General features: G+C 42.4%; 66 protein-coding genes (2 of these 66 only partly in view). 28 read left to right on the top strand and 38 right to left on the bottom strand.

The window, feature by feature from the left end; all coding sequences use genetic code 11:
• Window positions 1-708, top strand: partial view of a trypsin-like peptidase domain-containing protein gene (locus OEX01_00655; protein ID MDH5447505.1) — the 3' portion only. It extends 432 nt beyond the left edge of the window; the window shows 708 of its 1,140 coding nt (coding positions 433-1,140); the start codon falls outside the window, past its left edge; the stop codon is at window positions 706-708.
• 53 nt (window positions 709-761) lie between these two features.
• On the opposite strand, the gene OEX01_00650 is transcribed toward OEX01_00655, so the two are convergent.
• From OEX01_00650 to OEX01_00640, 3 genes are all read right to left on the bottom strand, one after another.
• On the bottom strand, window positions 762-1,298 hold the full coding sequence (locus OEX01_00650; protein ID MDH5447504.1) for a hypothetical protein: 537 nt from the start codon (window positions 1,296-1,298) through the stop codon (window positions 762-764).
• Window positions 1,292-2,140: an NAD(+)/NADH kinase gene (locus OEX01_00645; GenBank protein MDH5447503.1), complete on the bottom strand. Its 849-nt coding sequence runs from the start codon at window positions 2,138-2,140 to the stop codon at window positions 1,292-1,294. The genes OEX01_00650 and OEX01_00645 overlap by 7 nt, the downstream gene beginning before the upstream one ends.
• Before the next feature lie 361 nt (window positions 2,141-2,501).
• Window positions 2,502-2,924 (bottom strand): DUF365 domain-containing protein, encoded by a 423-nt coding sequence (locus OEX01_00640; GenBank protein ID MDH5447502.1) that lies wholly within the window; start codon window positions 2,922-2,924, stop codon window positions 2,502-2,504.
• Window positions 2,925-3,205: 281 nt separating this feature from the next.
• On the opposite strand from OEX01_00640, the gene OEX01_00635 reads away from it, so the two are divergent.
• Window positions 3,206-4,222, top strand: a complete 1,017-nt coding sequence (locus tag OEX01_00635; GenBank protein ID MDH5447501.1) for a DNA primase large subunit PriL — start codon at window positions 3,206-3,208, stop codon at window positions 4,220-4,222.
• Window positions 4,223-4,420: 198 nt separating this feature from the next.
• Here the strand turns inward: OEX01_00635 and OEX01_00630 are convergent, their stop codons facing one another.
• From OEX01_00630 to OEX01_00615, 4 genes are all read right to left on the bottom strand, one after another.
• Window positions 4,421-4,756 (bottom strand): hypothetical protein, encoded by a 336-nt coding sequence (locus tag OEX01_00630; GenBank protein MDH5447500.1) that lies wholly within the window; start codon window positions 4,754-4,756, stop codon window positions 4,421-4,423.
• A gap of 135 nt (window positions 4,757-4,891) precedes the next feature.
• Window positions 4,892-5,383, bottom strand: a complete 492-nt coding sequence (locus OEX01_00625; protein MDH5447499.1) for a hypothetical protein — start codon at window positions 5,381-5,383, stop codon at window positions 4,892-4,894.
• Between the two features lie 48 nt (window positions 5,384-5,431).
• A complete protein-coding gene (locus OEX01_00620; protein MDH5447498.1) occupies window positions 5,432-6,052 on the bottom strand; it encodes a hypothetical protein in 621 nt (206 codons plus the stop codon).
• Between the two features lie 206 nt (window positions 6,053-6,258).
• On the bottom strand, window positions 6,259-7,485 hold the full coding sequence (locus tag OEX01_00615) for a glycosyltransferase (GenBank protein ID MDH5447497.1): 1,227 nt from the start codon (window positions 7,483-7,485) through the stop codon (window positions 6,259-6,261).
• Between the two features lie 120 nt (window positions 7,486-7,605).
• Between OEX01_00615 and OEX01_00610 the strand changes: the two genes are divergently transcribed.
• Window positions 7,606-8,697 carry an ABC transporter ATP-binding protein gene (locus OEX01_00610; protein ID MDH5447496.1) on the top strand — a complete coding sequence of 364 codons (1,092 nt, stop codon included), beginning with the start codon at window positions 7,606-7,608 and terminating at the stop codon, window positions 8,695-8,697.
• Window positions 8,698-8,720: 23 nt separating this feature from the next.
• On the opposite strand, the gene OEX01_00605 is transcribed toward OEX01_00610, so the two are convergent.
• Genes OEX01_00605 through OEX01_00595 form a run of 3 tightly spaced genes read right to left on the bottom strand, consistent with a single transcriptional unit; the run spans window position 8,721 to window position 12,145 of the window.
• Window positions 8,721-9,593, bottom strand: coding sequence for a carbohydrate ABC transporter permease (locus OEX01_00605; GenBank protein MDH5447495.1), 873 nt, complete (start codon window positions 9,591-9,593; stop codon window positions 8,721-8,723).
• Complete coding sequence (locus OEX01_00600) at window positions 9,590-10,480, bottom strand: sugar ABC transporter permease (protein MDH5447494.1); 891 nt, start codon at window positions 10,478-10,480, stop codon at window positions 9,590-9,592. The genes OEX01_00605 and OEX01_00600 overlap by 4 nt, the downstream gene beginning before the upstream one ends.
• Before the next feature lie 30 nt (window positions 10,481-10,510).
• Window positions 10,511-12,145, bottom strand: coding sequence for an extracellular solute-binding protein (locus OEX01_00595; GenBank protein ID MDH5447493.1), 1,635 nt, complete (start codon window positions 12,143-12,145; stop codon window positions 10,511-10,513).
• A gap of 353 nt (window positions 12,146-12,498) precedes the next feature.
• On the opposite strand from OEX01_00595, the gene OEX01_00590 reads away from it, so the two are divergent.
• Together OEX01_00590 and OEX01_00585 are read left to right on the top strand one after the other, a co-directional pair.
• Complete coding sequence (locus tag OEX01_00590; GenBank protein MDH5447492.1) at window positions 12,499-12,894, top strand: translation initiation factor IF-5A; 396 nt, start codon at window positions 12,499-12,501, stop codon at window positions 12,892-12,894.
• Between the two features lie 41 nt (window positions 12,895-12,935).
• Entirely contained in the window at window positions 12,936-13,859 is a 924-nt protein-coding gene (locus tag OEX01_00585) for a deoxyhypusine synthase (protein MDH5447491.1), read from the top strand.
• Here OEX01_00585 and OEX01_00580 read toward each other — a convergent pair.
• From OEX01_00580 to OEX01_00570, 3 genes are all read right to left on the bottom strand, one after another.
• Window positions 13,856-14,053, bottom strand: coding sequence for a hypothetical protein (locus OEX01_00580; protein ID MDH5447490.1), 198 nt, complete (start codon window positions 14,051-14,053; stop codon window positions 13,856-13,858). The genes OEX01_00585 and OEX01_00580 overlap by 4 nt on opposite strands.
• A gap of 113 nt (window positions 14,054-14,166) precedes the next feature.
• Window positions 14,167-14,607, bottom strand: coding sequence for an Hsp20/alpha crystallin family protein (locus OEX01_00575; GenBank protein MDH5447489.1), 441 nt, complete (start codon window positions 14,605-14,607; stop codon window positions 14,167-14,169).
• Window positions 14,608-14,625: 18 nt separating this feature from the next.
• Window positions 14,626-15,369, bottom strand: a complete 744-nt coding sequence (locus tag OEX01_00570; protein ID MDH5447488.1) for a PAC2 family protein — start codon at window positions 15,367-15,369, stop codon at window positions 14,626-14,628.
• A gap of 106 nt (window positions 15,370-15,475) precedes the next feature.
• Between OEX01_00570 and OEX01_00565 the strand changes: the two genes are divergently transcribed.
• From OEX01_00565 to OEX01_00535, 7 genes are read left to right on the top strand one after another with little or no spacing between them, the layout of a single operon-like run.
• On the top strand, window positions 15,476-16,810 hold the full coding sequence (locus OEX01_00565; protein MDH5447487.1) for a signal recognition particle protein Srp54: 1,335 nt from the start codon (window positions 15,476-15,478) through the stop codon (window positions 16,808-16,810).
• A gap of 12 nt (window positions 16,811-16,822) precedes the next feature.
• Window positions 16,823-18,154 (top strand): tRNA pseudouridine(54/55) synthase Pus10, encoded by a 1,332-nt coding sequence (locus OEX01_00560; protein ID MDH5447486.1) that lies wholly within the window; start codon window positions 16,823-16,825, stop codon window positions 18,152-18,154.
• The gene (locus OEX01_00555; GenBank protein MDH5447485.1) at window positions 18,151-18,441 is read left to right on the top strand and encodes a 50S ribosomal protein L21e; all 291 of its coding nucleotides are present in this window, start codon (window positions 18,151-18,153) and stop codon (window positions 18,439-18,441) included. The genes OEX01_00560 and OEX01_00555 overlap by 4 nt, the downstream gene beginning before the upstream one ends.
• A gap of 16 nt (window positions 18,442-18,457) precedes the next feature.
• The gene (locus OEX01_00550; GenBank protein MDH5447484.1) at window positions 18,458-18,796 is read left to right on the top strand and encodes an RNA polymerase Rpb4; all 339 of its coding nucleotides are present in this window, start codon (window positions 18,458-18,460) and stop codon (window positions 18,794-18,796) included.
• A gap of 21 nt (window positions 18,797-18,817) precedes the next feature.
• Window positions 18,818-19,408, top strand: coding sequence for a DUF655 domain-containing protein (locus OEX01_00545; GenBank protein MDH5447483.1), 591 nt, complete (start codon window positions 18,818-18,820; stop codon window positions 19,406-19,408).
• A gap of 40 nt (window positions 19,409-19,448) precedes the next feature.
• Window positions 19,449-20,237 carry a 16S rRNA (adenine(1518)-N(6)/adenine(1519)-N(6))-dimethyltransferase RsmA gene (rsmA, locus tag OEX01_00540; GenBank protein MDH5447482.1) on the top strand — a complete coding sequence of 263 codons (789 nt, stop codon included), beginning with the start codon at window positions 19,449-19,451 and terminating at the stop codon, window positions 20,235-20,237.
• Entirely contained in the window at window positions 20,221-20,832 is a 612-nt protein-coding gene (locus OEX01_00535) for a class I SAM-dependent methyltransferase (protein ID MDH5447481.1), read from the top strand. Before rsmA ends, OEX01_00535 begins: the two co-directional genes overlap by 17 nt.
• A 27-nt stretch (window positions 20,833-20,859) precedes the next feature.
• Here the strand turns inward: OEX01_00535 and OEX01_00530 are convergent, their stop codons facing one another.
• Genes OEX01_00530 through OEX01_00505 form a run of 6 tightly spaced genes read right to left on the bottom strand, consistent with a single transcriptional unit; the run spans window position 20,860 to window position 24,709 of the window.
• A complete protein-coding gene (locus tag OEX01_00530; GenBank protein ID MDH5447480.1) occupies window positions 20,860-21,012 on the bottom strand; it encodes a transcriptional regulator in 153 nt (50 codons plus the stop codon).
• Complete coding sequence (gene nifU, locus OEX01_00525; GenBank protein MDH5447479.1) at window positions 21,009-21,389, bottom strand: Fe-S cluster assembly scaffold protein NifU; 381 nt, start codon at window positions 21,387-21,389, stop codon at window positions 21,009-21,011. The genes OEX01_00530 and nifU overlap by 4 nt, the downstream gene beginning before the upstream one ends.
• On the bottom strand, window positions 21,382-22,563 hold the full coding sequence (gene nifS / locus OEX01_00520; GenBank protein ID MDH5447478.1) for a cysteine desulfurase NifS: 1,182 nt from the start codon (window positions 22,561-22,563) through the stop codon (window positions 21,382-21,384). The genes nifU and nifS overlap by 8 nt, the downstream gene beginning before the upstream one ends.
• A gap of 11 nt (window positions 22,564-22,574) precedes the next feature.
• Window positions 22,575-22,883, bottom strand: a complete 309-nt coding sequence (locus OEX01_00515) for a sulfurtransferase TusA family protein (protein MDH5447477.1) — start codon at window positions 22,881-22,883, stop codon at window positions 22,575-22,577.
• Window positions 22,884-22,925: 42 nt separating this feature from the next.
• Window positions 22,926-23,477 carry a hypothetical protein gene (locus tag OEX01_00510; GenBank protein ID MDH5447476.1) on the bottom strand — a complete coding sequence of 184 codons (552 nt, stop codon included), beginning with the start codon at window positions 23,475-23,477 and terminating at the stop codon, window positions 22,926-22,928.
• Between the two features lie 2 nt (window positions 23,478-23,479).
• Window positions 23,480-24,709, bottom strand: coding sequence for a DNA primase small subunit PriS (locus OEX01_00505; GenBank protein MDH5447475.1), 1,230 nt, complete (start codon window positions 24,707-24,709; stop codon window positions 23,480-23,482).
• A 288-nt stretch (window positions 24,710-24,997) separates the two neighbouring features.
• On the opposite strand from OEX01_00505, the gene OEX01_00500 reads away from it, so the two are divergent.
• The 5 genes from OEX01_00500 (at window position 24,998) to OEX01_00480 (ending at window position 32,115) form a co-directional block, all read left to right on the top strand.
• Entirely contained in the window at window positions 24,998-26,074 is a 1,077-nt protein-coding gene (locus OEX01_00500) for a DUF362 domain-containing protein (GenBank protein MDH5447474.1), read from the top strand.
• Between the two features lie 10 nt (window positions 26,075-26,084).
• Window positions 26,085-27,383: an FAD-dependent oxidoreductase gene (locus tag OEX01_00495; GenBank protein MDH5447473.1), complete on the top strand. Its 1,299-nt coding sequence runs from the start codon at window positions 26,085-26,087 to the stop codon at window positions 27,381-27,383.
• 12 nt (window positions 27,384-27,395) lie between these two features.
• Window positions 27,396-28,505: a glycosyltransferase family 2 protein gene (locus OEX01_00490; GenBank protein ID MDH5447472.1), complete on the top strand. Its 1,110-nt coding sequence runs from the start codon at window positions 27,396-27,398 to the stop codon at window positions 28,503-28,505.
• 69 nt (window positions 28,506-28,574) lie between these two features.
• On the top strand, window positions 28,575-30,758 hold the full coding sequence (locus OEX01_00485; GenBank protein ID MDH5447471.1) for a hypothetical protein: 2,184 nt from the start codon (window positions 28,575-28,577) through the stop codon (window positions 30,756-30,758).
• 79 nt (window positions 30,759-30,837) lie between these two features.
• Window positions 30,838-32,115 (top strand): glycosyltransferase, encoded by a 1,278-nt coding sequence (locus tag OEX01_00480; GenBank protein ID MDH5447470.1) that lies wholly within the window; start codon window positions 30,838-30,840, stop codon window positions 32,113-32,115.
• Window positions 32,116-32,197: 82 nt separating this feature from the next.
• On the opposite strand, the gene OEX01_00475 is transcribed toward OEX01_00480, so the two are convergent.
• From OEX01_00475 to OEX01_00450, 6 genes are all read right to left on the bottom strand, one after another.
• On the bottom strand, window positions 32,198-33,019 hold the full coding sequence (locus OEX01_00475; GenBank protein MDH5447469.1) for a polyprenol monophosphomannose synthase: 822 nt from the start codon (window positions 33,017-33,019) through the stop codon (window positions 32,198-32,200).
• 127 nt (window positions 33,020-33,146) lie between these two features.
• The gene (locus OEX01_00470; GenBank protein ID MDH5447468.1) at window positions 33,147-34,154 is read right to left on the bottom strand and encodes a DNA primase large subunit PriL; all 1,008 of its coding nucleotides are present in this window, start codon (window positions 34,152-34,154) and stop codon (window positions 33,147-33,149) included.
• A gap of 4 nt (window positions 34,155-34,158) precedes the next feature.
• A complete protein-coding gene (gene pcn, locus OEX01_00465; protein MDH5447467.1) occupies window positions 34,159-34,914 on the bottom strand; it encodes a proliferating cell nuclear antigen (pcna) in 756 nt (251 codons plus the stop codon).
• A 274-nt stretch (window positions 34,915-35,188) separates the two neighbouring features.
• Entirely contained in the window at window positions 35,189-35,554 is a 366-nt protein-coding gene (locus OEX01_00460; protein ID MDH5447466.1) for a VOC family protein, read from the bottom strand.
• Between the two features lie 183 nt (window positions 35,555-35,737).
• Window positions 35,738-36,076 (bottom strand): transcription factor S, encoded by a 339-nt coding sequence (locus OEX01_00455; protein MDH5447465.1) that lies wholly within the window; start codon window positions 36,074-36,076, stop codon window positions 35,738-35,740.
• A gap of 90 nt (window positions 36,077-36,166) precedes the next feature.
• On the bottom strand, window positions 36,167-36,763 hold the full coding sequence (locus OEX01_00450) for a DUF99 family protein (protein ID MDH5447464.1): 597 nt from the start codon (window positions 36,761-36,763) through the stop codon (window positions 36,167-36,169).
• Between the two features lie 85 nt (window positions 36,764-36,848).
• Here OEX01_00450 and OEX01_00445 point away from each other — a divergent pair, with 85 nt between their 5' ends.
• Window positions 36,849-37,247 (top strand): hypothetical protein, encoded by a 399-nt coding sequence (locus tag OEX01_00445; protein ID MDH5447463.1) that lies wholly within the window; start codon window positions 36,849-36,851, stop codon window positions 37,245-37,247.
• 11 nt (window positions 37,248-37,258) lie between these two features.
• Here OEX01_00445 and OEX01_00440 read toward each other — a convergent pair whose 3' ends face one another.
• From OEX01_00440 to OEX01_00395, 10 genes are all read right to left on the bottom strand, one after another.
• The gene (locus OEX01_00440; protein ID MDH5447462.1) at window positions 37,259-37,549 is read right to left on the bottom strand and encodes a DNA-directed RNA polymerase subunit L; all 291 of its coding nucleotides are present in this window, start codon (window positions 37,547-37,549) and stop codon (window positions 37,259-37,261) included.
• Window positions 37,550-37,566: 17 nt separating this feature from the next.
• Window positions 37,567-38,148, bottom strand: a complete 582-nt coding sequence (locus OEX01_00435; protein MDH5447461.1) for an exosome complex RNA-binding protein Csl4 — start codon at window positions 38,146-38,148, stop codon at window positions 37,567-37,569.
• Window positions 38,149-38,516: 368 nt separating this feature from the next.
• Window positions 38,517-38,798: a hypothetical protein gene (locus OEX01_00430; protein MDH5447460.1), complete on the bottom strand. Its 282-nt coding sequence runs from the start codon at window positions 38,796-38,798 to the stop codon at window positions 38,517-38,519.
• 175 nt (window positions 38,799-38,973) lie between these two features.
• The gene (locus OEX01_00425; GenBank protein MDH5447459.1) at window positions 38,974-39,666 is read right to left on the bottom strand and encodes an METTL5 family protein; all 693 of its coding nucleotides are present in this window, start codon (window positions 39,664-39,666) and stop codon (window positions 38,974-38,976) included.
• Complete coding sequence (dph2, locus tag OEX01_00420) at window positions 39,639-40,646, bottom strand: diphthamide biosynthesis enzyme Dph2 (protein ID MDH5447458.1); 1,008 nt, start codon at window positions 40,644-40,646, stop codon at window positions 39,639-39,641. The genes OEX01_00425 and dph2 overlap by 28 nt, the downstream gene beginning before the upstream one ends.
• Before the next feature lie 55 nt (window positions 40,647-40,701).
• Window positions 40,702-43,140, bottom strand: a complete 2,439-nt coding sequence (gene ppsA, locus OEX01_00415; GenBank protein MDH5447457.1) for a phosphoenolpyruvate synthase — start codon at window positions 43,138-43,140, stop codon at window positions 40,702-40,704.
• 5 nt (window positions 43,141-43,145) lie between these two features.
• Window positions 43,146-43,643, bottom strand: coding sequence for a 50S ribosomal protein L16 (locus OEX01_00410; protein MDH5447456.1), 498 nt, complete (start codon window positions 43,641-43,643; stop codon window positions 43,146-43,148).
• Between the two features lie 109 nt (window positions 43,644-43,752).
• Window positions 43,753-44,274, bottom strand: a complete 522-nt coding sequence (locus OEX01_00405) for a hypothetical protein (protein MDH5447455.1) — start codon at window positions 44,272-44,274, stop codon at window positions 43,753-43,755.
• A 316-nt stretch (window positions 44,275-44,590) separates the two neighbouring features.
• On the bottom strand, window positions 44,591-44,962 hold the full coding sequence (locus OEX01_00400) for a hypothetical protein (GenBank protein ID MDH5447454.1): 372 nt from the start codon (window positions 44,960-44,962) through the stop codon (window positions 44,591-44,593).
• Window positions 44,963-45,458: 496 nt separating this feature from the next.
• A complete protein-coding gene (locus OEX01_00395) occupies window positions 45,459-45,857 on the bottom strand; it encodes a winged helix-turn-helix domain-containing protein (protein MDH5447453.1) in 399 nt (132 codons plus the stop codon).
• 649 nt (window positions 45,858-46,506) lie between these two features.
• Between OEX01_00395 and OEX01_00390 the strand changes: the two genes are divergently transcribed.
• The 10 genes from OEX01_00390 to OEX01_00345 all read left to right on the top strand — a co-directional run bounded on the left by OEX01_00390 (window position 46,507) and on the right by OEX01_00345 (window position 53,909).
• The gene (locus OEX01_00390) at window positions 46,507-46,791 is read left to right on the top strand and encodes a 50S ribosomal protein L44e (protein MDH5447452.1); all 285 of its coding nucleotides are present in this window, start codon (window positions 46,507-46,509) and stop codon (window positions 46,789-46,791) included.
• Between the two features lie 3 nt (window positions 46,792-46,794).
• On the top strand, window positions 46,795-46,995 hold the full coding sequence (locus OEX01_00385; GenBank protein MDH5447451.1) for a 30S ribosomal protein S27e: 201 nt from the start codon (window positions 46,795-46,797) through the stop codon (window positions 46,993-46,995).
• 13 nt (window positions 46,996-47,008) lie between these two features.
• On the top strand, window positions 47,009-47,806 hold the full coding sequence (locus OEX01_00380; protein MDH5447450.1) for a translation initiation factor IF-2 subunit alpha: 798 nt from the start codon (window positions 47,009-47,011) through the stop codon (window positions 47,804-47,806).
• A 1-nt stretch (window position 47,807) separates the two neighbouring features.
• Window positions 47,808-47,978, top strand: coding sequence for an RNA-protein complex protein Nop10 (locus tag OEX01_00375; GenBank protein MDH5447449.1), 171 nt, complete (start codon window positions 47,808-47,810; stop codon window positions 47,976-47,978).
• The gene (locus OEX01_00370; protein MDH5447448.1) at window positions 47,975-48,742 is read left to right on the top strand and encodes a PAC2 family protein; all 768 of its coding nucleotides are present in this window, start codon (window positions 47,975-47,977) and stop codon (window positions 48,740-48,742) included. The genes OEX01_00375 and OEX01_00370 overlap by 4 nt, the downstream gene beginning before the upstream one ends.
• A gap of 53 nt (window positions 48,743-48,795) precedes the next feature.
• Window positions 48,796-49,680 carry a dTDP-4-dehydrorhamnose reductase gene (rfbD, locus tag OEX01_00365; GenBank protein ID MDH5447447.1) on the top strand — a complete coding sequence of 295 codons (885 nt, stop codon included), beginning with the start codon at window positions 48,796-48,798 and terminating at the stop codon, window positions 49,678-49,680.
• Entirely contained in the window at window positions 49,677-50,747 is a 1,071-nt protein-coding gene (locus tag OEX01_00360; GenBank protein MDH5447446.1) for a glucose-1-phosphate thymidylyltransferase, read from the top strand. The genes rfbD and OEX01_00360 overlap by 4 nt, the downstream gene beginning before the upstream one ends.
• Complete coding sequence (locus tag OEX01_00355; GenBank protein MDH5447445.1) at window positions 50,744-51,226, top strand: dTDP-4-dehydrorhamnose 3,5-epimerase family protein; 483 nt, start codon at window positions 50,744-50,746, stop codon at window positions 51,224-51,226. The genes OEX01_00360 and OEX01_00355 overlap by 4 nt, the downstream gene beginning before the upstream one ends.
• Window positions 51,227-51,230: 4 nt before the next feature.
• Complete coding sequence (gene rfbB / locus OEX01_00350) at window positions 51,231-52,226, top strand: dTDP-glucose 4,6-dehydratase (protein MDH5447444.1); 996 nt, start codon at window positions 51,231-51,233, stop codon at window positions 52,224-52,226.
• Window positions 52,227-52,325: 99 nt separating this feature from the next.
• On the top strand, window positions 52,326-53,909 hold the full coding sequence (locus OEX01_00345; protein MDH5447443.1) for an oligosaccharide flippase family protein: 1,584 nt from the start codon (window positions 52,326-52,328) through the stop codon (window positions 53,907-53,909).
• A 296-nt stretch (window positions 53,910-54,205) separates the two neighbouring features.
• Here the strand turns inward: OEX01_00345 and OEX01_00340 are convergent, their stop codons facing one another.
• The 3 genes from OEX01_00340 to OEX01_00330 form a co-directional block, all read right to left on the bottom strand.
• Window positions 54,206-54,817 carry a class I SAM-dependent methyltransferase gene (locus tag OEX01_00340; GenBank protein ID MDH5447442.1) on the bottom strand — a complete coding sequence of 204 codons (612 nt, stop codon included), beginning with the start codon at window positions 54,815-54,817 and terminating at the stop codon, window positions 54,206-54,208.
• 223 nt (window positions 54,818-55,040) lie between these two features.
• Window positions 55,041-55,958, bottom strand: a complete 918-nt coding sequence (locus OEX01_00335) for a glycosyltransferase family 2 protein (protein MDH5447441.1) — start codon at window positions 55,956-55,958, stop codon at window positions 55,041-55,043.
• 682 nt (window positions 55,959-56,640) lie between these two features.
• Window positions 56,641-56,674, bottom strand: the 3' end of a protein-coding gene (locus tag OEX01_00330) for a glycosyltransferase family 2 protein (GenBank protein MDH5447440.1). Its footprint extends 755 nt past the window's final position; 34 of the gene's 789 nt are visible here — the last part of the coding sequence; the start codon falls outside the window, past its right edge; the stop codon is at window positions 56,641-56,643.

Raw genomic sequence — 56,674 nt, 5'->3', positions numbered from 1 at the left:
ATTCTCGGCTCTGACGCTTACGTAGACCTCGCCGTTCTCTCAGTTGACGGTGCTCTCCCTTACGGGTTTAAGTCTCTTCCCATCATCAACTCCTCGTTGCTCAAAGTAGGCGATTTTGTAGTAGCTATAGGCAATCCCTATGCGCTAATTGGCTCCATGACAACGGGTATTGTCAGCCAGCTTGGAAGAGCAATTCCCGAAGATCTGGCGGGCGGATATTCAATCGCTAACGTCATACAGATTAGTGCTCCTCTTAATCCGGGCAACTCCGGGGGTCCACTGCTAAACTCTAGAGGTCAGGTGGTAGGCGTTACATTTGCCATAATCGAAAACTCAACAGGAGTAGGCTTCGCCATACCCTCCGATGCAATCCTCCGCGAAATTGCTTGGCTTGTAAAGGGCGACAGTTATCCACACCCTTGGATAGGAGTGATGGGAACGGACATGACTTACGAGTTAGCTCAGGAAATGGGCACCTCCACCACTTACGGATGGTTAATAGTAGATGTGATCCCCCTCAGTCCAGCCGAAGCAGTTCTAAAAGCCGAAGACATAATCCTCGCTATAAACAACACACAAATAATAAACGGCGACGATATATCCAGCTACCTCGAAGAACGCACATCACCAAACCAGACAATTAACATAACAGTGGAAAGAGACAGCTATGAAACGACCATTTCACTGGTGCTTGGAACTCGACCATAACTAAGCTGGAAAATTAAGACAACTTTTTCTAAATTCAACGTTCAACACTGACTTTATACTGGTGTTTTGCCGACAGGTTTCCGTTTCAACTCAGTCCCACAAATTTCACAACGTTTAGACCGATAGTCCGCTGGGTATTTGCTGTAGCAGGCGGGACAGTAAAGCGTCCATCGGAAGCGATAGCGTATGCCAAAAGTCATCAAGGGCGCAAACTCAATACCTACTTGGTTGGCTACGTTTTGTATAGAATAGTCATCAGTAACGATCTGAGGACTATAACCCATGTCTCTCAGCTCCAATGCCAACGCTAAAATCTGCCGATCTGCCTCTGAGAGGAAGAGCAGGTCGCCAACGGCTTTAGATGACGCTTTAATCCTTTTAACATAGTCCGCTTTAGGCGTTTTGACTCTCAGCTTTCCATTTTCAACGGCAGCGTTAAACCGAGTCCAAGGCAACGAATTAGCAATAAGTTCGTGTTTAACTTCGGGAACTGAATATTGAACATCTTGGATGGAGAGGGGTTCAAACCCAGCTATGAAAGCGGAAGTATCTAAAACGATTGTTTTCCGCCTCTCAGTTTTTGTCAGCACAGTTTTCCCTTCGGATACAACAACCGACTCTTAAGCCGTCGATAAAATTCCTTTTTAAAACGAATAAACGAAGTTACATTATCCGACTTCGTAACCGTCACACGAGGCTTTCGCTTCTCAACAAGCCTACGATAATACCCATCAACCACCACTAATACTGTGCGGGGTCTCTCTATCTCCACCGTAAGTGTTGAATTCTCAGAAAAAACGATTGGAGGAAACGGTGTGAGTGGACATACGGGTGTGAGGACGAACACGGCGGTTTCAGGGTCTAAAACTGGTCCGCCTGCCGCTATTGAATATCCTGTTGAACCAGTCGGCGACGCAACCAGAATTCCGTCTGCTCGACAGTCTAAAATCCTGTCACCGTCTTTCCAAAGATCTGCATACAACAGCTTAACTGGGGCGTCTGCAGAAATAAAAACTTCGTTTAACGCATCTGGCAACACTTCGCCTTCAACAGAAGCAGACAGTTTCTTGCAGTATTCAAGCGTAAACTCTCCTTTGAGGGTTCTATCCATGGCTGGCAAAGCGTCTTCTGGAGATACTTCAGCTAGAAAGCCTCGTTCACCCATGTTGATGGCGAGTATTGGGGGTTCAGGTTTTGGAACGTGGATGCATGTTCTTAGGATGGTTCCGTCGCCTCCGACGGTGATGATAAAGTCTGGTTTCCATTCTTCAAGGGGTACAGCAAAGTCAGCTTTATTGATGCGCTCTGCGATTTCAGGGTCAACGATTACGTTTAGCCCTCTTTCTTCTAGATGATTCAATAGTTTTTTAGCTAGGTCTAACGCTTTTTTCTTGTCATTTCGCGCCGTTAACCCGACACTTTTAAACGTCATTGTCATCGCATCTAAGGCTTTGCAGTAACCTTAATCTATAAGTCTTAATGTAAAGTAGAGTTTCATATTCACTTTTAACACTTATACACTTGTAGATTTCGGTGAATCCGAATGAGTGCGAACAAACTAATAAAATTTGACCCTTTGAAAGTTGGCTTGGAAGTGTTGTATACTCTAAGAGCGGCAGTAAAAACACTGAGGATAATTATAGAAGAAACTCATATCTCCTTTTATCGTAAAACATAAAAAAGGAGTTTTGCGGGAGATAATTGTTGGAGATGGCTTAAACAAATATATAACCTATATTTTCAATTGTTTAAGTTATACTCCTACTTGCGCTTTCGGAACACTTGGATGCTTTCTATAGTAGTGAGAAATTCGAAGCCAGCCTCTGCAAGTTTCTATGTGTGAAAGATGCAGTGGAATAAAACATACGGAGGGGCTGATTGTATTTCTTTAGTCTCTTCAAAAATAATATTGTGATAGCTACTGTTCTCCGTTCTTCCCCACTTATTGGTGATCTAACAACATAGTTGTCATACTGATCTTTGGTCAGAAAAATCTGGCTTTTGTAACGAATCCAAGCAGTTTGTGGCTCCATTCTTTCAATCCTCTCAATGGTTCCTTCTCCTATCAACTTTCCAGATGTATAGAAGACTATCTTTGAACCTCTTTCAAGCCTTAAGAACTTGGTGAACTTAACAAAAGCCTCTTTCTTTTCATCGAAAAGAGATTTAACATTCTCAGGTAAGATTGGGAAAATAGCTCCAGAGATATTACTCAAAATTATTCCTCAACTAAATAATTTCTTGAAATTATCAGTTCCCTCAAATAGTCTGCAACCTGTTTCTCTGAGTCCTCCATATCAGCATAAACAGAATCTTTCATCAACCCATCCCCTGGGAAGATAAGTTAGATCAGTCAGGTTTTATGACTTGTGGAAAAAATAATTATTCTGAGGTTTCATGATTTGTGATATTATTATACGGAATAGGAAGGAGAAAACATAAGAGGCAGATTTAGAACTTTAAGCTGGGTGAGAGCATCCTTTTAACAAAAACTGACATGGCAAAATATCCTTTTCTACCTCAAGCAAGAAGGCATATTGCTGAATTAGGCATTGATATAAACGATCTTGGAGAACTTGAAAGTATTGTCAATCGGGCAGAGGTTAGAATAGCAGCCACTTTTGAATTCTTAGCACACGTGCAAAATCAGGTGCCATATAAGAGATCAGAGGTTGAGATTGCTTCGTTTCCTGTTGCGATATTAATGGTTACAGGTGTGAAAGACAAAATCCTTACTGAAAGATATGCTTTATCAGAAGCAAGGAAAATCCACAGTTACCTCTTGAAAGAGAAAGATGAATTTATACTAGAAATAGCAGAATCCTTTGAATGGGATATCCATCCATCAAAACAAGAACCTTTTTCATATACAGTGCATTTTGTGAACTACTTAAACAACGCAACTAGAGGAAGACTAGTTCATGCTCCAGAATGGAAATTGGTGAATAGGCAACTTGATAAGGGTCAGGTATCTGTAACTAGAAATGAGGTTTGCAGGCTTCTTCAAGAGGAGATAAAGAAATACATAGAAGACAGAACTAAGGAAAAAATTATGAGCATTCCTCAGGTTATCCAAGACGTTATTGAAGAAATCAAAGCTGAATTTCTGAAAAGAAAACCTCACTTGACAGAATTCGATCAGAAAATACGGGCTGAGGAGTCAGAGTATCCTCCTTGCATTATGAATCTTTTGGATAGAACAACTAAAGGACAACATCTTTCCCATGCTGAGAGGTTCACTTTGGTGACATACCTATTTAATCAAGGCATTAGTGTAGATAGGATTGTCAACCTGTTTTCAAATGTTGCAGACTTTAGAGAAGACAAAACACGATATCAAGTGGAACATCTTGCAGGTCAAAGAGGGAGCAGAACTCCATATAAAACTTACAATTGTTCAACTCTGCAAACTCATGGTATTTGTGTGAATCCAAATGATCCAGTCTGTAAAACTATAAGGAACCCTTTGACATATCATCTCAGAAAGAAAACTGTTGAAGAAAAAACGCAATAGATCTACTTCTAACACTTATCAAATCACATTCTTGAAGAATATTCCTCAACATCAGAAGGAAGCCTTATTCTAGCTTATGCGCGCGCGCATTTTTTCTGTATTCTAATTAGTTCCTTTGGTTCTGCTATGACTTTTCCGCATCTTTCACATTTAGCAACTTGCAGAAGCGCGCGCGAGTTGGCGAAATTCTGAACTCAGTCACCAAATCTTTTCTCTCCTAAGCGTCCCGTGCAGCCAATCTACATAATGCCTGAATTCGTGCTCCACAGTTTCTTTCGTCGGAAGACCATAAAATTCTATGCAGCAAGTTCTGTCAGATGCCATCAGGAAAGCTCCTCCAACTTGAACTGTTTTTCTTTCAAACGTTGTCTTAGGTCCAAACACAGTTTTCTCGATTCTGTCTGATTTTGGTGTTTCTCCTACAATACGCCATCTAGGAACCGGAACGTTATGTTTCTTGGCAAGTTTTTTGATGAAACGCTCAACTTTCTCGGTTTTTAGCTTACGTGGCTTGTGAGAAAAATAGAAAACCATGCACGCGTTTTCTCCCAATACATTCTAAATTATCAAGTATATTTAAGACTACTTCGAAGCACTTGCGCGCGCAAAATACCTTAACGGCGTAAAGTTGTGACTACTCATTGGGCGCGTATCATAGCATATCGAAGACTAGTTGGTCAAGCCAAAATAGATGGTGCCTGGGATTTTGTCTTTGAAGTTAAATTCCAGATGTTCTATTTTTACTAGTTTGTTTGTTATGCGTCTTAGTTGAACTTGCCAATCTTTGTTACGATGCCGTACTGGAAAAACGATAAATAAAGTGGACTTGTTTGTGTATTCGGTGGTTCTTAGTTTTTCTATATCCTTCACAACGCCTTGAGTGTTTCTGGTTATCGGACGGTGTTTATTCTTTACATTTGGGAACCTTATGTTTGTATTAATGGTTTTGAGCTCAATAGCCCAATTTTCAAAAGTGATATCGATTCTATTCTGTTCTGGGATAACATCTTTAAAATGCTTTGACAAACTGTCGCATAATTCTACCTTCAACCAACCTTCGAATTTAGCTCTTTCAGCCGCGAAGATTGATAATCCTTGATGATTTTCTAGTTTTGGTTTTAGTTCGCCAAATATTAGTTTTGAAAGCTCTGCGAATTCCATGTTTGTGGATAGCCTTTTTGATTATATAAGATTGCGCGCATGCCTGTTCTATTTGGAAAATATTTGTAGGAAGAACTTGCATATGCTTTTTGAAGTTAAGTCAATGAGGGTCGGATAGTTTTCCATATAGAAATGGTCTGTATCTAAAACAAGTTTTTCTTTTCTTTCACTTGCTTTTCTGTAGAGCTGTTCGAAATCCGAGTATGGTGCCACCTTGTCGCGTTTTCCATGCACAAAGAGTTTTGAGCAGTCAAATCTCAAGTTCGCTGTTAGACCATTCGTTTTCTTCAGAACAGACATAGCAACGAAACCATCAATCTTAGTTTGAACCGCTACATTGGACGCGACGACGGCTCCAAAGGAATAGTCTAGTAATCCTAAAGCATCAACTCTTTTCCGCATGAAAGAAATTGCGTCCAACACATTCTGAACTTCCTTCACTACTTTGCCATAGCTTCCATAATCGAGGCATAATGCAGAGATATCATGTGAAGCAAGTTCTCTGGCGACCCTGATGATTCTGGTGTCATTTCTGGTGCCACCATACAAAGGATGCGGTAGGCACAGAATGACTCCTTTGGATGAATTTGCATATAGTGTTGCGGGCAATGTCTCACCTTTGCTTATGAAAGTTACCTGCATATGCGATGACCTCTCTTTATCTTTCACACTTTCACTCTTTTAGATTTGCCATTAGCGCGCTTCGTCTGAAATAGAAAAATGGGAGTTTGCGAGATATCGGGTGCGCGCGCGGGAGCTTCAAAGCCTATCCATGGATTTATTTTACTCTACAATAAGCTAAATCTATAAGTCTTAATGAAAGTAAAGTTTTATCTTTTTTTGGCGTGCACACTTGCGTCTTGTTAAGGAAGAGGTTAAATTGAACGAAACAGCGAGAGATAGTCTTTCAAGTGTCTTGTGATTAAGAAGTTCTTTAAAATGTGCTCTCTCCCTTTCTTTCCCATCTCTCTTGCTTCGCTTGGGTGTTTAAGGAGATAAAGGGTTTTCTCAGCCGCTTCTTCGATACTATCTATCAAAAATCCGATTTCACCATTGATTATCTGTAGTGGAATACCTCCAACATTGCTGCCCACTACAGGCACGCCTTTCCACAGCGCTTCAGTTACAGTAAGGCCAAATCCCTCGCGTATGGATTTCTGCAAAATAACATCTGAAGCTCTTTGGAACGCATTGACTTCGATATTTCCAACACCATTCAAATCTGAGAGTAAATGTATATCATAATCTTCTGCTGCATGCCGAGCAGTTTTTTCATAGTATATCCATCCTTCTGGGTCATCTTTAGCCATGCTAGCTATCAATAATAGTTGAACGTTAGTTACTTTCTTTTTAACCAACCTGTAAACATCAATAACTCCTAATGGATCCTTCCATGGGTCAAATCTAGCAACTTGAGTTATTATTGGTTTTTCATGATCTACATCGTATTTGTCTAAGATTGAAAAAATAAGGTTTTCAGGAAGAGGTTTGTTCTTTGTGCTCAAAGGATCTATAGAAGGAGGGATGATGAATGTTTTCCTCGATTTTAAGGGTTCTTGTACAAACTGCTTCATGGTGAAGATTAGTGAATTATATTTTAGTATAAATGGACTGATAAAATCAATGAATTGTTGATTTGGATGGGATAGATCAATGTGGCAGCGCCAAGTCCACCTTCCTCTTCTAATTGGGAGGTAATTCATAATTGCGGCTGGTTGGTAATCATGTATCACAACTAGATCGTGATCTGAATCAAACTCTCGGGCGTTTATCTTATTGAACTTCAGATAAGTTTTTTTCATATCCTCTGTCAAAGGGATATTCATGCCTTGAAGCCCGTTGTGAAGAGCTTTTGTCACATTGAAGAATTTGTCTGAACCTTTAATCACTGTCCATTCAGCTTTAAGTCCCACGTCGCACATTAGGGGAACTAGCCTGTGAAGAATTTCAGCTACCCCACCACCGAAAGATGTAGAGTTTACATGACGTACTTTCTTTCCAACTAGGCTTTCTGCCAACTCTTTGATTTCTTCTATTTTCACCTTCCCAACTATTGGTGTATACTCGTCGAGAGAGATTTTGTTGAAGGAAACACAGTGCATATTTTTTCCTCAAATTCAAGCTAGCTACTAACTTAAATTGTGTGATTAATCGGTTATATATTCGATTGTTAAAAGAAGATTTTATTAGAATTTGCATACTCGTTATATGTGGCGTTTGCTTTGGCTAGGGTACTACTTAAAAATGTGAAAAAGCAGTTCGGCGAAGTTATCGCAGTTAACAAGCTCAACTTGGAGGCTAAAGATAAAGAGTTTCTAGTTCTTTTGGGTCCTTCAGGATGTGGCAAGACTACTGTTCTACGCTGTATTGCAGGCCTCGAGACTCCGGACGAAGGAGAAATCTACATCGGGGAGAGGCTTGTAAATGACCTGGACCCTAAAGAAAGGGATATAGCCTTGGTCTTTCAGAGTTATGCGCTTTATCCTCATATGAACGTGTTCTCAAACCTTGCTTTTCCTCTAGAAAATGCTAAGGTTCCTAGGGATGAGATAAAGAAGAGGGTTCGTCAAGTTTCCGAACTGTTGAAGATAGAGGCACTTCTTGACAGAAAGCCGAAGCAATTAAGTGGAGGTCAAAGACAGAGGGTAGCTTTAGGAAGGGCGATGATTAGAGAGCCCTACGTTTTCCTTATGGATGAACCCCTCAGCAACTTGGATGCTAAGCTAAGGGTTTACATGCGAGCTGAACTCAAGAAGTTGCAGAAAGAAGTTGGAATTACAACAATCTATGTCACTCATGACCAGGTTGAAGCCATGACAATGGGAGACAAGGTTGCCATCCTAAATGAAGGAATACTACAACAAGTTGATACTCCAGATAGAATATACTTTCATCCATCCAACGTATTTGTAGCAGGGTTTATAGGCACCCCTCCCACCAACTTCTTCGATTGTAACTTGATAAGGGGAGTTCCTTGCACTCTCGACACTGGAGAGTTTAGTTATCCTCTGCCTGAACATGTGGCGGAAGCAGTAAAGAAGTGTACATCCGATGCATGTGTACTGGGCGTGAGACCACAAGATATCCTTGTTTATAAGGATGCGAAAGGAAAGAAAGGGCTAATCAAAACCGTACTCGATGTGACAGAGCCTCTTGGAGATAAGCAGATACTCAACCTGAAGATAGGTGACTATCTAGTCAAAGCTTTGGTGAGCCCTGATTTTGAAGCAGAAATAGGAGACGAGTTGTGGATTGAGTTCCCAGCGGACAAGGTATATGTATTCGACAAGAAAACGGGTGAGATACTAACATAAATCCAACTTGGCTTTACTAATTTTTAGCCTTTAACAGCCCCTGTAGTAATACCTCTTACGTAGTATTTTTGGAGTGCTACGTAGATGGCGATTGGTATGATCATGGCTATTATCGACGCGGCGGACAAGAGGCTCCAGTTGGGTTCGAATCTCGAAAAAATGAGAGGTATTGTTTGTGGTACCAACTTCATGGTTGGGCTTTGAATCATTGTTAGAGCGAAGAAGAAATCGTTCCAAACCCATACGAATTGAAGAGCTGTTATGGAAGCTAAGGCTGGCAGGCTCATTGGAAGAACTATTTTGTAGAAGATTTTGAAATAGGACGCGCCATCGACTCTGGCAGCCTCCTCAACCTCTACAGGAAGTGTGGAGAAGAAGTTCCTCAGAAAGAGTATCTGCCATGGAAGACCAAAGGCTGTATGGAGCAATATCAATCCTATGTATGTATTCAAGAGACGTAAGCTGTTCATCAGGTTGAAGATTGGTAAAATAACCATTTGTTGAGGAATAGTTTGAAGGAGGACTATAACAAGGAATAGCAGATCCTTTATGCGAAACGAAAACCGTGCAAAGGAGTATGCTGCCAGAGAAGCGACAATTATTGGTATAAAAGTTGCAGATATAGTCACTATTAGAGAGTTTAAAATCGCGTTGCTTAGAGGAACACTAGATGTTTCGCCGACCCAAGCATCAACATAACTTCCCAGAGTAAAATTTGCGTTTTGGAAATTCCACCAACCAAACTGCACCTCTTCGTAGGGCCTTATAGAAGACATGAAAACCCCTAAAAACGGTATGATCCAAATGAACGCTATTATCCATGCAATTAGATGAACTATAATGGTAAACCTCTTTGCTTTCAACTTTTTGACAATAGAAGGTTTTTTTTCTGTCAACTTTTCGTCATCCTGTTAACCATATATGCCGCAAATCCGAAAGTCATGATGGTTAGTACAGTGGCTATGGCCGTGGCTGTGCCATAGTTGGGGGGGTATTGGAAAGCCTCGATGTACATCCGAAAGGCCATAACATCGCTTGCACCGCCTGGTCCTGCGTTGGTTACTATGTAAATTACGTCAAAAATTTTTAGCTCCCACAGCAACGTCATGGTGACAACTGTTATGGTCGAAGACCTGAGCATTGGGACTGTTATGCGCCAAAAGGTTTTCCAACGTGATGCTCCATCTATCTTGGCGGCTTCATACAACTCTACCGGTATTCCCTCAAGACCAGCGGAGTACACTATCATTGCGAAACCGGTCCACAACCACACCGAACCTAGTATCACAGTAATTAGAGCAGTGTTAGGATAGAAAGTCCAATCGGTCGCGTACGCTCCAAGCCCTATTACTCTAAGGATGCCGTTCAATATACCAGCGTCTCTGTCAAGGATGAAACGCACCAGTACACCGCCAACTATCAGCGGGATCACCATCCCCAAGAAAATAACGGACTTCATTATTGAACCGCCCTTAACATCTCTTAGAAGTACCGCTAAGAGAAGACCAAAGAAGACACATAAAGGAAGATGGATTGCTATCCAAAAAATGTTATGAACTAGAGCACCCATTGGAAACTTTCCCAAGGCAACATTCTTAGTATTCACTAAAGGGTAAATTCTTGTGCCAAAAACTTTTTCATAGTTGCCAAGCCCAACAAAATTGCCATCTTGGTCAACAAAGCTCATATAAATTGTATCAACCATGGGGTAAAATACGAAAAGAGCAAGCAGTAAAAAAGCCGGAATTAGAAAAAATAGAGGGGTTTTTATGTGATGACTCATTATTCCGCTCTCATAAAGGCGAATCGCTTATTATGTCTGTTGTTCCAACGCTGCTGCTTCCAGGACAGCTAACACGTCATCTAGCGTGGACGGTGTTGGGTCAACCCAGAGTAGCTTCAGTTGGTCCCAGAAGGTTGTTTGGAACTTACCGCCAACGGCGTCGTCAAGGTCGGAGACAATGTGGATTGTTGCTTGAGAGATGAAGTCCAGTACTTTCTTGTCGAGCGGCAGATAGGCCGTGTCGGGGACATCGATGTTCGTTCCGAAGAATCCGCCCAAACCAACCATAATCTCTTGCGCTTCGGCTCCTGCGAGCCATTCAACCAGTTGCGCAGCCTCATTTGGATTTGGTGCATCCTTTGGTAGTATCAAGTAGTCTACTGAGCCTGCTACCCCATCTGTTCCTGGGAATCCGAAGAAGTCTAGGTCGCTTACGTCTCCTATTTGTTCCATGGTTGTCATCCAACTACCCATGAAGTATATGCCATACTTTTCGTCCCAGAACTTTGTTATCTGCGATGTCCATTCCGCCGGAGCGCTGAAGTAACCAGCCGCCAACAACTCCGTCAGATTTCCAAAGACATTTCTAACCTCAGTGTCTGTCCAATTCCGCGCGCTTGGACCAGTTATCAGTTCCTCCTGAAGCTGATAGCCACCAAGACCCATTATGAACGCTTCAGTTGTGTCCGAAAGAGGCCATCCAACAGTGTCACCACTGGCTACAGCTTGCTCAATTCCAGCTATGCCTTGAATGGTTACCAGCAGAGTCTTGAACTCGTCATAGGTTGTGGGAACAGTCAACCCGTTGTCCGAGAAGAAAGATTTCTTGTACCAGAAGCCCGGCTTTCCTGAGAGCTTGAACGGAGCAGCCCATATGACATCATTGGCATCCTTCACTGCATTGATAGTGTTCGCGGGATACTTTGTGGAGTTGATTATGTCGTTCACACTTGTGAGGTATGGTGCCAGTTCCAGAATCCAAGCTGGCCACGGGGCTATTACGACGTCGGCTATGGAATATCCTGCTCTAAGCTGCATCGGCACACCGATCAAAAGTTCTTGAGTTGTGTAGGAGTAGTGATTAACCTCTATGCCAGTGTCCTCTGTGAAGTTACCCAAAGCCTGCAGGAAGTTCTCTTCTTCGCTTCCACCCCATAAGCTGAAAACAGTGAGTGCTTCGGCGCTAGTTACCCTTATAGTTACGCTGTCTAAGGCAGTTTCTTGTTCGCTATCGGTAACTAGAACCGTGGCTGTGTATGTTGATGCATTAGTATATACGTGAATTGGATCACGTTCGTTATTTGTAGGTGTTTGGTCGTCGAAGTCCCATTCATAAGTGTAAGGAGGTGTACCTCCAATGGCCATTGCTCGGAAGGACACGGTTAAATTCACTTCACCCTGAGTTGGAGATGCCTGGGTTATAATTGTCAGTGGCAGTGTTATATTAAGACCAAGCGCAATTTCTTCTAATGCTTTCAATATTGCTTCCGAAAATATGGATGATGATGCGTTACTGTTCCTGATTGCTTCCAATAGATCTGCGTAGTTATCGTCCATCTTAGTTACAGTGGTTGTTGAGTAGTAGACGCTCAAGCCAGACACTATGATGACTACTATAAGCAAAATCGCCAAGATCCAGTCCATCATTTTGTTATTAGCTGACATTTCTGTTTCCTCCTAAATCTTATCTACATGTATAAAGTATTAAATATTTTCGATAAAACTGTACTATTACCAATGCAATTCACACTTTATTTTGCAATCATTTAGATCTCAAACTTCAATTGTATGTTGATAGGTGATCTTCTTCCTTGCAATAAGTCGGCAAATACCAAAAAAATAGTGATTGTGCAAGAGATATCGCTATTCCAAATGACTAATATTTTTGCGCGCTCGCATAAGATAATCTCTGACAAGAAGCTCAAATCTATCCTTGGATTTATTTTACTCTACAATAAGCTAAATCTATTTATTTTAGTTGTTAAACATTGCTGTATTATATTGGATGCGAGGGATAGATGAGTAAACCTGTTGACGTTGGAACTTTACGTGTCGGCGGATACGTGATTGTTGACAACGAACCATGCCGCGTTGCAAGCCTCACAAAGTCCAAGCCTGGCAAACACGGCGCGGCTAAAGCGCGAGTTGTAGCTATAGGAGTTTTCGACGGCAGTAAGAAAACTCTTGTCAAACCTGTGGACGCGCAGATAGAAGTGCCTCTAATTGAAAAAAGAAGTGGTCAAATTCTCGCTCTGTTGCCAAACGCTGTTCAAATAATGGACTTGGAGAACTATGAGGTTTTTGAGGCAGCGCACCCTGACGAAGAAGCGCTGAAACAGAAGTTGGCGTCTGGTGTCGAGGTTGAATACTGGCGCATCTTGGGGAGAACTAAAATAATGCGAACCAAGGGTTAGCCGCACTTCTTGTCTTATCTTTTCTAAAGAAGTTGAAGTCGTTGAAAGATGTAAAACATATACAACTTACGCGTGGAATCACCGTTGCTCAACTGATTAAGGAGATGGATGCTTGCGGAGTTTTGGGCGCTGGAAAAATAGGGAAAGCGGCGAAGCTAGTAACAAGAATGTTCAAGAACCCAGACTACACCGTCTTCTTAACCTTAGCCGGCGCGCTTGTTCCCGGCGGCTTGAGAAACATAATTGCTCAGCTCATCGCGAAAGGACACGTAAACGTGGTTGTAACAACTGGCGCTAATATGGTTCACGACATGGTTGAAGCTTTAGGCTACAGACACAAAGTCGGCACATTCAGAGCTGAAGACAAACAGTTAAAGAGGAAAGACATTGGCAGGATCGCTGACATTTACATAGAACACAAAGTCTTCAAAGACTTAGAGAAGTGGCTTTACCGTATTCTTGAAGAAATACCGGAGCAGAAACGTCAACGAATTTCCCCTTCCGAACTACTTCTGGAAATCGGAAAGCGGATAGATGACGAAGACTCTATTTTGGCAACGGCTGCAAGAAAAAACGTGCCAGTAATTTGCCCTGGCCTGCCTGACTCGATAGCAGGATTTCAGCTTTGGATTTACGGACAAGACAAAAAGCTAGTTCTTGACCCTCTCGGCGACGTATCCAAGCTCGTGGGTGAGGTTTATGAGGCTAAAAAATCGGGTATCATAATTCTGGGTGGTGGGTTGCCGAAGCATTTTGCGTTGTTTGCGAATACTTTTCGTGAGGGCGTGGATTTGGCGGTTCAGATTACTATGGACAGGCCTGAGCCAGGCGGTTTAAGTGGTGCGTCTTTGGAGGAGGCTATTAGTTGGAGTAAAGTCAAATCTGAAGAGAACACTGTCACGGTTATCTCTGATGCCACTATCGCGTTTCCGCTTATCGTTGCTGCTGCTTTAGAAGAGGTCTAACTTTCCCACCAGTCCCACTCTGCTTTGTCGAAGGCGACGTATAATATGGCGAGTGTTATGCCCCATAGAAACGCTATTACGGCGTAACTTAACGGAGCTCCCACGGTGTTGAGGGCAGTCCATGCTGTAATGCCATAAACTCCTACAAGTATGAAGACGAAGACGAAAAAGTAGATAGCGTTTTTTACCGTCAAGCTGACAAGTCTCCTAAGTATCGTATCTTTAGCGTATCTCTTGTTAAAATTTTCCGTAGGCTATGTTGGAATAGTCAGTGGATACTTGTTCCTAATATGTCCCTTAACCGTTCTTATTCAACTTTTATTTCATAGCCCTTCTTTCTAGGCAACCGAATCTCTAAGATTCCCTTTTTGAACTTCGCTTCTCGTTTCTCCATGTCCACGGGCATTGGAATGCGTGTTTGACATTTGAAGGTGGAAAATTCGCCTCTTTGATGGATTATGCCTAAATCTTCGCAGCATACTTTTCGTTTTATTTTTGCACTTATCTCAAGAGTGTTTCGGTCAATGGGCTCAACTTTTATCGAGTCGGGATCGGAAAAAGGCAGGTCTGCTGTGACAACCACTTCATCTGGCGTGACGAACACGTTACACAAGGGTTCTATGGTATGTGCTTGAATATCCCAGCTTGGCCGTTCAGTGGGCAATAGTTCTTCAGCCAGCGACTCCATCTCTTCAATATACTCGTTAATCAATTCGAAGATTGACCGTCTTCTTCTACTACTTGACATGCCTTATTTTCCCCCTCCCTAAACATAAAGCGGCAAGTCATACTCTTGCCCCTTCTTCATCTTAGTCAACTCCCGCTGAGTACGTTTCATCACATCTTTCGCCCTGAGTCTAATTTCTTCTCCCTTCTCAAACAGCTTGGAAACGTCCACTTTTATGCCTGTGACTTTGGCTAATTGGTTCAGTGTAGCTGCCGAGGCTTCTGGGTCGGGATAGTTGTAGAATGATTGGGCGAGCAGAGCTATTGCTGGGATGCTGCGTTCGGCGCAGTAGCGCATGATTAACGCTTGAGGCCCAACCATGTAGCCTTCCTTTAACACGTTGACGCCTTTCTGCTCCAACAGTTTGATCATGTCAAGGCTCGAAGCGGTACCGAACACTTTAGGCTCTTCAATGTCTTGACGGTTCTGCACAGGTATCCCACCTATCGGAATCATCATCTTAACGTTCTTCGACTTTCCCCACTCTACAAAACTTCGCATAAGACGTTGAACTCCCCCCGCCGGAATCGCAGTTTCTGCAATCGTAACAAGCAAATCGTCATTTCCAAATATACGAATCGGCGCATGAGGCAAGCCTTCATGTAACACAACAATCGGCGGCAACAGGTCAGAGTCAACATAAGCCATTTCAACTAAGTTAAGCTCAGAAATAACATGAGATGAAGCCAGTACGCCGACAAGGCCAACATCTGGGAACCCGCAAAGCATTGTGGCTCCAGAAGGAATTGGGCTTTTTTCCACAAAATTTATAGGAACTGCCAAAGAATCTTCCCTAGTCTTCTTAGTTATTAAAAGCTTGACAAAAAGGTTGTGGTAAACCCAAATCCTATTTAAGCACGCACCGAGTTTAAGGATAAAGTGAACGGTCATGGTGCTAGAACGTCTCGGCTCATCTATCCACGGCGCTTTAAAAAGAGTTTTTAAAGCAGCTGTCGTGGACGAGGCAGTAGTGAAGGAACTTGTCCACGACATTCAAAGAGCGCTTTTACAAGCCGACGTAAGCGTTCAGTTAGTTCTCAGCATATCGAAGCGAATTGAAGACAGAGCCTTGAAAGAAGATCTTCCTCTAGGCATCTCTAGAAAAGAGCACGTAGTAAAAGTGGTTTATGAGGAAATAACCCGTTTTCTTGGAGAGAAAGCTGTTCCATTTAAGATTGAGCCGGGCAAACGCCGTGTCATTATGCTTGTTGGCATTCAGGGCTCGGGAAAAACTACAGCTTCTGCCAAGCTCGCCCGATATTTACAAAAAAGAGGACTAAAACCAGCTTTAATATGCGTAGACACGTTCAGACCAGGCGCCTTTGACCAACTAAAACAGCTAGCCAGCCGAATTAACGTTCCAGTATACGGTGACCCAAAATCGAAAAACTCAGTTAACATCGCTAGAGAAGGACTGAAAGAATTTCATAACCGCGATTTTGTGATACTTGACACATCGGGACGCCACAAAGAAGAAAAAAGTCTCATTGAAGAGATGAAGCAACTGGAGAAAGCCGTCAAACCTGACGAGGTCGTGCTTGTTATAGACGGCACTATAGGGCAGCAGGCCGCGACGCAAGCAAAAGCATTCCACGAAGCCACCCCGATAGGCTCAATCTTAGTGGCAAAACTGGACGGCTCTGCTCGTGGAGGCGGCGCACTATCGGCAGTTGCAGCAATAGGCTCTCCAATCAAATTCATCAGCACTGGTGAGAAAATCGGAGACATCGAAGCCTTTGTGCCATCCCGCTTCGTCGGGCGTCTCTTGGGCATGGGAGACCTAGAAAGCCTCATAGAAAAAGTCCGCGAGGCTGAAATAAGAATCCCAGAAAAAAAAGCTAAAAAGATACTCAGCGGCAAATTCACCCTAACCGACATGTACGAACAATTCGAAGCAATGAAAGGCATGGGTCCCTTCAAACGTCTCTTACAAATGTTGCCTGGCATGTCCTACAACATTCCAGACGACATGGTTGACATGGCCCAGGACCGACTGGAAAAGTGGCGCGTCATCATTCAATCGATGACTCCTAAAGAACGAGAAAGCCCAAAAATGTTTTCTTCTTCTCGTATCCGGCGAGTTGCAAAAGGGTCAGGCACTTCGGAGAAAGAGGTTAAGGAGCTTCTCCAACAGTACAACATGATGCGGCGGATGATGAAGCAACTGCGGCGCAAGAAACTTCCTTTTTTGACTGGAAAGAAACTTCCAAAAGGCTTCAGGTAGGCAGCAGGACCAATGGGCATTCTGGAAGAAGCCGTGCAAATGCTAACAGAACATCCCCTATGCAGCAACTGTTTGGGCAGACAATTTGCCCTCCTCGGACACGGCGTAGAAAATAGGAACCGTGGCGAAGCAATTAAGTTGCTGCTTACTCTGAGGGGGCATCAACTCACACTTTCTAAAGACAAAACTGGCATTCCTCTGTTAAAAACCGTTGCTGCCAACGGCTCTTTTGACATGGCTCGTAATGTTTTAAAACGCTTCAACAAACGTGCACGAGCAAAAAAACCATGTTCCCTCTGTGAAGGAAAGCTCGAAAACATTAACGCCCTTGCAGATAAGGCTGCAAAAAAACTGACAAGCTACGAATTTACCACGTTTCTTGTCGGTATAGAATTACCGCTCAGGGTAGCGGAGCGAGAAGACGAATTTAAAGCTCGCTTCAACGTCACTCACGGCGAGAGCATGAAAAGCCAATTCAGTCGAGATATCGGAAAACGAATTTGTGAAATGACTAACAAGGAAGTTGACTATGGACGACCTGAGATAGTTATGCTCATAAATCCCTTTACCCGCCGCGTTAGGCTACAGATAAACTCTCTCTACGTTGCTGGTAGATACAGAAAACTTGTCCGCGGCATTCCTCAGTCACGGTGGTCGTGCAGAGAATGTGGTGGCAAAGGCTGCGAAAGTTGCAACTGGACTGGTAAAAAATATCAGGAATCTGTTGAGGAGTTCATCGGCATTCCACTGCTGGAAATGGCAGAGGGCGAGGAAATTGCTTTTCATGGCGCCGGCAGAGAAGATGTTGACGCTCGTATGCTTGGCTCCGGGCGCCCTTTCGTCTTAGAAGTTAAAGAACCCAAGAAGCGCTTTATCGACTTGCAGAAACTTGAGCAAACAGTTAACAAACGTGCAAAAGGGAAAGTTGAAGTACGCAATCTTTGTTTTGCTGATAAAGATGTTGTTAGGCGGTTTAAGAAGGCAGAGGCAGCCGAGAAAATCTACCGTGTGATAATCAAATTTGGCCAAGATGTTTCTGGCGAAGAGCTGGAGAGAATAGAAAAAACGCTGACTAATGCCACCGTTCGCCAGCAGACGCCTCAACGTGTTTTACATCGCCGCGCTAATTTGACACGAGAAAAGTACATATATAAGGCAAAGGTAAAGAGGTTGTCATATAACCGCGCGGAAATGCAAATTCGTTGTCAAGGGGGTCTTTACATAAAAGAGTTAGTCACTGGAGATAAGGGTCGCACAGAACCCAGCGTAGCCAGTATCCTAGATACCAAAGCTACACCTCTCCAATTAGACGTATTAAGCGTGGTTACAGGAGAAGAAAAATGAAGTCAAGAGGATACCGTCGCAAAACTCGTTCTCTGCTGCGAAAGGAAGCAAGAGAAAAAGGCAAAACGGGTCTGAGCAAAATACTCAGAGAATACAACCCGGGTGACCGAGTGGTTGTAAAGTTAAACCCAAGTGTTCAAAAAGGCATGCCCCACCGCCGTTTCCACGGGAAAATCGGCATCATAGAAAATAGAAGAGGACAAGCCTACGTAGTGAACGTTACTCAAGGCAAAACGGTTAAGGAAATAATAGTTAGACCCGAACACCTTGAGCCCTTTACGGCATAATCAAGGAAGGCTGTAAATGTCCAGAAAAGCATTAAAAGAAAAAATGTTAACCGTACCAGAAGTTAAGCAGCTGTTGGAATCCATCGGGGAAGAAAATCTGGACCAGTTTCAACGCCGAGCCTTCGATTACACAGCCAAGTTTGCCAAAGTAGAAGCAAAACCTGCCAAAGAGCTTGTGAAAGGCTTGGTAAAAAAGTTTGAACTTGAAGAGGAGGAAGCTGTGCAGGTGGTCAACTGCATGCCCGAAAGCATTGAGGAGATTCGTGTTTTCTTGGCTGGCGGGCGAAAAATTGTAGAAACACAGAAATTGGAAGACATACTAACATTTTTGAATCAGCATCGGAAAAAGGAATAATAGCTTTCACGATATAATAATATGTTATTTCGGTTTGAAGGGGCGAGAGAAGAGGGTATGGAGAAAAGATACGAGGAACACGCCTACGTACTGGATTTTCTATCTCACGGTCGCGCAGGCATAAGACCTGGTTACCGGTCAGGGGCGGTTGTCCAAGTGGTAGGTGAAGCTTTTTTCACTCTGTTAGAAGCCATAGTGAAAGAAGGTCTAGTCCTTAAGCCTCAAGACCGAGTTTACGTTGGAAAAGACAAGAGAGAGAAAATCACCTATATAATTGGCAGAGTCGGCTTTAACGAGTTGACTGCGAACGCCAAGATGGAGCTGCCAAGTGTAATTGAAGGAATTGTTTTAAGACGTGAACACTGGTTCGTTAACTTCTTCAACACAGCCCATGCCATAACTCCACGCATGCACGCCATGGAACTCATTCCAGGCATTGGCAAGAAGTACATGTGGCAAATTATTAATGAGCGTGAACGGAAGCCCTTTGAAAGTTTCGAAGACTTGCAAAAACGCACTAACATACCTGATCCAGCTAAGTTGGTAGCTAAACGTGTTGTTGAAGAGCTGTCGGGAGACAGTAAATACAGGCTATTTACGCGGATACCCTAGTGGGACTCTCATGAGTCTTTACCAAAAAGCAGAGCATCTTATGCGTACCTATAGAGTTTTTCCGAAGAAGTATTTGGGCCAAAACTTCGTTGTTGATGAGCAATTTTTGCAACTTATGAGTTCGTATGCGTCTGTAGGGCGATCAGACGTTGTTTTGGAGGTTGGTGCGGGTTTTGGCTTTCTTACATGTCTTCTTGCTCAGAAGTCGAGGAAAGTTATTGCTGTTGAAGCGGATGCTCGATTAATGACGGCTTTGCAGAATGAGCTTGGCGGGTTTGATAATGCAGAGTTAATAGAAGGCAACATTCTCAAAGTTGCCATACCGCCTTTTGACAAAGTGGTTTCTAATCCGCCTTTCTCAATCTCTTCGCCACTTCTTTTCTGGCTTTTAAAAAGAACTTTTAACTGTGCTGTTTTAACCTTTCAAAAAGAGTTCGCCAGACGCCTCGACACACCGATAGGCAGCAAGGATTACGGTCGTCTAACCGTTTCCACTTCTTACCATGTTGAAGTAGAACTGCTAGACAATGTTCCTAAAGAGGCGTTTTATCCCCCACCTGACGTGGATGTTGTTATAGTGCGGTTGATACCTAAGAGATTGGCGCCTTTCAAGGTAGAAGACGAAGAAGTTTTTGATGAAGTCGTGCAAACTCTGTTTACACAACGCAACAGAAAAGTCCGAAACGCGGTTCTACCACTCCTCCGTAAATATGGATTAAAGGGTACAGCGGCTGTGAAAAGAGCCGATGTTTTGCCATTTCATAATAAACGTGTTCGAGATTTGGCGCCTGAAGATTTTGGAGCGTTAGCAAATGAATTATCGACCTAAAAAGGTCTTTTTTGGAAAGCATGTTTTTGTTGTTTCTGGAGAAGTATATGAGCCTGCAGAAGACACGTTTCTCATTGCCCATAATCTGTCTGTCAGCGGAGGTGAAAAGGTCTTAGACATGGGTACTGGTTGTGGCATCCTTGCTGTGTTAGCTGCCGAAAAGGCGAGTGAAGTAGTAGCAGTAGACATCAACCCTCATGCTGTGGTTTGTGCCAAGAAAAACGCTGAACTGAATGGTGTTGGAGCAAAGGTTGAAACACGTTTAGGAAATCTTTTTGACGCTGTTGAAGCTGACGAAAAATTCGATTTAGTTCTCTTCAATGCGCCCTATCTGCCTGTTGAACGGGATGAAGGGAAAAGCTGGATTGAGAAGGCTTGGGCAGGCGAAAAGTCGGGGCGAACGGTTATTGACCGATTTATCAGCAAAGCTTCAAAATTCCTCATAGAAAATGGGCGTATTCTGTTGGTGCAGTCAAGCCTTTCAAACGTGGAAGAGACGTTAAGACGGTTTTCACAGTGCAAGCTGCATGCAGCGATAGTTGGTGAGGAAAAGTTAGCTTTTGAGAAAATTGTGCTGATTGAAGCTAGACAATGACTGTATGAAACCAGGAAGCAGAGTCTATTATGCTTTTTTCTTTTTTTCATATTGTTCGGCGCATTTCTCGCAGCAGAACACGTATTCTTCACCATCGATAACATATTTGTAGATTGCAAACTCGCATTTATCGTCTGTTATTTTTACGTTGCACTGTGCACACTGTATGAATTTAGTCACTTTTCATTTGCTCCCTGCTTTTTCTGATAGTCTTTTATGGCTTCATGCAACGCATCTGCAGCTAGGTTCGAGCAGTGCATCTTTATTGGTGGAAGACCTCCTAGGCTGTCTGCCACATCGCCTCGGCTAATCTCCGTAGCCTCTTCCAAAGTCTTGCCTTTAGCCAACTCTGTTATCATGCTGCTTGTGGCGACTGCTGCGCCGCAGCCGAAGGTTTTGAACTTAATGTCAACGATGCGGTTGTCTTTGACTTTGATGTACATGGTCATCACGTCGCCGCATACGGGATTTCCAACAGTGCCTACGCCGTCAGCGTCTGGAATTTCTCCCACGTTTCGAGGGTTTCTAAAATGCTCCATAACCTTTTCGCTATACACTTTTCCTCAACTCTTTTGGCGTTAATGGTGACATAGCACGCAGCCTTTTAACTATATCGGGCATCAAACCCACCACATAGTCGACATCTTCTTCAGTGTTTTGTTTGCCCAACGTAAACAGCAACGAACCGTGAGCCTCTTCATGCTTTAACCCAATAGCTAACAGCACATGAGACGGCTCCAACGTCTTAGCGGTGCACGCTGACCCGGAAGATGCCGCAACACCCGCCATATCTAGATTAAGAAGCATTGACTCACCTTCAATGAAGCTGAATCGCACTGCCACGTTGTTGGGCAAACGTTTCGATGGGTGACCGTTTAGAAAAGAGTAAGGAATGTGTTCCAACAGCTCTTTGATGAACTTGTCCCGAAGTTTGTTCAGCCTCTCGCTTTCCGCTCCCATTTCAGCCTCCGCCAACTCCGCCGCCTTCCCCATACCAACGATACCTGGCAAGTTTTCTGTGCCAGACCTTAACCCGCGCTCTTGACCTCCCCCATAAACAAGGGGCTCCAATCGCGTGCCTTTCTTTATGTAAAGCGCCCCTACTCCTTTCGGTCCATACATGTCGTTTGAAGACAAAGTCAATAGGTCAACGCCTTCCTCTTGCACATCCATTGCAACCTGCCCCATCGCAGCAGTAGCATCTACGTGCAAATAGGCGTTTTTGTCATGCACGATTTCGCTTACTTCTTTTATGGGTTCGATGGTGCCGATTTCTCCGTTTGCATACATGACAGAAACAAGAATTGTTTCATCAGTCAGTTCTTTCTTTAAGATCTCAAGGTCAATTATGCCATATTTATCAACGGGCAAAAATGACACTCTAAACCCTTGCTTCATCAAATATTTGCAAACGTTCAGCACCGACATGTGTTCTATGCCTGTTGTTATGATGTGTTTTCCACGCATTTGGTTTCTTGCCGCCGCTCCTCTAATCGCCCAATTGTTGCTTTCAGTGGCGCATGACGTAAAGACAACTTCTTCACTTTTTTCTGCACCAATCAGCCCAGCAACTTTTTCCCGAGCACTCTCAAGCCCTTTCCTTGCTTCTTGAGCAAAGGAATGCAATGAAGCAGGGTTGCCGTAAAACTTTTCAAAGTAACGCTTCATCTCTTCAACGACATGAGGGTCAACAGGCATACCCGCTGTATGATCCATGTAAACCTTTCTCATCGCAAAACCTCTCATCTTCCCTTCTTAATCAAGAAATAAAGCTTACTCCCTTCTTTCCTCGTTTCCACGATTTCATGGCCTAAGCGTTTAGTTAGGCTTTGTATGTCTCTTTCTGCTGCTGGATCATCTGCCCAGATTTCCAAAGTTTCACCCACTTTCATTTTGTCTAACTCTAATCGTGTTCTATAAACGGGTTCTGGACAAAAAAGCCCAAGGCAATCTAACGTTCTGTCAGCCTTAGCGTTTTTCTTCAAGGTTTTTCCCAAAGTTTCTCTGTTGAGGGTTAAGAAAAGGTTTACTATAATTGGGCTAAAAGCCATGGTGAAAGAATTTTGAGCAGTTTTACGCCCGGCAGCAATTACTCATCTAGTTTCTATTTCCATAGCAACACCATGCTTCACCAAAACTTTAGCGTTTTCAACAGGCAACGTTGCCACGTCTTCAACCGAAAAAGGACCATAAACTTTCAAATCCGCACCCACAATAGCCGGGACTTCCTGTATAAAACGTAGTAACATCCTTTTCGACGGCTCAGTTTTTTCTTCAACTTTCGAAATTTTTCCCCGCAAAGAATCTTTCAAAAGAGACTGAAAACTTTCAAATGAAGGTCTCAATTCAAGAAGCACTCTTTCTTCCTCTACTGTTAATGCTTCTTTCTTCAGAGGTTTTGTAGATGTCGCGTGTTCGACTATCTTTTTAAAGCGTAGTCTGGCAAGTTCTTCCATTAGTCGTTTAGCGTTTGACAACTCTTGTGAAATCAGTCTTGCCTTGGCTGACTTTTGGTCCAGCATTCGTCCTTCTCGTCGAATTCGGCCTACATATTTGGCTAGTTTGGCGTAGAAATCCTTAGGAAGCCTTTGTAGCTCTGCATTTTCTTTTTCTTTTAACCAAGCGTCATAAAGCAAGTCATACACGGCTATTCCGCCACCTGCGCTGCTCCCTTGCAGAGTAGAAATAACGCTGCTGCTGTGGGCAACTCCTCGTGGGAGGTATTTTTGAATGGTCCATAATATGTGTCTCCTATTTGAAACTTGGGCGCTTCATCAACGTTAACATTTATTTGTCCTTCTTTAAAGGCTACTGCCTCCTTTAAAGGATCAAACTTGTCCAGGCCACTTAGAGGTGCTTCCACTTTCATAAACCCTGTCTTTCCATGTAGGCTTCCGGCTAACCGAATTAGTCGATGAGTGTCTGTTGTGACCACTGTATCAATTTTCGCCGATTGCTGGTCCACAATCCATTGAATAATTTTTTTCCAGTTTTTGGGTCCCACACCCTTGACGCTGATCCACTCTTTATTTTTCCAGTTTTCCAGAAGCGTTTTCTTGTTTTTGATTAAGAAACCAGCGACGTGTTTTTTTAAGCCTAGCTTTTCGATTTCGTCGGAGGTTGCTTCTGTTAGAAACTCATAGATTCTGTTGGCAATGCGACCTCTCCAACCTTTCAAGTTAGGTCCAACAACAACTCTACCTTTATCCTTATCTATCAACCTGTGCAATTCTACTTTGAAGCCTAACCCGATAATATAATCCGTTATTTCCTTGCGCGCCATAGAATCAAGAAAACGAATATTTTCGTTTTCTACATGTACGTGATAGCCGCGATTTCCGCTAAAGTAAACCTTTATTTCGTCTTCTGCGAAGCCTAGGTCTTCCATCAACATGTCTAAGAGCTTGACTGTCTCTTTTTTGGCAGATTTCAAACACTCGTCGCACATCCAAGTCTTAGTGTCGAATTTTGCTTCGCCGCAAGAGGGACATTTTTCAGGAGAAAGTCCCTTACCAGCAAAGCTGCAATGGCTACAGACCCATGTGTCGTGAACTTTGCCGCATGGCGTAGGAATGTGATCCGCGTCAATATCAAACACTAAATCCGCCCCCAGCCAGCCTTTGTCTTTCATCTCTCTCTCAGGTTCCTCGAAGTATGCGCTGGAGTAGTAGACATCTGATGGAATTATGGTGCTCAAGAATGCTTTGAGGACGTTTATATTTTCAAACTTTCTGTGCCTCAACATTATTCTTTTCTTAAAAAGAAGAAAACCAAACTCACGTTTCTCCATTTGCTTAGGAATATGAAATGTGACGCCCTTATTCTTGTAGTATTGGGCAAACTTCTCGCGTATAGCTTGTACTGATGGTGAAAGCATGGGTCTTCAACTAGCCTACTTTATAGATAGGTTGTTTATTCAAGTTTAGAGGTAACTCAAAGTAAATTCTTTTATGTCTTGGCATGTTTTTGCAAAAATCTTTGAGGACAGCTTTTTCTAACATCCATCTAGAACATTAATAATGCTGATGACTATTTTCTCATGATGCGTTGCTGATCAATATGTCGCCCGAAATGGTCTTGTTTCTGAAAGATTATATATGTATGAGCAGAGTAGTCACTCTGAACAAAATATATTGAAGGCCAAGAGATGGTGTGAAGATTGAAAATGCTTTCTAACACTTCACCTGTTACAAATGAGGAGATGCAGAAACTCCCTTCATTGGTTCTTTTCTTAAAAGTGAAACGAATACGAGGCGGTGTACAAAAAACAGTTAAAGCCGCTATGCTGCCCATGTGGGAAAAGAATGAGCTAAAGGGAAATAAGGTATTCGTCAAAGTTAATCTTATTTCCTCAGAGTACGTCCCTGGACAGTGCACATCTCCTATGGTTTTAGATGAAGTTTTAAAAGAGTTAACTGAACGTGGTTATGATGTAACTCTTGGTGATGCAGATCTTGCGGCAGCGCGACAATGCAACAAAGCTGCTGAAGTTTGGGGGCATAAGAAACTCGCTAGAAAATATGGTGCGCGTTTTCAAAATCTTTCAGAGGATAAGTTGATTAGAGTTAAATTAAATGGCAAAGTTTTCAAAACATTAGATGTCCCCGAATCTATTCTCAAAGCAGATAGTATCGTTAACTTGCCGGTAATGAAGACACACTGCCTCACTGGCTTAACCTGTTCTCTAAAACATTTTTGGGGCGTCGTCCCTAGAGTACGGCACCAATATCATCTGGTTGTCAACGATGCAATTGCAGATATAACGAGTTTTTTAAAACCTAAGATTGCGTACACGATAGTAGACGGCACCATTGCTATGGAAGGTAATGGGCCTCGTACGGGGATGCCGAAAATATGTAATGTAATATTGGCTTCCACCGACCCTGTGGCCTTAGATGCAGTTGTTGCAGAGTATATGGGAATGCCAACTCCTAAACACGTAAAAACTAGTGCGAAACGCGGTGTAGGCGTACTTGACTACACTCTGCAAGGCGATGAGTTCAAATCAAATCCCTTTATCTTGCCAGAACCAGATAAACAACCAATTTTCAAGTGGGAGATGGCGTTTCGTAAATCTATCTTCAAGTCAATTATGTTCGACACATCTCTGTTTGAGATATTTGCTTGGATCGCCACTAAGTATAATAGCTTTTGGTATTACAGACGCGAAGGAATAAGTTACACGGAGAAAATTGCAGATACGTGGTATGCCCGAGAATTGGCGCAATTTTTAACTTTCTAGAGGTCTTGACTTGGCGAAAGCTGTTGTTCTAGGAGGCGGCTTATCTGGTTTAATAGCTGCCTCGACGCTCTCCGAAAATGGCTTTAAAACTGTTTTGCTGGAAAAAAATGGCACACTTGGTGGTTTGGCATCAAGTTATTTAATAGATGGAGAACATATTCCTAAAACGTATCACCATGTCATGTATGGCGACAGCGTCACTCTAAAGACTATCCGTGATCTAGGTTTAGAAAGCGATTTGTATTGGAGGAAATTGAAGGTTGGTTTCTATTCTCAAGGGAAATCTTATGATTTTTCTTCTCCTTTGTCAATTCTGAAATTCAAACCTCTGAGCTTTTGGGGGCGAATAAAATTTGGCTTGTTGGTTTTTAAGGCGCGACAAAAAATGGATTGGCAGGAACTGGAAGGAGTAGACGTTGAGAACTACTGCAAAGCTACTGCGGGCGAAGAGGCTTACAAGCTGATAAACTACATCGTACAAGCGAAGTTTGCCGAACCTCCAAATAATGTATCTGCAGCGTGGTTAATGAGTCGTTTTGGGCACGAATCAAAATCAGTTAGTGACCGATTCGGTTATGTAAGCGGCGGCATTGAGAAAATTGTAACAGGACTTGCGATGCGATGCCAAAAAAACGATGGCGTTGTAAAAACTGGAGCCAAGGTCACCAGCGTTGTAATAAAGAAGGGAAAGGTAAAAAAGGTAAAATATGCGGAAAAAGGAAGAACTCAAGAAATCACGACTGACATAGTTATCAGCACATTGCCTATTCCTGTACTTTTAAAAGTCGTCAAAGATCTGCCGCAGGAATACCGGAAATCGTTAGAAAACATCGAATACAAATCATCACTCTGCGCAGCATTAGCTTTGTCTGAAAGACTCAGTCTATTCTACTGGCTAAATATAATGGATTTAGAAAAGTATCCTTTTGTAGGAGTCTTCGAGCATGGACATTTGAATACAGAGTTAAAACATCCTAGTTTAATGTTTGTCGTGAAATATTTGAATTCCACAGATGACTTCTGGCAAAAATCTGACAAAGAGATAGTAGAGGAATTCTTGCCGCATCTTAGCGACATTTTTGACTGTGATGTAAGAGAAAAGCTGCTATGGTGGCGCCTTCATAGAGCACAATACTCTACACCTCTGTTTATCCCCGATTACGGTAAACATATGCCTGAAGCTAAGTCCCCGGTAAAAGGATTATACACAGGTGGCATCTCTCGAACGTATCCGAGAGATCGTTATATGGGAACGGCTCTCAAAACAGGTATAGATGCAGCGCAAGCCGCTTTGCTCAACCATGAATGACTGGGAGTCATATTGACTGCAAAAACCAACACAAAACCTGTTTTGACAGAGTTAGTTTCAGTGATAATGCCTGCTTATAATGGGGAAAAAACCATATGTAATAGTATCGAATCCGTCTTAAATCAAACTTACAAACCCATCGAACTGATTATCATCGATGACGCAAGTAAAGACACCACCTTCGAAAAAATAAACGAATGCAAACACGAAGATAACATTGCTTTTTATAGAGTAATTAAACACGACAGGAATCTTGGGCTTGCAGCAACATTGAATCATGGAATAAAAGAATCACATGGAAAATATGTTGTAATACTACATCAAGACTGCGTATTTGCTGACAAAAATTGGATAATCAACGCTTTAGAATACTTTGCCAACAGCAAAGTAGCTGTTGTAACAGGTTATTATGGAATTCCCCCTAAAAAACTAAATTTTTTCGCAAAAGCCTTCGGTATATTTCGAAGACAATACCATGCCGCAAACCTTAAACAGGTTGAAGAAGAGGTAACGTTTTCCGAGGGGAAATGTGATGTATACAGGAAAGACGTTTTGGAAAAAATCGGAGGTTTTCCTGAGAGATTTAGAATTGCTGGGGAAGACCTTTTCGTATCCTACAAAATACGCCAACAAGGATTTCTGATATTGAAAAGCTACAGACTTCCTGTCATACAGAAGTTTGGGCCAGCTGCAGATAATTTGTCTAAAAATCTGCGGAAAGAATTTGTCTTTGGGAAAGCTATGGGCGGTATTTTCCTGATGTTTAAAGCATTCTTGTTTAAGAAAATGAGAGTTTCAAAGTATTCGAGGATTAGGTCTCTGCAGCGGGCTAGCCAACCTCTCTTTGCTATGGCTTTCATTCTACTGCTACTCTCAGCGATAGTTCTCACAAGTCTGACGATTTTTTGGTTAACAATCATAGTATTAGTCATTAGATATCTTTTCTATGTCGCTACAATCTGGAACGAATTACTTAGTATGTCAGAAGTATTCGGTAAAAGCAAAGGGGTCTCTTTCTTGGAGTCTTTGCTTATAGCAGCTTTAGGGCTAGTGATAGACTTTGTTTACAGTCTTGGTCTTTTGTACGGCTTAATTTTATATACTATTGGCACAAGATTATGATAGCCCATAGACTTATTCAGGGAAGTTGGTCCAAGTGTCTGATAGTGAACCGTGATGAAAAAATTGAAAATGTCTTTCAGACACATTTTAAGTTTCATCGATTTTCTAAAGAAGATACATCCTAAATATATGGCATTGCTTTTCATACTAATGATCGCATCGATTCTAGTCTCTGTTATGACCATGTCTAGATATCTATGGGGTAGTCCCTTTGAAGAATATACACAAGTTAATGGCATTCAAACGTATTTTACATCCACGAATGATGAAGGAAACATTTCTATTACTCAAGATAGTGTCAGGCTAGAGGCAAAGAATAACTCGTTTCCAAAGGCATTTGTTTATGCTGCCGCCAATGATTTTATATGGAACTTCTCTGCAATCCCATTATTATCATCTGGTTTTTCCTATCCTATCTATTTCTCAGTAGAGTGGATACATGGAAGTATTTCTGTGTGGGCTGAGACGGAAAGTGGTTGGTATTACAACTTCATTTCAGGCGGAAATTTCGTGCAAAATAACGCTTCAATAGGAGGGGGACCCATAAATATTGGCTCGAAATATAACGTTGAAATAGAATGGAACGAACAAATCGAGCATATTTTAGTGACTTTCTCAATTGAAAATGAAACAGGCGCTAAAGAATTTCACGTTAATATACCTGAGGTTGGTCTTTCTCCGGCTCTAAGCCTTCAAGCATGGGCAAACTATGATGCCCACGTTGCGGTTTATTATGTGCAAAGCTCGTTCTTGACTTATAATTCAAGATATTCAGAAGAATCATATGTTGCAACAGTAGCTTCTATTTTTGGGAGTATCATTTTCACAATTCTGACCGTTTTGGTATTTGTTTCCCAATCTGACAGATTTTATCCTTTATTGAATTCGTCTTTAAAACTAGGAGTTCAGAGATTAAACGGCACCATTAGGCGTATATACAGTTTCTTCATAATATATGTTAAGGAAAACAAATCTTTCGTCTACTTACTCGCGTTTTTTGCGGTTTTGCGAATCATCTTAGCAATATCTTTGCCTGCCCACTGGTTCGACATGTATGCGTTCAGGGCTTGGTGTCAAGTAATTAATGAGAAAGGGTTGTTAAGCATTTATCCTGAAACTGCTGTGTTGCCTCCAATTCACTTTATTCGACCTGTCTATCCTTATCCGCCAGTAATAGCATACTTTTTCTTTCTAATTACGCAAGTTCTTCCGACAAACATTCCAAACTCTGAGGTTCTACCTGCATTGCTTAAAGTTCCTCCGATTTTAGCAGAATTGGCATTAGCATGGGTGACATTTACTGTTGTCAAACGATGGAAGGGACATAAATTTGGACTTGCCGCTGCTACGTTAACTATGCTGAACGTCGTCAATTCTAGTGTATGGGGACAATACGAGTCTGTCATTGCACTATTCATGGTGTTAGCTGTTTGGTTTGTCGTAACAAAACACGTCGAATTAGGTTGGATGTCTGCAGCTTTAGCTGTAGCAACAAAATCAACTGCTCTTCCATTTGTCCCAGCGGTTCTTTTAGTGAGCATAAAAAAGTGGGGTTTTTTCCGCACCTTGGTGGGCATAGGAATATTTAGCCTTACTACGATAATTGTTTGGGCGCCTTTCTTACTGAGCGGATATTCCTTGAATTTTGTTTTGTGGCAATTTGGCTTTGGTCTTTTTTCCAGCCGCGGAGCATTTACTCCCGCATCTTCGGAGATCACCAAGACTACTGTTTTTGCATTAAATATATGGCCACTCATCAATTTGGTGATAGATAGAGTTCCACCAGGAATTAGTGCTTTGGCAACTGTGTCAGACAACAAACCAAACCAGTTTCTCTTTCTCAGCTATTATCAACTTGGTATTTTGTTGTTCGCGGTTCTCTATATTCTCATTCTTTACAGTCTTCTGAAAGACACAAATAGTCAAGGCATAATGGGAAAATTCGGCTTGCTCTTGTTTGTGTTTTACATGATTCCTACAAGAATGCACGAGCGTTACATGTATCTTGCTTTATCTTTTCTTCCTCTTGCTTACGGCAGTGCAGCCTATATCAAAAAGTTCTCTATACTTTTGCTAGTTACTTTTTCCATTAACCTATTCTCAGCTCTTTCAGAACAATGGACTCCTTCAAACGTTTTAAATATCTTTGGAAGCTTTTCTTTTGTGGGAAATGTGGGGATACTATGTCTAACCCTGATCAACATCTCGGTTCTCATTACATGGCTATATCAACTCATCAAGGAGATAAAATAAATAATCGCCGACATTTAAACCATGCTTGCATCCTTGAAAGTGGTTGTTGGCGTTTGCATTTGGTCTTGGGTGAAAAATAGTGCCAAAAAGAAAGATCGTGCTTATTTCATCTTCTCCTTTTCCTCATGGCGATAATATTACTGATGGGCCTGGTTATAGAGCATGGAATCTCTTTCAAAGATTTTCCAATAAACACGAAATTGTTATTCTGAGTCTCTACGAAAGTTATCATAAAAACATAGAAAAGGAGTTTACTGTATCTGAGGACAACTACTTAATTAAATGCATATCACATAAACCTAAAAAAGTTGCAAAGGCTGTGTCTGACGAGAGGCCAGACACTCTATATCTCCCTTGGTCAGCAACACCATTTATAGCGCGAGTAACACAGAAAATTCCAACTATTGTGGATTATGTGGGTGCCACGCTTTTAGAACAATTGACATCTTTCGGAACTGTCCCAACTGACTTTCTTCGCTTGAAGATGAAGTCTTTTTGGATTGGAGATTTCTTAATGACCGCGGGTTCAAGGGAAAGATATTACTTGATCGGACTCCTTGTTAGTTCTAAGAGACTCTGCAGTCTCAAACGAAAACTCTCCGCTTCTCTTATCCACCATATCCCTATGACTCCCCCTTCAGTTCCTCCAGTATCACGAAAAATGGTCATAGATAAACAAAGAGGTGAGCTGGTGATATTAATAGCCGGGGCTTTCTTGCCATGGTATGACTATCAAACTTTGTTCAGAGCCCTCAATACTTTGGTCAAAAAAGGTCGGAAAAATTTTAAATGTGTTTTTTTTGGAGGCAATCCGAGAAACAAGCATTTTGAAAAGCTAATCTTGAGGATGGGTTATAATTCGCTCTTGAAAAATAACTTGGTCTTCACTGGTATAGTGCCTTTTAAGGAGCGAGGGAATTACTATCTTCAATCCGATGTTGCCGTTAATATCCCTTGCAACACAGTAGAAGATGAGCTAAGCGTAAGAACAAGAATAATGGACTATGTTTGGGCAAATCTTCCAATAATAACACCCGCAAGGGATGAACATTCTGAGATGGTTATTAACAATGGTGGCGGGTTCAAGTATCTCGGAAGTGACCCTGTAAGCCTCTCGACAGTATTGCAGAAGCTAATGGACAAACAGGGATTTCAAAAGATAACGAAGGCAAAGAAAAACATGAAAGAGATTTATCAGAAAACTCTAGACATAGAAAATGCGCTGAAACCTTTAGAGACGTTTATTAATGAACCATATGTAGATCCTGCAAGGTCATCTCCACGACAATTTCTGCCCGAAGTACTTTTATGGGGAAGAGATGTTTTGCGTTGGCTAAAACGAGGGGCTGTACAATAGCAAAGATGAGAAATCGAATATGCACAAGCGTTACTATTTCAGAGTTTCAAAGACTCTAATAAATCAAAGATTTATGATAATATCACAGAGATTCTGACTTTTTTTCTCTAGATGTACACACGCCTAATTTTGTTTTGGTAATGTACGATAAGAATCCTTGAAATTCCGCTTTCGTAAGCTTTGACTTACCCTTCTTCCTATTTTCAAATACTATCGGTATTTCTATGACTTTGAAACCTCGGGTCCACGCTTGTTTGACTGTTTCGATTTGTATCTCATATGTTTGACTGTGAAGATGACCAATCACATTTTTTACGTAATTCTTAGAGTAGCATCTGAAACCACTTGTACAATCACGTATCCTCATTCCAACCATCGTAGCAGCAATGAAATTCGCCACCCGACTAATTAGCCTCCGCAGAATGTGCCACCCGACAATTCTACTACCTTCTTTATATCTGCTTCCAATAACCAAGTCATAGCCTTTCTCAGCGGTTGCAAGTAGCTTCGGTATGGCTTGCGGATTATGAGAGTAATCTGCGTCCATTGTAATAATATAATAAGGCGGGTTCTTCAAAGATAAGATTACCTTGAACCCATCTGTAATGGCAGTTCCCAACCCAAGTTTGGCAGGTCTTGTAAAAACTAGAATATTTTCATATTCCTTCTTTAGTTCCTCTACAATGCTTGCTGTCCCATCATGACTAGAATCGTCTATTACGACGATTAAAGAATCCGGTTTCAAGCTTTTGATTTCCCTTATGAGGCTTTCAATGTTGCCTGCTTCACAATATGTAGGGAGCATAATAGCGACAGACGGTTTTTTCTTTGATGCTTTATCTATTGAAGACAACTCGCAAGAACCTCGCTCCTTTATGCTAGGGGGCAGTGCTATTTGGCTCACTTCTTTCACCTATTTCTGGGAAACGAACTTTCTTAATGAAGCTTTTTAATGGTTAGTGTTGTTATATATGTTTGTTTATAATAGTTGCGCACACACAATCTGGGCGAACCACGTTTTACTTTCCTAACTAAACGTTTTTCCTTAGTTTTCTCTTATAGCATACTACTGGGCTCCACGCTTTTCTGCAGTCTTCATCAGAGTTGATGCATACGCCATGAGTTTGAAGTGTAGAGCATTTTGGGGGTCTGTATTTTGTTCTGGACCCCCTTTGACCTGCAATATGTTCAACTTGGTATCGTGTAAGGCGCTCGTTGAAGTCGGAAAGCGTTCGAAAGAGGTCTACGATGTTTTCAGCGGTCATACCGATATTTACTAGGAACGTGGTTAGAGTAAAGCGGCCTATGTGGGAGAGGTGGTGGCCACTGGATATGGAGTTGTAGAGTGCTTTTATGCATGGCGGGAAGGCTTCGAAGTCTACTGTCTTTGGATATTCTTCTATTTTGATTGCTCCTTTGCGGGCTGTGAACGTGTTTTTAAGTTTCTCAACTGCAGCTTTGACTTCTGGGGGCAATGAGCTGACTTTTGTGTCAAGCTTTGACTCTATATATTTTCGTATTTCTTCTTGAAGGAGGCGGCAGGCTTCGCGTTGGGTTAGGTAGATTTCGCCTTTGTCGAGTTGTCTGTTTATGAGTTTCCATTCTGGCTGTTGAAGGGTTGTAGTGTTTGGCAGGTAATGTGTGAAGTGGAGCTTGAAGTTTTGGGGGATTTTGGTTTGTGTTTGGGAGAGTTTCCATTTGAAGTATTTTGCTATTTGGAGGATTTTTTGTGGTTTTTCTTGTTTTAGGTGTTCGTAGATTTTTTTGGCTTCGTGGAGAGCATATCTTTTTTTGAGGTATTTGTCATTGATGGCTGCTACCATCATTATTGCTACGGGGAATGAGGCGGTTTCTATGTCGCGGTTTTTTAGTCGGTGTGGTGGGATATCCTCAAAAGATGCGGTTATGCGTTGTTCAGCATGTTTTATGACTGCTGGTGTTTCTGTTAGTTCTTGTATTGTTAAGTCTAGTTGTTTGATGTCGTTTGCTGCTTGGGGAAGAAAGGGATATTTAGCTAGGTCGTCTTTTGTGAGGGACATGCGCCTATTCTACTTCTATGCGTGGGGCTAGGTAGAACGTGAGTTTTCCTTCTTTTGGCTGTTGGAAGTCAATTTGTATAGGCATGTCGTTAGCGAATTGGAGTGCGGCGATTTCGCTTGTGGCTGAGGCGGCTTTGATTATTTCGGCGAGATAGCTGAGGCTGTAGGTTGCTTTGGCTGGTTCTTGGGTTTGGAGGTCTAGGAGTGCGTCGCTTCCTTTTTGGAGTGTTATGGTAGCGCCCATGAGGTCTCCTGTGGCTTGGAGGGTTAGCTTCTCAACATCTGCTTCGATGCGGACGTGGTCGCTTACGAGTTGGGCGTCTTCGATGGCTTGGCGTAAGCCGTCTGTTGTAGTTTTGGCGGTGGTTTTGAAGGTTATTTTTGGGATTGGGACTTCTGCTTCTTGGGGTTCAAGAGTGGGCATGTTGAAGGTACGGGTGTAGCGTCCGGTGATGCTGATTTGTAGTCGGGCGGTTTCGGGGTTTAGGCTCAGTTCGATGGTTTCGTCTTTTGCAGTTCTACGTAGGAGTTTGAGGAGTTCAGTTATGTTTATGCACATTTTTTGGGGTTGGTCGCATTGGTATTCGTCGAAGATTGTTTTTGGCCAGTGGAAGTCTATCATGGCTACTCTTGAGGGATCCATGGCGCGGAGTTGGATGTTTTCTGGTGTGAGGTTGAAGGTGGCTTCGTCTACGAGGATGGCTATGGCTTGGAACATGTCTCGCAGGAGTTTGGCGTCGGTCATTTTAACCTTAAACAATGTAAATATCACACCTTGTCTAGTGGTTAGGTATGTGTAAAACAGCCAAATAAAAGCATATTGCTCCAAGTTTTTATCTAGGGATAATTATCTTGTTGTTTTCAAGCATTATTCAAATGATGAGAAATCAGAAGGTTATACGGCTGCGAGTTTGTCTCGCTTGTCAAGTAGGAAAATTCGTGCTTAGATCAGTCTACTGTCTATTTTGTCACTAATAGGATGCGGTATTACTGTGCCTTGCCACCATTTGTTTATGCGTAAAACTTGTTCCGTTTTACTCTTCTTTTCTTTGCACTAGAATAAACTTGTTCTCATCTGGATCAAGAAAAGCTGCCGTCCTGCCACCCCAATACTGATCTTTCGGCTCACTAACAAACCGTACACCCTTCGCCCTCAACCTCTCATAAACCCCATCCACGTCGTCAACAAGCATAAAAATGTCCGGAACACCCTCCTTACTTACTCCTTTGCCACCTTTCTTGCCTCCGGGACCAAAAGCCAACTCCACGCCACCCACATCAAAAATCACATAATTCGCCCATTCCCCAGTCTTCCTCAATCCCAGCACCTCCTCATAAAACCTAGCCGTCTCCTTCAAATCAGAAACAGCAAAAGCAACATGATTAATCCTCCTAATCACAGACCCTCACCTCCCTCAAACCAAAAACAACCCAAACTATAATCAAACCACACTAAAAACCCATCCACCAACCACAAACCAACCAACCACCCCATATTAGAAACCTAATAGAACACTCTATCCACTACCTCCTAATAGAATAGTCCCTCCACTGCGCAAAACACACGCTCTAAACCCTAAACGCTATGTATACTCCCTAAACGTAAAGCCACACTCAGTACACCTAAAAAACTGCGTCGACGACTCATCACTCCCCCGCGTCTGTACCTGCCAAACAAAAGCCAAATTATTCCCACACTTAGGACACTCCACCCTCATAGTAGGCAAAGTCCGCAACTTCTGCGCCTCCTTACCAATCACAGCAATAGACTCCTGAAAAGGCTTCGACTCCTTCGTAACAAAAGGAACAAAAGTCTTTCCCCCACCCTCCCTCTTCTTCTTAAAACCACACTTCGGACAAACCCAAACCACATCCTTATCACTTTCTTGCTTTTTAGGCACAAGCCTCTTCCCGCACTTCACACAAAACTCCAAGACCTCTTCACCATATCCGTCTCTTTCCCCTCACAACCGACTCTTAAAAATCTTTTCCAGCCCAAATAAAGATTCCCACTACTCCTGCAACGGTCCAGTCAACCCAGAAGCAATCAAATGCGCCACCCGCAATGCCTCAGGAATGTTACTTCGAGTAGCAGTACTCTTCACAATTCTCTTTGCAACATCAGCCCCAAACCCCGTCACTTGCATAAAAACTGCCTCCTCCTTTTTCCTAGTAGATACTCTAATAATTCTATCCGCATTTTTAATTGCCTTCCATCTTTCCTCTGCAAACGGTAAATTCCCTAGCGCCCTCCGGATGTCATCGAGATCAGGCTTCTCCCGTGTAACCGCAATAACAGGCAAACCAGTCTTCTCAAAAAGCCTTAACGTATCAACAACATTAAATCCCGCAAAAGTTACCCCGTCTAACATAATCACCCTCAACTGCCCATAATGCGGCGAACTCATTATCATACTTGCAATCTTCTCAGTTGCATCCATGCCATCAACCTCAACCTGCGTTCGCATGACCCCATCAAGCCAATATCCACCTCTAAAAACAATCCCGACAACATCACATTTCCCCCACGTATGAGGAACAAAAAAACCATCATCAACGCCCACAACCCTAATCTCAGGCTTCACAGAACGAAATTTTGCATTCCTCACTCGCAGCACCCTCTCTTACTCTTCGCAACAGCCAAAGAATAAGCGTTATTATTTAAAGTTGCTTTACAAACAGTTGATGAGCAATATGCCAAATCAAAGAAAAAACAAACGTTTTCCCATCGCAACCTCCTACAAAACTATACAAGAAATCCTTACCGACCACAACCTCGCAACCCTCGGTGACGCCTACACCAACCTAGTCTACTCCATCTATCTTTCTATAAAAACTGGAAAACCAACTGGAGCAAAAGCCAACAGCCACATGCTTTCTAAAGCCCTAAAACAAGCAGAACTAAGAGAACTCATGCCTTCAAGAGTAGACCGCCATAAACAAGCAGACGCTGCAGAAGCATTACTAGTCTACGTCTGGTTACTAGGCTTAACAACAATCACAGAAAGCGTAAACACGTTGACAAATTATAAAGACGTTGCTGAAGCGTTCGGTTCTCTTCTTTCTGACGCAAAGAAAAAACTTGACTTATAACCCTGACTTTGCTAACTTTGCCATTCTTTTAAAGCTTTGTCAAACGCTACTCTAAACGCTTCAGTGTCCTTCTGCACCTCTTTCACAGCGTTCCGAAGCACAATTTCTGGTTTGCTCTGTGTTTTTGTGCGAAGATAAACCACAGGATTTGCAGTGAGAGGATGCGGAATGTTGTAGCCAGCCAGATCCACTTTTTTATTTTTAAGCAGTGCTTTTTGAACAACGTTACAAAACGTGTGGCCCTCTCCATCAATTTCTATCTTCAACTCATTTTTCGTCTTTTTCAAAATCTTGACTTTCATCGTCATTCTCCCTCTTTCTAAAAGACTGCTTTATCGTAATCTACCGCAATTCGGCGCTTTTCAATTTTTCCACAGTTGGGACAAACCATTCTATAACGCTTTTGCTGTAGCATATGTCCACATCGCGAACAGAAGGCGTATAAAACGCCAAGGTTTTTGTCAGTTGTTGAGAGATGGTAAACTCGGTTTTTTTCGCTTATCACCTTTGTACGGATTATGTCTCCTGGTTTACACGCGTCGTGGATTGAGTCAACGTAAGATGTGCTTATGTCTGAAATGTAAAGCAACCCCGAGAAAACGCCGGACAAATGTTCTTTTCCTATTTTGAATATCCGTACAATCGCGGTTTTGTTTTGAAGGTTTGAAACTTGACCAGTTACAATGCTTCCAACTTTTGGTATTCTTACTTCACGAACTAGCGGGTAAATTGAAACTGTTTTGTTTTGTAAATCTAGAAGCGTGCGTCCACTAACCTTGGCGTAGATTCTTCCTTGCTCTACGTAGGTGCCTTGACCTGGCGTGAATTCCTCAATTACTCCTAAACGGTCTCCTGGAACAACGAACTGTCCGCTCTGTCGTTTTGAACGAGGTTCACTCATATTATTTTTCTCTCCTTTGTTTTTGTGTGCAACTTAAAGGGTTTCAAATAGTTATCTTTAAGCTGGAATGCTCGTTACTTTTCCACCGTGCTCCTCAATAAACCTTTTGATTGAGGAGTAATTGCTAAATTATTATGCGACACTATGAAGACTTCAATAAGAAATCACGCTACCATGACACTCTCAAGGAGATTGATTAAAACAGTGTACGAAGAAGAATACTTTGTTGGTGATCGTAGTCCTATTCTATTTGGTTATGCTCCCATTTTTTATCGAGTGAATGCGTGGTTTAGGTTTCGAAGGATTGAATCGCTAATAAAGAAATATAATGGCAATGGAAGAGTATGAGATGTTGGATGCGCGCTGGGTCATTCTGTAAGCAGGTTTCGGTCGGTAGGACTAAAATCAGCGGGATGCGACATTTCGGCATAGGCAACTAAAAAAGCTAAGAAAATGAACCGCCGCTTAAGCATTGTTAGGGCTGACGCGTTTTTTCTACCATTCAGATCAAAATTGTTCGATATTACAACGGCTTTTGAAACTTTGGAACATTGCTCAAATCTGAATTTGGCTTTGAACGAAATAAAGAGAGTTACCAAGTCTAAGGGCTTAGTGGTTGTTTCTGTTCCTACAACAGATTTAAACGACATGTACGGAGACAAATCTCACATTTGGCACATGTCGCTTAAGGAATGGTTAGACTTATTCAGAAGCTATTTTGGGGTTTTAAGTGTAGATTTTTTCATGAAATTTATAAAATATATTGATGGAAAAACATTCAATACCTCTATCAACTTGAGAAATGAGAAAGATTCATGATTAAGGTTAAGTTTCTTCTTTCTCTATTACGTATAGATCAACGAGAAAGTGATGTCTATTTTTTCTATGAAAATCGAACATGTGCGGAATGGTCATTGGTATAGCGTATGCAGCCTTAATTTTTCCACTATGTCTTTCAATAAGCCTTTTTAAAAATGGAGATGGGGAAACTGGTATAAATCGGGGTTCACGCTTTTTTAGCCCTTTGGCGAATTTTTGATTTTCTCTTGTGCTTTTGTGTAGCGAATAAATGTGCTTGCCTATTTCTAGAGCTTTTTCTAGGAATTTTCGATCAGCTTTTCTCTTTTGCACTCCAAATGGGGGATTTTGCAATATTGTGTCGAATGTTCCTCGGATTGTAGTGACATCGGCGGTTATCCACTGGGTCTTCTCTTTTATGTTTAGTTTTTCAGCGTTTTTCGATGCTGTTTTTGTGGCGACTTTGTCTATGTCCACGCCGACTGTTTCTTTTGCTCCCAGAAGGGCGCTACCTATGGCGAGTCTTCCTGTTCCGCAGCCCAAATCTGCTATGGTTTTGTCTATTATGTGGTTATATGTGTATGCGGCTAGGTATAGTATTTCTGCGGCGGCTTCTGGAGTTATTGTGTATTGTTCCAGATAGGCTTTTGGAGACGGGTGCCGTTCGACTTTTGAAAGTGCAATTTCTAAGTCTAGCTTTCGAACCAGCCTTTTTTGCATAGTTCTTCCCATTGTAACTCGCCTAGGACAACGAACATCTCTTTGGGTGTAAGTAAGGGTTTGCGGAATTTTTTAGCGTCATCTATGGACAGTCTGGGACATGCTGTGTTTATGAAAGCGTCTACTGTTGGAAACTGCATTAGGGCTTCTGGAGTAATTTCCTTCAAAGCTAAAAACGTCGCTTTTTTGCCAGCGTCCTCCACTAGTTTTTTCATTTTTAAGGCTTGGTCGAGTCTTTTCTGTCCAGCTTTTAACCCTATTAGTATGGCGATTTTCTCAGCTTGCTTGGCTTCATGGATGGTTGCCCACCGTCTTTTCAGCATTCTTGCAGTTTCATCCTCTATTGAGAAGGCTCTCTTTTCGTAGGGGTCTGCTACTATTGTAGGTTTTGCTGTAGCTAGAGCTACACCTAATGCGTGAAATTTGCCGCCGCCAACAAAGAGAAAAGCTTCTACTTCCTTTGAAACTGCTTTTGCGTTGCTATAATCGCAGCCGAGAACTTGTCCTGCATACTTCAACCGTCCTGCATCTCCAACTGCGACGGCTTTGCCTGCTTCCAAAAGCACGTTTTTCGCTTCATTAAGTTTGTACACGTGCTGAATGGTTGTTACTAAGCCTATTTTTTTCCACTGTTCAAGATAAGGAACTGTCTTTTTTACAGCGTTTTTGACGGAGCTTTTTGCTTTTGCTTCGATGTAAAGTGTTGAAACTGCGGCTTGTTTTAGCATCGCACTGTGACCGTAGTGAACGATGAGGTCTGCGCCTAACCTCTCTGCTTCAACTATTGCCAAGTCACAAGCGCCATAGCAAGGGTCTGCGGAGACAATTGCGAGAGCGCCAGCTCTTTCAACTATGGCAGCTAGTCTTGGACCATGAGGCTTCAACCCTTCAGGAAGTTGTATAAGAACTAGTTTGGCTCTTCTTTTTCGAACTTCCCTTTCTAGTCGTTTTTCTTCTAGGTCAAATGTTGAGGATGGCATTTGTGCTTTCTCTTTAGAAGGAAATAACCTTTGAAAAGGGAAGAGACAGAAAATCTCAGCTAAGGGGCCATTCAAGGTCACGTGAAGCTTTTTGTTTTTGTTTTTCTTGCCATTGTTCTCGGCTCTTTATCGACTGCTCTAATAGGATTTTCTGTTCAACACTTGCAACCAATTTTCTGGTGCTTATTACAGCGTCGTTGTTAACGGAAATGCTGTCTATACCGCAGCGAACTAGGAATTCAGTAAAGTCTGGCAGATTTGAGGGGCCTTCGCCGCAAATTGAAACTGTAACTCCGTTCTCGTGGGCTACCTTGATCAAATGTGCAATTATGCGTTTGATTGCTGGGTCTCGTTCATCGAAATAACCCATTTGTCCAAGTCTCTCAGAATCTCGATCTATCATTAAGATGCCTTGGGTCATGTCGTTTGAGCCTATGGAAAAGCCATTGCAGAGCTTTGAGAACTCGTCTGCCATTATCGCTATTGACGGGGTCTCAGCCATGAACCATACTTGAAAGTCTCTAGAACTCTCCAACCCTTCCTCTTTCATGATTCCGAGGCACTTCTTGGCTTCCCACAAAGTTCTTATTACGGGAAGCATGACCCAGACGTTCTTAAGCCTCCACTCTTCACGGCATTTGCGAATGGCTTGGCACTCTAATCTGAAGGCTTTCTCGTACCACTGGCTTATGTAGCGGCTTGCTCCTCGCCAACCAAGCATTGGATTGGCTTCCTCAATTTCGTATTCTTTGCCACCTTTCAAATCTCGATATTCATTTGTTTTGAAGTCGCTAAACCTAACAACCACTGGTCGGGGCTGAATTGCACTTGCAACTCTGGCTATGCCTTTCGCCAGCTTGTTAACAAATTTATCTCCTTCACCTTTTTCAAGCAAGTAGAGTGGATGTTCACCGATGTCGCTAACAATGAACTCAATACGCATAAGCCCTATGCCGTCAAAAGGCAAATCTTTGTATGCATCGATTTTTTCTGGGACTCCAAGGTTCATGTAAATCTTTGTGGCAGTTACGGGTGCAGACTGGACCACAGAAGCATAATCCATGCTGACTATTGGAGCTGCAGTTTCTTCAAGCCTCTCTAATATGCCTTCATAAACTACGCCGCTTCGAGCGTCAACAGTATATTCCCTGCCTGTTACCATCGTTTTGGTCGCTGTCTCCGCACCTACGATGCACGGTATACCTAGCTCACGGCTTACAATCGCTGCGTGAGCCGTAACGCCGCCTTTATCTGTTACTATAGCGCTGGCAAGTTTCATGAAAGGCACAAAATCAGGGTTCGTCATAGTTGCAACAAGTATGTCTCCTTTTTTAATCAGCCTTGAAGCGTCTTCAGGTGTGAAAACAACCTTTGCCACACCAAACCCTATATCCCTCCTGCCCGCTGCAATACCTCTGGCTACAACTTCCATTTCTGAGAGCTGTTTTGGGGTTCCAATTGCTTCGATTCCCGTTTCTTTCTCTTCTACGCTCCAAACGGTTTCCGGTCTCGACTGTACAATGAAAACATTCTCAGGAAACGGTATATTACGGTCTATAGCCCATTCGATGTCTTGAGGCTTGCCATAATGCTGGTCGATTTGACTGCCTAGTTGAGCCAGCCTTCTAGTTTCCTCGTCTGTAATGCATGGCTTTTTCTGTCTCTCTAAAGACACCTCAGCATGCTCTGTTTTTCCGGTTTCTGGGTTGCGAATATACTCCACTGTTTTCTTAGCTATCCTTTGTTCAATTATTTCAAATGTTTGTTTGTCTACTACAAAATGATCAGGGGTTTCCGCGCCTGAGACAACTGCTTCACCGAGGCCCCAAGTACCTTCGATGATTATTTGGTTTCGATCGCCAGTCACTGGGTTTATCGTGAATATAACGCCTGCTGAGCGGGCGTCCACCATTTTTTGAACACCTACACTTATTAGGACTTGTTCATGTTTGAACCCTTTTTTAGTTCGATAAAAAATAGCCCTTGTGGTGAAAAGGCTTGACCAACATTTAATCGTTTTCTCAATCAGTTCGTCAGGCTCTTTTACGTTGAGGTATGTTTCTTGTTGTCCAGCAAAAGAAGCATCTGGCAAATCTTCAGCAGTTGCGCTAGAGCGAACAGCCACAGAGAGGTTTGTGGAGTTTGTTCTATCGCTTAGTTTCTGATAAGCATCTCTGATTGCTTCCTCTATTTCTTTAGGCATTCCAGCTGCTTCGATGAGTTTTCTGATTTTATTGGAGGCTTCTGCATATTGTTTAGGGTCGTCAGTGTCAATAACGGTTTCTTTAATGATTTGGTAAATTCCTCGAGCAATGTTTGTTTCGGTAATGAACCTCTGGTATGCTTGAGCTGTTATTGCGAACCCTGGTGGAACAGGAATTTTTGCTTGTGTCATTTCCCCTAGGTTTGCGTTTTTGCCGCCGACTGTTGGAATGTCGTTTTTTGTTAGTTCTTCGAACCACAGTACGAGTTTTTCTTCTCTTGATGTGCTCATAGTTGTTAGTCCCCTGTTTTTTCTATTGTTACGCGGCAGGGCATTGGGAGTTTTGCTTTGCTGCGTTTTAAGGCTTGTTTTGCGGTTTCTATGGAGTCCTCGTTTACGCCTATTACTATTATAGGCTGGTTGGTTTTCACTCGTGCTGCTGTTGCTATGGGTTTTCCGAAGGCTCGGCGCATACCGTCTTGCAGTCTGTCTGCGTGGGCGCCGAATATCATTTTGTTTTCTCTGAGGATTGCATGTGGATAAGGCATGATTCGCAGGAAGTAGTTGCTTCCAAGTTTTGTTGATAAGTGGCGGTTTGAGGCTATTCTTGCAGCTTCTAGAGCGTTGTGGCGGACTTGCGCGTTTTCTAGGGCGATTAGTTTAGCTTTGATTGGGAATTTTGTTTCTGTGTCGCCCATGGTGAATTTGGTGATTTTTGATGGGGGTGAGCTTTTGGTATATTCTTTTCTTGTGCAAGGTTGACCTTTTACTTCTCGGTAGTTTTTGGCTTTCACTGCTGTTTTCCCCTCTGCATAGCGATTTTGGTAATATTTAAAGCGTTTGTTGTGATAGTTTGTTATGTCAGTTATGAATTGAAAATATGGATTTTTGCGTCAAGTTAGGTTATGGGGTTGTTGGCGTGTTTTTGAACCATTTTTTTGTTAGTTCTTCGTAGTTTGGGAAGACTTTTTTTAGGATGGGGATGTACATTTGTATTTCTTCTTCTGTGAGGTATTGGAATTGGTATTGTCCTGTGTAGGGGGATGGGGTGCCTTGGCGGGTTATGAATTCGATGTGCATGAAGGGGTCGCCTCGTTTTATTGTGATGGAACGGCGGTCGTTGCTGAGGTTTACGATTTCTAGTGCTAGTCTGCCTATGAAGCCGCTGTGGACTTTTGCGGCGTTGAGGAAGCTTAGTCCCATGCGTCCATATTTGCTTTTGGCTGTTAGGTGGGCGACGAGGTTGGGTGGCGTGAAGATTATTTCGTGGCTTGTGATGTTTTGGTGTTCTAGGTAGTTTAGGGTGGTTTCTTCTTTGACTGTTAGGACGTAGCTGTCGCCATCGAGGAGGCTGTGGTCGTAGGGATAGATTATGTGGTATTGTTGTATGAGGTTTTGGAGTTTGTTTTTGCCTAAGATGCACATGGTTTGTTGGTGCGCTCCTGTTGTTTGTAGTCTGTATTTGTGGCTTTTAAGAGTGTGTGTTTGGCGCTAGGAGTAGACTGCTCCATTAGGAACTAAATATGAATGCGGGGCTTGAGTGTGTGTCTCTTAGGCCCTCTCTAAGTGTTGAAAGAATGGCTTTTATAATCTAAGTGCATGACCTCGACAAAACATCTATTTTTCTCTGGATCAGCATCAAGAGTATGAGCCAGAAAAACAACTTTAAATGCCATTCTTATCAACTCCATTATTCAATCAAAATCACTATTTTCATAAAGCCTTTGCGCGCGTATTATTGTTACAATTTTGACTTCATTGTGTATTTGTAAATTATAATGCTCCCTAAACTCACACTCAGGTATACTGCGAAGTTTGCAACAGGAGCATTGAAGAATATTGCAGGGGACCAGCTGGGAATCCATGTCCACCATCCTAGGTGAAAGGCTAAGAATTCGAGGGGTAAGTCGATGATTATACCTGTCAAAAGCCCAGCAACCCAACCGAATTTCTTGTAAACAACCCATGATGTGTGACCTATTGCAATCCAAGAAGCGATGATGATCATGGGCACATTGAAGATATTGAAGAAGTTGTCAGCGTAAACGTACATATTTAGTGAGATTCCCGTCCATTCTATGGCTATAGCAGTAATGGCGAAGATGGTGTTCACAGCCAGGAACCTTTTTTTCTGAAGTGTAGATCCACGCTTCATTTCTGGTCACGGTCTCCAAAATCTTATGCTTAGCGTAACGTAGTGGTAACTAAGAATATATCGATATCTATGAATCCATCATTCCATGCTTTCCAGAATGCTCATTTCTTAGAATTTATATGCGCGCGCTGGTCTACTCATACCCGGGCGGCGCGCTTCGTGCGCTTTCTTTTTTGTAAACCTTCGTTTTACCATGAAAGGTTATAAAGGCGGAAACTTACTTGGACGCTTAGTTTTGACACTATTTGGTTTCAAATAGGCACCAAATAGATCTCGAATATTAATAGTGAGTTGGCGTGCGATATATCGGGTAGATAAGCCCCAAACGGGATTATTTTTATATGCACATTTCTCTTCAGTCTCTACAGTTTAAGTTCTTTGGGCTCCTTTAACAAGGTGTGTCACTTGTTTTGTTTCGTGAGGCTCTTGAGGGCTTCGGCGTATATCTTTACTTTTAGTGTTTCAGCGTTTCTACAGGTCTCTCTTTTGCGTGTTTTCGTTCAGTGCTCTCGAGTTGCTTTACCATAGTCAGAGCTAATTTTTCGAGGGTCGTCGGTGAGACGCCAAAGAAGCAGTGGTGCAACTGGAAAACGATAAAGATTTTTCTTAGATACACAATCTGCGTCTGTATGAAGAATCTCTTAACATCCTTTGGTATGCGATCGTAGTTTACTATGAAGAAGGTTGCTACCGGGCAGTAGAATTTCTGTAGGATGCCATGTTCTTTGGGCTCAACCTTTTGTAAGTAGATGAGTTGAGCCTTCATCAACAGATTGAGGTGGTAGCCGACCGCGGCTCTTGTCAGACCGAGTTCTTTGGAGAGTTGAGCATCTGTCATGGGATGCTCGTACAACAATGTAGAATTTCCGCGCGCGTAAAGTCGGCGAGTAGTCGGATTTTATCGGGGTCATCTACGATGCAAACCGCCATTTTGAAGAGTTTGGACGTACTCTGTTTTTCTCCGTTATCTTTTTTCATGGACTTATGAATTGTATAATGTTTATTTATCCTTTTAATATTAGTGCGTACGCTCGACTTGAGACTCATGTTATTTGCCACCGCTACTTAACCTCCTATGAATGATGTCGAACTTCAACTTCTCATGGTTCATCATCTATCCTTCTTGTGCAAAACAATAACAGCAGGCAAACCGCAGAAAAGAGAATAGAGCATACAATCCTTCCTTCGAAGGCCATGAAGATAGAAATCCGTAGGCGACGCAAGGAGCGCTCAGAGACGTATGACAGTGAGAGTCATTTTCACTTAACCCTCCTTGCGAGGACCCTGAAAGAGCTAATACTAAGAGAAAAGCGAGAAGGCAGACAATGCATAGAACGACAATGCGCGCGAATATTTAACCATTGATTGGCAAAACTACTTGGAGCGTTATGCTTTTATTTTTAGTGGTCACACATACCTAACCACGTAAAGCTAGATTGTTAAATGTTTATATGGTTGGTTTTTGTCTAACCTAAACGCAACAAGCACCGTGCGTGCAAATCATGAACGTCCCCAAAACAATTAACACATACTGCCCAAAATGTAAAACTCACACAGAACACTCTGTAAGCCTCTACAAGGCTGGAAAACGCCGTGCCCTAGCCGTCGGCGCCCGCCGCCACGAAAGAGAAAAACACGGATACGGCGGTCAAGGATGGCCTCTTCAGAAAAAATTCGCCAAAACCACAAAAAAGCAAGTTCTCAAGCTTAAGTGCAAAAAATGCGGCTTCATCATCCAAAAAGAGGGCATGCGCCTAAGAAAACTAACAATCGGAGGTCGAGCCTAAACCGTGAGCACCGACTGGGAGACCCTCATCCCCAATCCCAAATCCTACTTCATCCGCGTACGCTGCCCCGACTGCGGCAACGAACAACTCATCTACAGCAACCCAACAAACACCGTAAAATGCAAAATATGCAAAACCACCCTTGCCACCCCAACAGGAGGCAAAGCGAAAATCAACGGCGAAATCATAGCCATAATGGAGTGAGGCAGCCGCAACAATGCCCTCCCTCCAAAAACCCGAATGGCCAGAAAGAGGCGAACTCGTCCTCGCCACAGTCAAAAAAGTCACCGACTACGGCGCCTACGTCACCCTCGAAGAATACGACAACAAAGAAGGACTCCTCCACCGAAGCGAAATAAGCACAAGCTGGGTCCGCAACATACGCAACCACGTCCGCGAAGGCCAAAAACTCGTCCTCAAAGTCCTCCGCGTCAACCCAAACAAAACACACATAGATCTCTCCCGCAAACGAGTCAACAAACGCGAACGCATAGATAAAATCTACACCTTCAAACACGAACGCAAAGCCGAAACCTTCCTCCGCATCACGGCCGAAAAACTCGGCAAACCGCTCAAAGAAATCATAGAGAAAGCAGCTATACCTATGGAAGAAACCTACGGCGATGTCTATACCGCCTTTGAAGAAGCAAGCCGCCAAGGTCTCGAAGCGCTAACAAAAATCAGCGTCCCCTCTGACATCGCCCAGACATTAGCTGAGCTAGCTCAAGAAAGAATCCGGCCCCCACAAGTCGAAATAAAGGGAGTTCTCCAGCTCACCAGCACCAGACCCGACGGTGTCAACATAATCAAAAAAGCCCTGCACGCAGCCCAAAAAACCCAAACACCGGACACCGCAAAAATTCACATTTACACAATCGCAGCCCCAAAATACCGGCTGAAAGTAGAAGCCGAAGACTATAAGCAAGCCGAAACCATACTTCAGAAAGCCTCAGAAACAGCCATAAAAATCATCACAAAAGCAGATGGAGAGGGTAGTTTCAAAAGGGAAAAATAACATGGTTTGGCTTCTCAGAAAATGTGAAAAATGCAGCTGTTACACTTTAAACAGAGAGACGTGTCCCTATTGCAACGGCAAAGTCCACAGTCCTCACCCCGCGAAATTCTCTCCAAACGACAAATACGCCAAACACCGCATGTCCCTGAAAAAAGAAGGTATACACTCATGAAAACGGCAATCAAAGAAAAGCTTCAAATAAGACCCGAGAACCCCATTCTCATAGAAGGCCTTCCAGGACTAGGAATGGTGGGCAGAATTGCCACTCGCTATCTTGTTAAGCAGCTAAAAGCCGAAAAATTTGCTCTTCTTCACTCACCTCACTTCCCATACTATGTTATTGTAAACAAGAAAGGTAACACTCGTCTTCTCCGCGGCGAGTTTCACTGCTGGAGAAATCCAAAGGGCAATGATCTCATTCTCTTCACAGGTGACAGCCAGGCTCAAACTATCGAGGGACAGTACGAAATTGCTGAAACTATCTTAGACTTCGCTAAGAAACACAAGGTAGAAACTATAATTACTCTTGGTGGCTACCGCAAGGAAGCTGATGAAATACCTAAGGTAATTGCCACAGCTACAGATACTAAAACGCTGGATAATGCTCTTAAAGCAGATGCCTCTTCTAGTCCTCCCGGGAACCCTATAGTTGGAACAGCTGGCCTACTTGTGGGCATGGCGAAGTTCAAAAGCATTCCGGCGCTATGTCTTTTGGCAGAAACCCGTGGTTATCTTCCAGATCCTAAAGCCGCGAAAAGCATTCTTGTTGTTTTGCAAAAGATGTTGCGAATTACTTTTAGTTTAGATGACTTGGATAAAGAAATTACGAAGTCGGATGAGATTTTGGAAAAGATGCGGCAGATAGAGACGCGGAGAGAAACTTACGCGAGGAAAATGCGTAAGAGCGAGGAAGGCAAAACCAGCTACATCAGCTAAAACTTGTAGAGCCGCATTAATCAGTAGAAACTGTTTTCTGCGAAGGACTGGACATGGAGAAAATTCTTGTCACAGGTGCTAGTGGACTGTTAGGAAGCAAAATTGTTGACAAAGCTGAAGAAAAATACGCGGTTTATCCAACACATACGACACATCCAATGTTTCTGAAATCGTTGAAAATGAACATTACAGATGAAAGCGAGGTAAAACGTATTTTCAGCAAAGTAAAACCAGACGTCGTGATTCACACGGCTGCAAAGACAAACGTTGACAAATGTGAGACTAACAAGGATTATGCGTTGAGGGTGAATGCAGCGGGGACAAAGATTCTTGCAGAAGCATGCCGCCAAGCCTATGCAAGAATCGTTTATGTTTCAACCGATTATGTGTTTGACGGTGAAAAGGGGCTATATACCGAGGAGGATGAGCCAAACCCCATTAACTATTATGGCTTGACGAAGTTGATGGGAGAGAAATACGTTGCGAAGCTCTGTGAACGCTTTGTGATTTTGAGAACCAGCGTCTTGTATGGCGTGCACCCTGAGAAGCCGAATTTTGCAATGTGGATCATAAAGTCTCTGAAGAAAAAGAAACCTCTCACTGTTGTGGAAGACCATTATAATTCTCCCACTTTCGCTGATAACTTGGCTGAAGTTATTCTAGAAATAGTCGATAAGGGACTGGAGGGAATCTACCACACTGCTGGAAGCGAACGGATAAGTCGATACGGGTTTGCGTTGAAGGTTGTTGAAGCCTTTGACTTCGACGCAAGTCTTGTAAGGTCAATAAAGATGAGCGAATTAAAGGCGTGGATAGCGAAGAGACCAAAAGACTCATCTCTCTGTGTGGATAAAGTCAAAAAAAGAATAGACACAGAGCTTTTAGGGGTTACACAAGGTTTGAGGGAGATGAACCAAAGTTGGGTGAAAACAAAATGAAAGGAGTCATCCTGCATGGGGGGCACGGTACAAGACTTAGACCGTTAACCCATACTGGGCCGAAACAGTTAATTCCCGTGGCAAACAAGCCGATGTCACAATACGTTCTAGAAGACCTGAGAGATTCAGGTATAGAAGAGATTGCGATTATCGTTGGAGACATTATGCCGGAAAAAGTGCAAAGCTACTATAGGGACGGTAGAGAATTCGACGTAAAAACAACTTATATCCATCAAAAACAACCTGGCGGAATAGCTCAGGCGATTAGCCTTGCAGAGAACTTTGTCGGCGACAGCCCATTCGTTGTGTATCTCGGCGACAACCTGTTGAAAGGTAGTATTGGGGCGTTTGTGAAAGAATTTAAGGATTCAAACGACGACGCAATGGTGCTTCTTTGTGAAGTTGAGAATCCCAAGCACTTTGGAGTGGCTGAATTTGACAAAAATGGAAAACTGGTTAAGTTAGTAGAAAAGCCGAAAAAACCGCCTAGCAACTACGCACTCACAGGCATATATTTCCTCAAACCCATAATTTTCAAGATGATAAAGGCTTTGAAGCCTTCTTGGAGGGGAGAGCTGGAAATCACTGAAGCATTGCAAGGCTTGCTAGACGCTGAACACAAAGTCGGCTACAAGTTTGTAACAGGATGGTGGAAGGACACTGGAACAGTTGGAGACATACTGGAAGCAAACCGACTTGTACTTGACGATCTTAAAGAGAAAACAGAAGGCACAGTTGAAGAAAAACCATCTATTCAAGGAAGAGTAGCCATTGGAAAAGAAACAGTTGTCAAGCGTGGAGCTTTGATAAGAGGTCCAGTTATAATCGGCAATCATACAATCATAGGAGAACAAGTCTACATAGGTCCTTACACAAGCATCGGAAACAACGTGAAAATCAAGAGAGGCGAGATAGAAAACTCGATAATCATGAATGGCTGTTGCATAGAAATAAACGGCAAAATAACCGACAGCCTCATAGGAGCGGGCACCACGCTAGCTACAAATCAGAAAAGCCCAAAAGGTTATAGACTTGTTGTGGGTGAAAATTCGAGAATAATTATGTGAGGGATCTAGAACTGATTGAAGGAGTAGTTACACAACAACTACGGCTAATTGCAGATGAAAGAGGCTGGCTAATGGAAGTGTTCAGAAGCGACTGGGAAACCTTCAGAAAATTTGGACAATCATACGTCACCGCCGCCTACCCCCAAGTGGTGAAGGCTTGGCACATGCACAAAAAACAAACAGACAATATGGCCTGCATAAAAGGAATGGTTAAACTCGTCTTATATGACGGCAGAAAAAACTCAAAAACCGAAGGAGAAATCAACGAGTTCATCGTCGGCGAAAAAAACCCCACGCTTGTGAAGGTGCCACCCAAAGTTTGGCACGGATTCAAAACCATAAGCGAAGAAACAGCCCTCGTCATGAACGTACCCACTAATCTATACAACTATGAGAAACCAGACGAACACCGATTACCGCCAAACACCACAAAGATACCATACAACTGGAAGCTTGCACCCTGGCTTAAACATGGGTGAAAAAATGAAAGTCTTAGTAACGGGCGGTGCAGGCTTCATCGGCAGCAACTTCATAAGACATACGTTATCAAACTACGACGACATAGAAATCGTCAACTTCGACTTGCTTACCTACGCAGGTAGGCTTGAGAACTTGCAGGATGTGAAGGACGATTCACGCTACAGGTTTGTTCATGGAGATATTCGAGAGAGAAAGACAGTAGAGCCTTTGGTGAAGGAAAAATTTGACTTAATAGTGAATTTCGCGGCTGAAACCCACGTTGACAGAAGTGTCGTAGAGGCAGGTTCCTTTGTTTTAACAGACGCATACGGAACTTACATTCTTTTAGACGCCGCAAGAAAATTTGACGTTGAAAGGTTTGTGCAGATTTCCACCGACGAAGTCTACGGCAGCATAAAGGGCGGGTCTTTCAAAGAAACAGACATTCTAGACCCATCCAGCCCCTACTCTGCAAGCAAAGCCTCAGGAGACCACATTGCCCTAGCCTTCCACAAAACATACGGGCTTCCACTGGTTGTCACTCGCAGCTCCAACAACTACGGACCATTCCAATACCCTGAAAAACTCATTCCGAAACTTATACTGCGCGCCCTCCACAACCAACCTTTACCCATCTATGGCGACGGAAGACAAGTTAGAGATTGGCTATATGTGACAGACAACTGTGCAGCCATAGACCTTGTGGCTCATGAAGGAGGAGCTGGAGATGTCTATAACATCGCTTCTGGTGAAGAACGTATGAATATTGAAGTCGCAAAAGGCATTTTGAAAATAGTGGAAAAACCAGAAAGTTTGATCAAGCCTGTTTCTGACAGACCTGGTCATGACCGCAGATACTCGCTGGATACTGCTAAAATAAGGGCGCTTGGATGGGAACCAAAGTTTGGTTTTGCTGAAGGCTTAGAAAAGACGGTTAATTGGTATTTGAATAACGAATGGTGGTGGTGTCCTCTGCTGAAAGACGAATTCTTCAAAGCTGATAGTCCATGGCTCATCTAATTCTTGTTTGCAAGTGCCAAAATTTACTATGGATAGTTTGGCGTGAATTTTAAATCATTTAAATTGTATTCTATTCTGTTAAGATGGTGAAAATGTTCATTGACTGAAGATATAAGTCCTCAAACACACGTTGCAAGAGGCGCAACCTTCATCTTTGTTCAAGGTTTCCTAAACGCGGCACTAGGAGTGCTTTATGTTTGGTTCCTTCTGCACACAAAGGAGATAGCAGGACAAATTTTATTCACTGAAGCGGATTTCGGCATGTATACTATGCTAAGCTTCATCCTAACACTAACCTCGACATTGGGAATTTTTGCTCTTCGATCGGCTTCTGTCAGGTACATTGCCCATTATCTTGCAAAGGGGGAAAAGGACGAGGCAAGATCAGTAGTGACTCGCGTTCTACAGGTTTCTGTGGTAACTTCATTAACTATAGCAGTCTTGATCTTTGTCTTGGCTGGAGTGCTATCCAACATTTTCGGTATCTCTGTTCTTATTTTCCAGCTTCTCCCCCTGTCTTCTTTTATTCAGATATTCTATTTTCAAACGCAAGGCTTCTTACAAGGTCTGCAAAAGATACGTGAAATTGCGATCATAGGCATATTCTATACCGTGGTTCAATACTCTGTTGCCACTCTTCTGGTTTACGCAGGATTTGGGATTCTTGGAATAGTCATAGGCTGGGTATTCGCTCTTGTTTTGTCATGCTCAACAAGCTTTTTTATTGCGTTTCGTAACATTTCTCCCTCGGCACATGCCCATAAACTTAAACCGCTTTTAGTGTTTTCTTTCCCGATTTATGTCTCTGCACTTTTGGTCTTCATTGTGGGTTGGGTGGATCAGATTTTGGTTTTTCCTTTTCTAGGCACGGAGGCTCTTGGAGTGTATAGTATTGCCGTTAGAGCTTCTGTGGTTTCTAACTTGGTTTCGGTTGCGATAACTGTTGCTCTCTTTCCAAAATTGTCGGAGATGCATTCGATGTTAGGAGTTGACAGTTTGAAAGACGCTTTTAAGACCTCAACGCGGTACGCTGCCCTCTTAGGGTTCCCCATATCCCTGATGGTAGCGACTTTAGCCTATCCAATAATTGTCCTGTTTGCCACCGTGAGATACGTGGGTGCTGTGCTTCCGTTGGCTGTCATGTGTATAGCCTCGCTTCCAGCTGTTTTAGGTTCAGCTATTTTTCCCACGCTTTACACGCTGAAACGAACGAAAGTTGCTTCTTCAATTACAGCAATCGTTATTGTCTTAGAAGCATTTCTTTCATACGTTTCTTTAGCCTATTTAAACGCGGACTTGACAGGGGTGGCGCTTTCAAGGTTTTTTGCTGCACTTGCAGGGTTTAGTTTAGGAGCATATGTGCTCTGGTCGAGTCTCAAGATAGATTTCGACAAAGAGGCAATATGGAAGTCGGCAACGGCGTCTATCACCATGGTTCTATCACTTTTCTCATTGGAACTTCTGAGGGCAATCATCGACCCCTTGTCTTATCAGTTTCTTGTTCTACGTTTACGTCTGCTTCCCGTTTACGCAGTTGTAGGTGTGGTTGTGCATCTTCTTTCTTTGATCGCATTGAAAGCTATGAAAAAGCGAGACATAGAGTTACTACATGATTATCTTCCATCGCGCCTCCGTTGGATAGCTGACTTGTTTAGTCGTATTGCCCGTGTAAAAGAAGTGTGAGATTTAGCCTATAAAAGACTATACTTGGACAAATACCTCAACGTTGAATTCCCTCAGCTTCGCGCACGCACTTGGTTGTTAGACTTTGGATTTTTACGACAATTTAATCGGTCGAACTAAGGACGATTACCGCAACCTACATCGAGTGTAGTCATATGACCCCTCCTTAGCTCCATTTGATATCAGCTTCTTGAATATATGTACGTTTTGTTGTCTACAGAAGCTTTAATTATGTTCCAAGTTGCTCCATCTAACCCTATTATTAAAGCTTTTGACATGTGTGGGGTTATTCTTTATCAGCTTAGATATCCCACTGCAGTTAGTTCTGAGTTTTGAAATATAGGCATATAAATCATTATTCTTTTTAAAACGAAATTTATTATATGAGATATTTTCCCTTTTCTGCGTAGTCTCAATGGCTGACGGTTAATGTGTACTTCAGCTTTTGCGCAAACTTTTTTTACTAGAGTTTGCAGCGTCCATTTGCTCCAAGAATAAAGATGTGGTCCGAATTCACCATATATCCTTGAGATTTTTAAATCTGGAACTATGATAATTAGTTTCTTTTTCGCTACCCTACTCCATTCTTGTAGTGCGATTAATGGGTAGTCTAGGTGTTCCAGAACGTGATGTGAGTATACTATTTCAATACTGTCGTCTTTGAATGGTAGATAGTGTGCATCACATATGACGAAGTTTGGTATTTTCTTTGTTTTTATTTTTTTGTCTCCTGCGTTTCTGTGTTCTGTCGATTCTACGAACAAATCACAATTGATTGTTCCATGTGGGTCGTTTCCACAACCAACATTAAGAATTGAACGTTTGTCGACAACCTTTGGGCGTCCTATTGTTTTATAGGGCGTCGTATAAGACTCTGTGATACCTTCAAGCTTTTCAACGGATTCCATGTTAAACACCTATACAATCCTGTTCCTCATTCTGTCCTGAGACCAAGAAATCCGATTCTGAGTTAGACCCCATATTTTATACTTCTGAATTCCAAATATGAATTGAAAATACACACGCCAAAGGTTTAAAGCAACAGGTTTTAACAACTATGGTTGGAAAGACTAAGAGCTTATAACTTGCGCGCACGCCAATTTTGACTTGTGATTTTCTCCTTTTAGGCGATTATGATGTTCTGTTTGTCCCCATCATTCCCTTAAGAATGTTAAGTCGAATCAACAGATAGATATAAACCACTTCAGGAGCGTTCTTCTTGAACGCAATCTGCAACCCTCTAACTGGACTAAAAAAGAATCGAAGCACGTTGCGTGTGACATCAGCAGGTTTGTCATATAATACATTGGACGTTCGTCTATGACACGCTCCATACCAGTAATAATGAGCAAGTTCGTCTTTCAAGTCATCACGCAAATGGATTGACGTTATAGTATAATCAACCTTCCACCTAAAGCCCGCTGAGATCACATTTTTAGCTAGAAAAGTATCCACTCCAGCCGACACTGACAGCGAAGGAAAACCGCCAAGCTTCCTAATTATCTTCGTTTTGTAAATCGTGTTGTCCAAAGTTTTGGCGTTAAAGAGATCCGCTTTTTCCATGTCAATACGTTGGTAACGCTTAAGCGTATATTCTTGAAGCCTTCTCAAAGCTTTTGGTTGGTTTGGCACACGAACTCCAGAAGCTATCACCACCGTTTTGTCTTCCAGAAGGCTCGGAATTTTCTGCCACCAATCTTTTGCCAGAAGCAGGTCTTGTTCAAAACTTATGAAGAAATCGGTCGTAACATGTTGAAGAGCAGTGTTTGCTCCACTACAAATGCCTTTCCCTTCATTAAAGAAAACTTGCCAACCAAAAGACTTGGCAATCTCTCGAGTATTATCTACGCTGTGGTCATCAATCAAAATACGGTTGTTAACAAAGCCTTCAGGTATAACCTCATCAATTCGTTTCAAAACAAGAGGTAGAGTTTTGGAACCGTTTTTTGCCCACATAACTAAGTCAACTTTATGCAGATATGTATGGATGTATATGTTTTTGTTGTGTGTTTTTATGATGTTTTGAGGTTTTTCAAGAGATAACACCATTTTGAACACTCTACAGTCTGCCTGCTTTGAATTCTTTCAGTTCTAGTTATTATTCTGTATTGTGAATTCAGAATCAGTATTGGAACTAAGTTTGATCTGGTTAACACTTTGGCTCGTAAAACAAGTACAGCTTTGGAAAAATGAGTAATGGCAAAACAGTTTGGCAAGCACAATTGCGAGTATTTTGGTATTGCTACAGAATATTTTTCTAGAATCTATAAATCATAAGAAGAACTGAGTCTTAATAAAGATTGGATTCCGAAGGAGAACTAAGTATCATTGAAGGTTCCAATAATAGCTCTGGATGGTTTAGAATACGATTTGGTAGTCAAAGAGAGAATGCGGTTCCTGTTACGAAAGACCTATGGAAAAATGCGTGCGCACGCAATATGACTGATTTCTTTCCCAAAATATTAAAGTGGGCTGAATTAAATTGATTCTTTACGTGTTAAGTAGATTAACCTTAAAGTCTGCCGCACTGTTTGATAAGATTCACCCTTTTCTATGTTATTTACTAGTGCCTTTCGCGATGTTTTAAATTCCGCTCACAAATGTGCATGCGCTAAAAATACGACTTCTTAGTGGCATACACTAACAAAACCATTAAACTATTTTTATGAGTTCTTAACTCTTGTGTCTATTATAACTGTAATTTCGGTTGGGATTATAAAGAAGTTGCGTGCTATTTTAATAGTTTAATGAACGCCTTGAAGTTT

It is taken from the genome of Candidatus Bathyarchaeota archaeon (assembly GCA_029882535.1).
Lineage (GTDB): Archaea > Thermoproteota > Bathyarchaeia > Bathyarchaeales > SOJC01 > JAOUKM01.
Note: the sequence above shows the minus strand (reverse complement) of the source record. Positions and strands in the feature narration are given on the sequence as shown.

Excerpts from the sequence above, each read along its gene's own strand:
- OEX01_00340 (MDH5447442.1), bottom strand. The coding sequence starts at position 54,817 with ATGGAATCCGTTGAAAAGCTTGAAGGTATCACAGAGTCTTATACGACG.
- OEX01_00515 (MDH5447477.1), bottom strand. The coding sequence starts at position 22,883 with ATGGCTTTTAGCCCAATTATAGTAAACCTTTTCTTAACCCTCAACAGA.
- OEX01_00575 (MDH5447489.1), bottom strand. The coding sequence starts at position 14,607 with ATGTCAAGTAGTAGAAGAAGACGGTCAATCTTCGAATTGATTAACGAG.
- OEX01_00445 (MDH5447463.1), top strand. The coding sequence starts at position 36,849 with ATGCCAAATCAAAGAAAAAACAAACGTTTTCCCATCGCAACCTCCTAC.
- OEX01_00430 (MDH5447460.1), bottom strand. The coding sequence starts at position 38,798 with ATGTCGTTTAAATCTGTTGTAGGAACAGAAACAACCACTAAGCCCTTA.
- OEX01_00635 (MDH5447501.1), top strand. The coding sequence starts at position 3,206 with ATGGCAAAATATCCTTTTCTACCTCAAGCAAGAAGGCATATTGCTGAA.
- OEX01_00555 (MDH5447485.1), top strand. The coding sequence starts at position 18,151 with ATGAAGTCAAGAGGATACCGTCGCAAAACTCGTTCTCTGCTGCGAAAG.
- OEX01_00550 (MDH5447484.1), top strand. The coding sequence starts at position 18,458 with ATGTCCAGAAAAGCATTAAAAGAAAAAATGTTAACCGTACCAGAAGTT.
- OEX01_00485 (MDH5447471.1), top strand. The coding sequence starts at position 28,575 with ATGTCTTTCAGACACATTTTAAGTTTCATCGATTTTCTAAAGAAGATA.
- OEX01_00335 (MDH5447441.1), bottom strand. The coding sequence starts at position 55,958 with ATGGTGTTATCTCTTGAAAAACCTCAAAACATCATAAAAACACACAAC.
- OEX01_00545 (MDH5447483.1), top strand. The coding sequence starts at position 18,818 with ATGTTATTTCGGTTTGAAGGGGCGAGAGAAGAGGGTATGGAGAAAAGA.
- OEX01_00425 (MDH5447459.1), bottom strand. The coding sequence starts at position 39,666 with ATGCAAAAAAGGCTGGTTCGAAAGCTAGACTTAGAAATTGCACTTTCA.
- OEX01_00440 (MDH5447462.1), bottom strand. The coding sequence starts at position 37,549 with ATGAAAGTCAAGATTTTGAAAAAGACGAAAAATGAGTTGAAGATAGAA.
- OEX01_00470 (MDH5447468.1), bottom strand. The coding sequence starts at position 34,154 with ATGTCCCTCACAAAAGACGACCTAGCTAAATATCCCTTTCTTCCCCAA.
- OEX01_00565 (MDH5447487.1), top strand. The coding sequence starts at position 15,476 with ATGGTGCTAGAACGTCTCGGCTCATCTATCCACGGCGCTTTAAAAAGA.
- OEX01_00645 (MDH5447503.1), bottom strand. The coding sequence starts at position 2,140 with ATGACGTTTAAAAGTGTCGGGTTAACGGCGCGAAATGACAAGAAAAAA.
- rsmA (MDH5447482.1), top strand. The coding sequence starts at position 19,449 with ATGCGTACCTATAGAGTTTTTCCGAAGAAGTATTTGGGCCAAAACTTC.
- OEX01_00615 (MDH5447497.1), bottom strand. The coding sequence starts at position 7,485 with ATGCACTGTGTTTCCTTCAACAAAATCTCTCTCGACGAGTATACACCA.
- OEX01_00600 (MDH5447494.1), bottom strand. The coding sequence starts at position 10,480 with ATGAGTCATCACATAAAAACCCCTCTATTTTTTCTAATTCCGGCTTTT.
- rfbB (MDH5447444.1), top strand. The coding sequence starts at position 51,231 with ATGAAAGTCTTAGTAACGGGCGGTGCAGGCTTCATCGGCAGCAACTTC.
- OEX01_00360 (MDH5447446.1), top strand. The coding sequence starts at position 49,677 with ATGAAAGGAGTCATCCTGCATGGGGGGCACGGTACAAGACTTAGACCG.
- OEX01_00500 (MDH5447474.1), top strand. The coding sequence starts at position 24,998 with ATGCTTTCTAACACTTCACCTGTTACAAATGAGGAGATGCAGAAACTC.
- OEX01_00405 (MDH5447455.1), bottom strand. The coding sequence starts at position 44,274 with ATGTGCATCTTAGGCAAAAACAAACTCCAAAACCTCATACAACAATAC.
- OEX01_00625 (MDH5447499.1), bottom strand. The coding sequence starts at position 5,383 with ATGGAATTCGCAGAGCTTTCAAAACTAATATTTGGCGAACTAAAACCA.
- OEX01_00630 (MDH5447500.1), bottom strand. The coding sequence starts at position 4,756 with ATGGTTTTCTATTTTTCTCACAAGCCACGTAAGCTAAAAACCGAGAAA.
- OEX01_00375 (MDH5447449.1), top strand. The coding sequence starts at position 47,808 with ATGGTTTGGCTTCTCAGAAAATGTGAAAAATGCAGCTGTTACACTTTA.
- OEX01_00380 (MDH5447450.1), top strand. The coding sequence starts at position 47,009 with ATGCCCTCCCTCCAAAAACCCGAATGGCCAGAAAGAGGCGAACTCGTC.
- nifS (MDH5447478.1), bottom strand. The coding sequence starts at position 22,563 with ATGAGAAAGGTTTACATGGATCATACAGCGGGTATGCCTGTTGACCCT.
- OEX01_00560 (MDH5447486.1), top strand. The coding sequence starts at position 16,823 with ATGGGCATTCTGGAAGAAGCCGTGCAAATGCTAACAGAACATCCCCTA.
- OEX01_00595 (MDH5447493.1), bottom strand. The coding sequence starts at position 12,145 with ATGTCAGCTAATAACAAAATGATGGACTGGATCTTGGCGATTTTGCTT.
- ppsA (MDH5447457.1), bottom strand. The coding sequence starts at position 43,140 with ATGAGCACATCAAGAGAAGAAAAACTCGTACTGTGGTTCGAAGAACTA.
- dph2 (MDH5447458.1), bottom strand. The coding sequence starts at position 40,646 with ATGCCATCCTCAACATTTGACCTAGAAGAAAAACGACTAGAAAGGGAA.
- OEX01_00390 (MDH5447452.1), top strand. The coding sequence starts at position 46,507 with ATGAACGTCCCCAAAACAATTAACACATACTGCCCAAAATGTAAAACT.
- OEX01_00535 (MDH5447481.1), top strand. The coding sequence starts at position 20,221 with ATGAATTATCGACCTAAAAAGGTCTTTTTTGGAAAGCATGTTTTTGTT.
- OEX01_00370 (MDH5447448.1), top strand. The coding sequence starts at position 47,975 with ATGAAAACGGCAATCAAAGAAAAGCTTCAAATAAGACCCGAGAACCCC.
- OEX01_00590 (MDH5447492.1), top strand. The coding sequence starts at position 12,499 with ATGAGTAAACCTGTTGACGTTGGAACTTTACGTGTCGGCGGATACGTG.
- rfbD (MDH5447447.1), top strand. The coding sequence starts at position 48,796 with ATGGAGAAAATTCTTGTCACAGGTGCTAGTGGACTGTTAGGAAGCAAA.
- OEX01_00435 (MDH5447461.1), bottom strand. The coding sequence starts at position 38,148 with ATGAGTGAACCTCGTTCAAAACGACAGAGCGGACAGTTCGTTGTTCCA.
- OEX01_00505 (MDH5447475.1), bottom strand. The coding sequence starts at position 24,709 with ATGCTTTCACCATCAGTACAAGCTATACGCGAGAAGTTTGCCCAATAC.